Annotated in this window: 60 protein-coding genes and 1 pseudogene (1 of these 61 running past the window's edge); 9 read left to right on the top strand and 52 right to left on the bottom strand. The window is 31.6% G+C overall.

Annotated elements, in window-relative coordinates; translation table 11 throughout:
• The 3 genes from L3J35_08055 to L3J35_08045 all read left to right on the top strand — a co-directional run.
• Positions 1-1,678: the 3' portion of an OmpA family protein gene (locus L3J35_08055; protein MCF6366141.1), read on the top strand. Its footprint begins 509 nt before the window's first position; 1,678 of the gene's 2,187 nt are visible here — the last part of the coding sequence; its start codon lies off the left edge, out of view; its stop codon occupies positions 1,676-1,678.
• A gap of 12 nt (positions 1,679-1,690) precedes the next feature.
• On the top strand, positions 1,691-3,856 hold the full coding sequence (locus L3J35_08050) for an OmpA family protein (protein MCF6366140.1): 2,166 nt from the start codon (positions 1,691-1,693) through the stop codon (positions 3,854-3,856).
• 201 nt (positions 3,857-4,057) lie between these two features.
• On the top strand, positions 4,058-5,365 hold the full coding sequence (locus tag L3J35_08045) for a citrate (Si)-synthase (protein MCF6366139.1): 1,308 nt from the start codon (positions 4,058-4,060) through the stop codon (positions 5,363-5,365).
• A gap of 51 nt (positions 5,366-5,416) precedes the next feature.
• On the opposite strand, the gene L3J35_08040 is transcribed toward L3J35_08045, so the two are convergent.
• The 5 genes from L3J35_08040 to L3J35_08020 form a co-directional block, all read right to left on the bottom strand.
• The gene (locus L3J35_08040) at positions 5,417-6,739 is read right to left on the bottom strand and encodes an MBOAT family protein (protein MCF6366138.1); all 1,323 of its coding nucleotides are present in this window, start codon (positions 6,737-6,739) and stop codon (positions 5,417-5,419) included.
• A 158-nt stretch (positions 6,740-6,897) separates the two neighbouring features.
• Positions 6,898-9,252, bottom strand: a complete 2,355-nt coding sequence (locus L3J35_08035) for an OmpA family protein (GenBank protein ID MCF6366137.1) — start codon at positions 9,250-9,252, stop codon at positions 6,898-6,900.
• Positions 9,253-9,313: 61 nt separating this feature from the next.
• Positions 9,314-11,281, bottom strand: a complete 1,968-nt coding sequence (locus L3J35_08030) for a glycosyltransferase family 2 protein (protein ID MCF6366136.1) — start codon at positions 11,279-11,281, stop codon at positions 9,314-9,316.
• Between the two features lie 64 nt (positions 11,282-11,345).
• Positions 11,346-11,960, bottom strand: a complete 615-nt coding sequence (gene recR, locus L3J35_08025; GenBank protein MCF6366135.1) for a recombination mediator RecR — start codon at positions 11,958-11,960, stop codon at positions 11,346-11,348.
• A gap of 13 nt (positions 11,961-11,973) precedes the next feature.
• Positions 11,974-12,558, bottom strand: coding sequence for a TIGR00730 family Rossman fold protein (locus L3J35_08020; protein MCF6366134.1), 585 nt, complete (start codon positions 12,556-12,558; stop codon positions 11,974-11,976).
• 54 nt (positions 12,559-12,612) lie between these two features.
• On the opposite strand from L3J35_08020, the gene L3J35_08015 reads away from it, so the two are divergent.
• A complete protein-coding gene (locus L3J35_08015) occupies positions 12,613-13,122 on the top strand; it encodes a gamma-glutamylcyclotransferase (protein MCF6366133.1) in 510 nt (169 codons plus the stop codon).
• Positions 13,123-13,154: 32 nt separating this feature from the next.
• Complete coding sequence (locus L3J35_08010; GenBank protein ID MCF6366132.1) at positions 13,155-14,543, top strand: divalent metal cation transporter; 1,389 nt, start codon at positions 13,155-13,157, stop codon at positions 14,541-14,543.
• 232 nt (positions 14,544-14,775) lie between these two features.
• On the opposite strand, the gene L3J35_08005 is transcribed toward L3J35_08010, so the two are convergent.
• The 7 genes from L3J35_08005 to L3J35_07975 form a co-directional block, all read right to left on the bottom strand.
• Positions 14,776-15,483, bottom strand: coding sequence for a hypothetical protein (locus L3J35_08005; protein MCF6366131.1), 708 nt, complete (start codon positions 15,481-15,483; stop codon positions 14,776-14,778).
• A 71-nt stretch (positions 15,484-15,554) separates the two neighbouring features.
• Positions 15,555-17,240 (bottom strand): response regulator, encoded by a 1,686-nt coding sequence (locus L3J35_08000; protein MCF6366130.1) that lies wholly within the window; start codon positions 17,238-17,240, stop codon positions 15,555-15,557.
• 109 nt (positions 17,241-17,349) lie between these two features.
• Positions 17,350-17,772 (bottom strand): hypothetical protein, encoded by a 423-nt coding sequence (locus tag L3J35_07995; GenBank protein ID MCF6366129.1) that lies wholly within the window; start codon positions 17,770-17,772, stop codon positions 17,350-17,352.
• 77 nt (positions 17,773-17,849) lie between these two features.
• Positions 17,850-21,434 carry an OmpA family protein gene (locus tag L3J35_07990; protein MCF6366128.1) on the bottom strand — a complete coding sequence of 1,195 codons (3,585 nt, stop codon included), beginning with the start codon at positions 21,432-21,434 and terminating at the stop codon, positions 17,850-17,852.
• Between the two features lie 80 nt (positions 21,435-21,514).
• Positions 21,515-22,024 (bottom strand): hypothetical protein, encoded by a 510-nt coding sequence (locus L3J35_07985; protein MCF6366127.1) that lies wholly within the window; start codon positions 22,022-22,024, stop codon positions 21,515-21,517.
• Positions 22,025-22,110: 86 nt separating this feature from the next.
• Positions 22,111-22,713, bottom strand: coding sequence for a hypothetical protein (locus L3J35_07980; protein ID MCF6366126.1), 603 nt, complete (start codon positions 22,711-22,713; stop codon positions 22,111-22,113).
• A 78-nt stretch (positions 22,714-22,791) separates the two neighbouring features.
• Positions 22,792-24,699 carry a tetratricopeptide repeat protein gene (locus L3J35_07975; protein MCF6366125.1) on the bottom strand — a complete coding sequence of 636 codons (1,908 nt, stop codon included), beginning with the start codon at positions 24,697-24,699 and terminating at the stop codon, positions 22,792-22,794.
• Between the two features lie 196 nt (positions 24,700-24,895).
• Between L3J35_07975 and L3J35_07970 the strand changes: the two genes are divergently transcribed.
• The 3 genes from L3J35_07970 to L3J35_07960 are packed head-to-tail and all read left to right on the top strand — an operon-like array spanning position 24,896 to position 28,018.
• Positions 24,896-25,732 carry a hypothetical protein gene (locus L3J35_07970; GenBank protein MCF6366124.1) on the top strand — a complete coding sequence of 279 codons (837 nt, stop codon included), beginning with the start codon at positions 24,896-24,898 and terminating at the stop codon, positions 25,730-25,732.
• On the top strand, positions 25,722-26,825 hold the full coding sequence (locus L3J35_07965) for a toxin-antitoxin system YwqK family antitoxin (GenBank protein ID MCF6366123.1): 1,104 nt from the start codon (positions 25,722-25,724) through the stop codon (positions 26,823-26,825). Before L3J35_07970 ends, L3J35_07965 begins: the two co-directional genes overlap by 11 nt.
• Positions 26,826-26,851: 26 nt before the next feature.
• On the top strand, positions 26,852-28,018 hold the full coding sequence (locus L3J35_07960) for a SiaB family protein kinase (GenBank protein ID MCF6366122.1): 1,167 nt from the start codon (positions 26,852-26,854) through the stop codon (positions 28,016-28,018).
• On the opposite strand, the gene L3J35_07955 is transcribed toward L3J35_07960, so the two are convergent.
• From L3J35_07955 to ppdK, 4 genes are all read right to left on the bottom strand, one after another.
• A complete protein-coding gene (locus tag L3J35_07955) occupies positions 28,015-28,395 on the bottom strand; it encodes a DUF1987 domain-containing protein (protein ID MCF6366121.1) in 381 nt (126 codons plus the stop codon). The genes L3J35_07960 and L3J35_07955 overlap by 4 nt on opposite strands.
• A 176-nt stretch (positions 28,396-28,571) precedes the next feature.
• Positions 28,572-30,629 carry a molecular chaperone HtpG gene (gene htpG / locus L3J35_07950; GenBank protein MCF6366120.1) on the bottom strand — a complete coding sequence of 686 codons (2,058 nt, stop codon included), beginning with the start codon at positions 30,627-30,629 and terminating at the stop codon, positions 28,572-28,574.
• 161 nt (positions 30,630-30,790) lie between these two features.
• Positions 30,791-32,572: a hypothetical protein gene (locus L3J35_07945; protein MCF6366119.1), complete on the bottom strand. Its 1,782-nt coding sequence runs from the start codon at positions 32,570-32,572 to the stop codon at positions 30,791-30,793.
• Positions 32,573-32,927: 355 nt separating this feature from the next.
• A complete protein-coding gene (gene ppdK / locus L3J35_07940; protein ID MCF6366118.1) occupies positions 32,928-35,636 on the bottom strand; it encodes a pyruvate, phosphate dikinase in 2,709 nt (902 codons plus the stop codon).
• Between the two features lie 281 nt (positions 35,637-35,917).
• Here ppdK and L3J35_07935 point away from each other — a divergent pair, with 281 nt between their 5' ends.
• Positions 35,918-37,039 (top strand): glycosyltransferase, encoded by a 1,122-nt coding sequence (locus tag L3J35_07935; GenBank protein ID MCF6366117.1) that lies wholly within the window; start codon positions 35,918-35,920, stop codon positions 37,037-37,039.
• Position 37,040: 1 nt separating this feature from the next.
• On the opposite strand, the gene L3J35_07930 is transcribed toward L3J35_07935, so the two are convergent.
• The 36 genes and pseudogenes from L3J35_07930 to L3J35_07755 form a co-directional block, all read right to left on the bottom strand.
• Positions 37,041-38,501, bottom strand: a complete 1,461-nt coding sequence (locus L3J35_07930; GenBank protein MCF6366116.1) for a T9SS type A sorting domain-containing protein — start codon at positions 38,499-38,501, stop codon at positions 37,041-37,043.
• Between the two features lie 82 nt (positions 38,502-38,583).
• A complete protein-coding gene (gene rplQ, locus L3J35_07925; GenBank protein MCF6366115.1) occupies positions 38,584-39,171 on the bottom strand; it encodes a 50S ribosomal protein L17 in 588 nt (195 codons plus the stop codon).
• A 4-nt stretch (positions 39,172-39,175) separates the two neighbouring features.
• On the bottom strand, positions 39,176-40,168 hold the full coding sequence (locus tag L3J35_07920; GenBank protein ID MCF6366114.1) for a DNA-directed RNA polymerase subunit alpha: 993 nt from the start codon (positions 40,166-40,168) through the stop codon (positions 39,176-39,178).
• 15 nt (positions 40,169-40,183) lie between these two features.
• Complete coding sequence (rpsD, locus tag L3J35_07915) at positions 40,184-40,792, bottom strand: 30S ribosomal protein S4 (protein ID MCF6366113.1); 609 nt, start codon at positions 40,790-40,792, stop codon at positions 40,184-40,186.
• Between the two features lie 30 nt (positions 40,793-40,822).
• On the bottom strand, positions 40,823-41,215 hold the full coding sequence (gene rpsK / locus L3J35_07910) for a 30S ribosomal protein S11 (protein ID MCF6366112.1): 393 nt from the start codon (positions 41,213-41,215) through the stop codon (positions 40,823-40,825).
• 21 nt (positions 41,216-41,236) lie between these two features.
• On the bottom strand, positions 41,237-41,590 hold the full coding sequence (gene rpsM / locus L3J35_07905) for a 30S ribosomal protein S13 (protein MCF6366111.1): 354 nt from the start codon (positions 41,588-41,590) through the stop codon (positions 41,237-41,239).
• A gap of 14 nt (positions 41,591-41,604) precedes the next feature.
• Positions 41,605-41,721, bottom strand: a complete 117-nt coding sequence (gene ykgO / locus L3J35_07900) for a type B 50S ribosomal protein L36 (protein ID MCF6366110.1) — start codon at positions 41,719-41,721, stop codon at positions 41,605-41,607.
• 3 nt (positions 41,722-41,724) lie between these two features.
• Positions 41,725-41,946, bottom strand: coding sequence for a translation initiation factor IF-1 (gene infA, locus L3J35_07895; protein ID MCF6366109.1), 222 nt, complete (start codon positions 41,944-41,946; stop codon positions 41,725-41,727).
• Between the two features lie 9 nt (positions 41,947-41,955).
• Entirely contained in the window at positions 41,956-43,299 is a 1,344-nt protein-coding gene (gene secY / locus L3J35_07890) for a preprotein translocase subunit SecY (GenBank protein ID MCF6366108.1), read from the bottom strand.
• A 4-nt stretch (positions 43,300-43,303) separates the two neighbouring features.
• Positions 43,304-43,750, bottom strand: a complete 447-nt coding sequence (gene rplO / locus L3J35_07885) for a 50S ribosomal protein L15 (protein ID MCF6366107.1) — start codon at positions 43,748-43,750, stop codon at positions 43,304-43,306.
• A 21-nt stretch (positions 43,751-43,771) separates the two neighbouring features.
• Entirely contained in the window at positions 43,772-43,954 is a 183-nt protein-coding gene (gene rpmD, locus L3J35_07880; GenBank protein MCF6366106.1) for a 50S ribosomal protein L30, read from the bottom strand.
• Between the two features lie 10 nt (positions 43,955-43,964).
• A complete protein-coding gene (gene rpsE / locus L3J35_07875; protein ID MCF6366105.1) occupies positions 43,965-44,483 on the bottom strand; it encodes a 30S ribosomal protein S5 in 519 nt (172 codons plus the stop codon).
• Positions 44,484-44,488: 5 nt separating this feature from the next.
• Positions 44,489-44,848, bottom strand: a complete 360-nt coding sequence (gene rplR, locus L3J35_07870; GenBank protein ID MCF6366104.1) for a 50S ribosomal protein L18 — start codon at positions 44,846-44,848, stop codon at positions 44,489-44,491.
• 23 nt (positions 44,849-44,871) lie between these two features.
• Positions 44,872-45,426 carry a 50S ribosomal protein L6 gene (gene rplF, locus L3J35_07865; GenBank protein ID MCF6366103.1) on the bottom strand — a complete coding sequence of 185 codons (555 nt, stop codon included), beginning with the start codon at positions 45,424-45,426 and terminating at the stop codon, positions 44,872-44,874.
• A 28-nt stretch (positions 45,427-45,454) separates the two neighbouring features.
• Positions 45,455-45,850 (bottom strand): 30S ribosomal protein S8, encoded by a 396-nt coding sequence (gene rpsH, locus L3J35_07860; protein MCF6366102.1) that lies wholly within the window; start codon positions 45,848-45,850, stop codon positions 45,455-45,457.
• A 22-nt stretch (positions 45,851-45,872) separates the two neighbouring features.
• Positions 45,873-46,142 (bottom strand): 30S ribosomal protein S14, encoded by a 270-nt coding sequence (gene rpsN / locus L3J35_07855; protein ID MCF6366101.1) that lies wholly within the window; start codon positions 46,140-46,142, stop codon positions 45,873-45,875.
• 6 nt (positions 46,143-46,148) lie between these two features.
• Positions 46,149-46,685 carry a 50S ribosomal protein L5 gene (gene rplE / locus L3J35_07850; protein ID MCF6366100.1) on the bottom strand — a complete coding sequence of 179 codons (537 nt, stop codon included), beginning with the start codon at positions 46,683-46,685 and terminating at the stop codon, positions 46,149-46,151.
• An 11-nt stretch (positions 46,686-46,696) separates the two neighbouring features.
• A complete protein-coding gene (gene rplX / locus L3J35_07845) occupies positions 46,697-47,026 on the bottom strand; it encodes a 50S ribosomal protein L24 (GenBank protein MCF6366099.1) in 330 nt (109 codons plus the stop codon).
• Positions 47,027-47,046: 20 nt separating this feature from the next.
• The gene (gene rplN, locus L3J35_07840; GenBank protein ID MCF6366098.1) at positions 47,047-47,412 is read right to left on the bottom strand and encodes a 50S ribosomal protein L14; all 366 of its coding nucleotides are present in this window, start codon (positions 47,410-47,412) and stop codon (positions 47,047-47,049) included.
• Positions 47,413-47,414: 2 nt separating this feature from the next.
• Positions 47,415-47,672 carry a 30S ribosomal protein S17 gene (rpsQ, locus tag L3J35_07835; GenBank protein MCF6366097.1) on the bottom strand — a complete coding sequence of 86 codons (258 nt, stop codon included), beginning with the start codon at positions 47,670-47,672 and terminating at the stop codon, positions 47,415-47,417.
• 16 nt (positions 47,673-47,688) lie between these two features.
• A complete protein-coding gene (rpmC, locus tag L3J35_07830) occupies positions 47,689-47,892 on the bottom strand; it encodes a 50S ribosomal protein L29 (protein ID MCF6366096.1) in 204 nt (67 codons plus the stop codon).
• An 11-nt stretch (positions 47,893-47,903) separates the two neighbouring features.
• Complete coding sequence (gene rplP / locus L3J35_07825; protein MCF6366095.1) at positions 47,904-48,329, bottom strand: 50S ribosomal protein L16; 426 nt, start codon at positions 48,327-48,329, stop codon at positions 47,904-47,906.
• Between the two features lie 86 nt (positions 48,330-48,415).
• Positions 48,416-49,078, bottom strand: a pseudogene (gene rpsC / locus L3J35_07820) (30S ribosomal protein S3).
• 4 nt (positions 49,079-49,082) lie between these two features.
• The gene (gene rplV / locus L3J35_07815; protein ID MCF6366094.1) at positions 49,083-49,481 is read right to left on the bottom strand and encodes a 50S ribosomal protein L22; all 399 of its coding nucleotides are present in this window, start codon (positions 49,479-49,481) and stop codon (positions 49,083-49,085) included.
• Positions 49,481-49,744, bottom strand: coding sequence for a 30S ribosomal protein S19 (gene rpsS / locus L3J35_07810; protein MCF6366093.1), 264 nt, complete (start codon positions 49,742-49,744; stop codon positions 49,481-49,483). Before rpsS ends, rplV begins: the two co-directional genes overlap by 1 nt.
• A gap of 23 nt (positions 49,745-49,767) precedes the next feature.
• On the bottom strand, positions 49,768-50,604 hold the full coding sequence (gene rplB, locus L3J35_07805; protein MCF6366092.1) for a 50S ribosomal protein L2: 837 nt from the start codon (positions 50,602-50,604) through the stop codon (positions 49,768-49,770).
• Between the two features lie 6 nt (positions 50,605-50,610).
• On the bottom strand, positions 50,611-50,901 hold the full coding sequence (gene rplW, locus L3J35_07800) for a 50S ribosomal protein L23 (protein ID MCF6366091.1): 291 nt from the start codon (positions 50,899-50,901) through the stop codon (positions 50,611-50,613).
• A gap of 89 nt (positions 50,902-50,990) precedes the next feature.
• Positions 50,991-51,623, bottom strand: a complete 633-nt coding sequence (rplD, locus tag L3J35_07795; GenBank protein MCF6366090.1) for a 50S ribosomal protein L4 — start codon at positions 51,621-51,623, stop codon at positions 50,991-50,993.
• Positions 51,623-52,240, bottom strand: a complete 618-nt coding sequence (rplC, locus tag L3J35_07790; protein ID MCF6366089.1) for a 50S ribosomal protein L3 — start codon at positions 52,238-52,240, stop codon at positions 51,623-51,625. Before rplC ends, rplD begins: the two co-directional genes overlap by 1 nt.
• A gap of 26 nt (positions 52,241-52,266) precedes the next feature.
• Positions 52,267-52,572: a 30S ribosomal protein S10 gene (gene rpsJ / locus L3J35_07785; GenBank protein ID MCF6366088.1), complete on the bottom strand. Its 306-nt coding sequence runs from the start codon at positions 52,570-52,572 to the stop codon at positions 52,267-52,269.
• A 21-nt stretch (positions 52,573-52,593) separates the two neighbouring features.
• Positions 52,594-54,702 (bottom strand): elongation factor G, encoded by a 2,109-nt coding sequence (fusA, locus tag L3J35_07780; GenBank protein MCF6366087.1) that lies wholly within the window; start codon positions 54,700-54,702, stop codon positions 52,594-52,596.
• Between the two features lie 12 nt (positions 54,703-54,714).
• The gene (gene rpsG, locus L3J35_07775) at positions 54,715-55,191 is read right to left on the bottom strand and encodes a 30S ribosomal protein S7 (protein MCF6366086.1); all 477 of its coding nucleotides are present in this window, start codon (positions 55,189-55,191) and stop codon (positions 54,715-54,717) included.
• 72 nt (positions 55,192-55,263) lie between these two features.
• Positions 55,264-55,638, bottom strand: coding sequence for a 30S ribosomal protein S12 (gene rpsL / locus L3J35_07770; GenBank protein MCF6366085.1), 375 nt, complete (start codon positions 55,636-55,638; stop codon positions 55,264-55,266).
• Between the two features lie 123 nt (positions 55,639-55,761).
• Positions 55,762-56,202: a hypothetical protein gene (locus L3J35_07765; protein ID MCF6366084.1), complete on the bottom strand. Its 441-nt coding sequence runs from the start codon at positions 56,200-56,202 to the stop codon at positions 55,762-55,764.
• Positions 56,203-56,527: 325 nt separating this feature from the next.
• Complete coding sequence (locus L3J35_07760; GenBank protein MCF6366083.1) at positions 56,528-57,064, bottom strand: hypothetical protein; 537 nt, start codon at positions 57,062-57,064, stop codon at positions 56,528-56,530.
• A 241-nt stretch (positions 57,065-57,305) separates the two neighbouring features.
• Complete coding sequence (locus L3J35_07755) at positions 57,306-57,536, bottom strand: hypothetical protein (protein MCF6366082.1); 231 nt, start codon at positions 57,534-57,536, stop codon at positions 57,306-57,308.
• Between the last annotated feature and the right edge of the window lie 135 nt (positions 57,537-57,671).

Below are 57,671 nucleotides of genomic sequence, written 5' to 3'. Positions count from 1 at the left end.
AACAAGAAAAGGTACAAGATTAATAAAACGAATTTGGAACTGGAATAAACTGTCTTTTTTAGACCTATTTATTGCAGATGTTGAACACTCTCAATTAAAAAATGTAAAACCTCTGAAAAAGACCTTTAATAAGAAGTACCACGAAGGTCCTGCATCATATTCAAAAGATGGTAGTTTTACGGCTTTTACAAGAAATAATTATGGCGGAAAAAGTAACGACGGAATTATAAAACTTCAAATATTTACTTCCGAAAAAGAAAATGATAATTGGAAAGAAGCAATTCCTTTTAATTATAATAATGACAATTATTCAGTCGGACACCCTGCACTTACAGCCGACGGCAAAACAATGTATTTTGCATCCGATATGCCCGGAGGTCACGGAGGGGTTGATATTTATGTTTCAAAAAGAAATAAATTAGGAGAATGGAGTGCCCCAAAAAATCTTGGAAGAACTATAAACACTGAAGGCAATGAAATGTTCCCGTTTATTCATAAAGACGGTTTCTTATTTTTTGCTTCCGACGGATTATTAGGTTTGGGAGGTTTAGATATATATTTTTCTAAAATTAAAGAAAACGGTTTTACCAAACCGAAAAATGTAGGCGTTCCGGTCAACAGTAATTTTGACGATTTTGCATTAATCATCGATAAAAAAATGAGAAAAGGTTACTTTTCTTCAAACAGAACAGAAGGAAAAGGAGACGATGATATTTATTCTTTCAGATTATTGAAACCGTTCACTATTGATGTTATAATTAAAGGGACGGTTAAAGATGATTCCGGTAATACTTTGGCAAACACAGATGTCAGCCTATATAATAATCAAGGAGAAATTATTAAAATAATTGCTTCCGATAAAAACGGGAATTATGAATTTACTGTTTCTCCGGACTCCGAATACAAGCTGCAAGGCTCTAAGCCCAAGCATATTACAGCCTTTGCAAATATAAGCACAAAAACTGAAGACGAATTTGTATATAAAAATCTGACTCTTGAAAGGCTGCCTGATTTTACATTGCTTTGTAATGTAACAGATAAAGAAAATAATGTTCCTGTTGCCGGTGTTAAAGTATCGTATATTAATAATAAAACCGGAGAAAGAAATATTTCAAAAACTTACGATAACGGAGAATTCTTTATTAAATTAAACGAATATAAACTAAACGACAGTGTTAATTATACCTTTACTTTTGAAAAAGACGGTTTTGCCCCGAAAATTACAACTTATAACGGTATTTTAAACAGAATGGGCGAGTATAGCTTTAATATTAATCTGCAAAAAATTAAAATTGGAGAAAATTTAGGACAAATATTAGAAATAAATCCTATCTATTTTGATTTCAATAAATATAATATCAGGCCTGATGCTGCTAATGAATTAGATAAAATTGTTAAGATTATGAACGAATATCCAAAAATGGAAATAGAACTTTCATCGCATACAGATTGCAGAGGATCTTCAATTTATAATTTAAAATTATCCGACAAAAGAGCAAAAGCATCTGCACATTATATAAAAGTTCGTATTACAAACCCCACAAGAATATCAGGTCAAGGATACGGTGAAAATAAATTAATAAATAAATGCGGATGCGAAGGCGGCCAAAAAGTTGAATGTACCGAAGCACAACATCAACAAAACAGACGAACAGAATTCAAAATAATAAGAATGTAGATTTTTAAAGCTATGACAAAAAAAATATCGGGAATAATTATAATATGTCTTATATATACATCGGCATTTTCTCAAAATAATCAAACAATAAAAGGAGATCTTTTCTATGAGAGTTATTCTTATACAGAGTGTATAGAAAAATTTGAAGGTATTTCTGATAAATCAAATGAATTAAAAAGGAAACTGGCTGAATCTTATTTCAAAACCGGTAATTATGTTAAATCTGAGGAATATTATTCTCAATTAGCAAATGATGACAACAAAATTAGCGATGATATTTATAATTATGCTTTTGTATTATCCGTAAATAAAAAATATTCAGAATCCGAAAAATGGATGGTATTATTTAACAAAGTCAACAGTTCAGATAAAAGAGGTAAAGAATACATAAAAAACAAAGGTTTTTATACTAAATTATTAGAGGATAAAAATCAATTTGAAATTAAAAATATAGATTTCAATAATGAACAGGAAGATTTCGGAACTTCATACTATAAAAATAAAATTGTTTTTGCATCATCAAGAAAACAAACACAGTTTGTAAACAGAAAATGGAACTGGAATAAATTACCGTATTTAGATTTGTACATTGCTGAGACAGAGAATGGTAACTTAGTTAAAATTAAACCGTTTAAAAAATCAATAAACAAGAAATATCATGAAGGTCCTGCATCTTTTAGCGAAAACGGAACTTTTATGGTTTTTACAAGAAATAATTATACCGGCAAAAGTTCAGATAATGTAAATAAATTACAACTATATTTTTCCGAATTTGAAAAAGGAGAATGGAAAGACCCGAGTCCGTTTTTGTTTAACAGCAAAGAGTTTTCAACAGCCCATGCAAGTTTAACTCCCGACGGAAAAACAATGTATCTTGCATCTGATATGCCCGGCGGTTTCGGAGGCGTAGATTTATACATATCTAAATTAAATGAAGATAAAATTTGGACAGAACCCGTAAATTTAGGCGAAAAAATCAATACCGAAGGAAATGAAATGTTTCCGTTTATTCATAAAAACGGTTATCTGTTTTTTGCTTCAGACGGATTGCCCGGTTTAGGAGGTTTAGATATTTTCATGACAAAAGTTTCAGAAAATGATTTTTCAACACCCTTAAATCCTGGAATACCGATAAACAGCAGTTATGATGATTTTTCGTTCATAATTGATAAAGAAATGAAAACCGGATATTTCTCCTCAAGCCGAGAAGAAGGAAAAGGCAACGATGATATTTATTCTTTTAATATGTTAAAACCTTTTGGTGTTGAAATTAAAGGAACAACAAAAGATGACAAAGGAAATATATTAGCCGAAACAAATGTTATACTGTTTGATGAGTCCGGCAAAATTATAGGAATGCAAACAACAGACGAAAACGGTAATTTTTCATTTACGGTCGAAACAGATAAGAAATATAAACTTAAAGGGGTAAAAGATAAGTTTTCAAACGGGGAAAATATTATTAATACAAAAGGAATATCCGGTAAAGTTAATGCAAGCATGATTTTGTCCGGAAAAACTGACTTTTCTGTTTTTATTTCAATAATGGATAAAAAAACAAATGAACCAATAGAAAATGTCAATGTCATTCTATTAAATAAAGATACAAAACTGACAGATAAATTTGTTACAAACAAAAAAGGAAGTTTTGAAAAAATAACAAAGAATAAAAAAATAAATGATAAATTAAAGTACAAATTAATTCTGTCAAAAGACGGATACATGACAAAGAGTGTAGATTATGATATAACTCTGAAAACAGAGGGAAAACAAGAACTTAAAATGTTTATTGATAAAATTGAAGTAGGAATGGATTTAAATGATATTATTGAAATTAATCCTATCTATTTTGATTTGAATAAATATGCAATACGCTCTGATGCAGCAATTGAACTGGATAAAATTGTAAAAGTTATGACTGAAAATCCAAATATGATTATTGAACTGGGTTCTCATACCGACAGCAGAGGAAGTGACAGTTATAATTTAAAACTTTCTGATAAACGTGCAAAATCTTCCGCAAAATATATTAAAGAAAGAATTTCAAATCCGAACAGAATTTACGGAAAAGGTTACGGAGAAACTAAACTGAAAAATCGTTGTAAAAACGGTGTAAAATGTTCAGAAAAAGAACACCAAGAAAACAGGCGAACAGAATTTAAAATTATTAAACAATAACTTAAACCTAAGTATAGTTTGAGAGCGACATTTTGTCGCTCTTTTTTTTGTAATACAAACATTTGCAAGGCAATACGCCTGATATGTTGTTAAATATATGTATTAATGAATATAAAACTTACGTTTAATTATGATTTTGAACCGGATTTTCATATTTTTATAGATTAATTTATAAAAAATTAACAAAAATATACATAAATCATGTCAACTTTAAAGAAAAGATTAAAAGAAAAAATTGAAGCACACCGTCCCAGAACAATTAAATTATTAAAAGAATACGGTGACGTTAAAGTAGGAGAAGTAACCATTGCTCAAGCAATGAACGGAATGAGAGGAGTAAAAGGTTTAACAACCGACATTTCTTATCTCGACCCGGAAGAAGGTATTCGTTTCAGAGGAAAAACAATTCCGGAAGTTATGGAAGTAATGCCCAAACCCGCAGGAAAAGATTATCCTTATGTTGAAGGATTTTGGTTCTTCTTATTAACAGGTGATGTTCCTACTCAAAAAGAAGCAGAAGAAGTTGTTGAAGAATTTAAAGAAAGAAGACAACTTCCGCAATACGTTATTGATTTATTGAGGGCAATGCCGGGCAAAACTCACCCTATGGCAATGTTTTCGGCAGCATTATTATCAATGCAACAAGAATCAAAATTTGCAAGGTATTACAGCTCAGGCAAATTCAACAAAATGGATGCTTGGGAATATATGTATGAAGATGCAACCGATATTATTGCTCGTATTCCTTCTGTTGCCGCTTATATTTACCGAATGAGGTTCAAAAGCGATATGATTATCGAGCCCGATTATACATTGGATATGGGCGGAAACTTTGCACATCAAATGGGAATTCCTGACCCTTATGATGATGTTGCAAGAATGTATTTTATTCTTCACTCAGATCACGAATCAGGTAATGTTTCTGCACACACAACTCATTTAGTAGGCTCTGCTCTTTCAGATGCATATTATTCATTATCAGCAGGATTAAACGGATTAGCAGGACCACTTCACGGACTTGCAAACCAAGAAGTTTTATCTTGGGTACAAGGTGTTCGTGAAAAAATGGGAGGCAAAGTTCCTTCAGAAGATGAAATGAAAAAATTTGTTTGGGACACTTTAAACTCAGGAAATGTAATTCCGGGATACGGGCATGCAGTTCTCAGAAAAACAGACCCGCGTTACCAATCTCAAAGAGAATTTTGCTTAAAACATCTTCCGAATGATGAATTATTCAAATTTGTTGATATATTGTATAAAGTAGTTCCGGATATTTTAAAAGAACACGGTAAAGCAAAAAATCCTTGGCCTAATGTTGATGCACAATCAGGTGTTATTCAATGGTTCTTCGGATTAAGAGAATATGATTTCTATACAGTATTGTTCGGCGTAGGACGTGCAATAGGTGTTCTTGCTAATTTAACTTGGGACAGAGCATTAGGTTATGCAATTGAACGACCAAAATCATTAACAACTGATATGTTAGAAAAAATTGCAGGTATAAAATAAAGTATTTTTCTTTTTATTTTAAGACTGTCCGTAAAAAGACAGTCTTTTTTTTTAGAATCGGAAATAAATAAATTCTTGAATACCGTAATTCCCGAAAGCGATTAAACCTAACATTACACAATAATAAATGCCCCACCTTACAAAAACCGGTTTATCCGAAACATAAGAAACAATATCTTTTTTTCTTTCGATTAAATTAACAACAAATAATATCGCTATTAAAATAAAATTCCTCAGCAACATAGGTCTGTTAAAATTTAAGGAAGTAAGTGCAAAATCAAAGCTGTTTTTAAGCAATGTCCATGCAATTGTAACTGATTCTGCTCGAAAGAAAATCCAAGCAAGGTTAACAAACAAAAAGACAAATGAAATTTTAATAATTTGATTAAATATATTTTTTCCTACAAAAATTTTAAGAGGGAAATACTTTTCAAGTAAATAATAAATACCGTGCAAAGCACCCCAAATAAGGAAATTCCAGCTTGCCCCGTGCCAAAATCCGCTCAATATAAACACAAACATAATATTAAAGATAAACCGTAGCTTTGTTTTTGTTCTGCTGCCCCCTAATTGAAAAAAAACATAATCTCGAAACCAAGTGCTGAGAGAAATATGCCATCGACGCCAAAAATCTGCAAATGATTCGGCAAAATACGGTAATCTGAAATTAATTCGTAACTCATAGCCTAAAACTTTTGCAGTTCCTCTTGCAATATCAGTATAACCAGAGAAATCTCCGTAAATTTGAACAGCAAAAAAGAAGGTAACCAACCAAATATCTAAACCGTGATAAGCCGCAGGATTTTTATATACGGCATCAACAAGCAAAGCCATGCTGTCGGCAATCACTATCTTTTGAAAAAAGCCCCAGACAATTAGTTTAAATCCGTCTGTGATACGCTTATAATCAATTTTTGTGAGTTTATCAAACTGGGGCAGCAGCTTACCGGCTCTTTCAATGGGTCCGGCAACTAATTGCGGGAAGAATGATACAAATAAAGCAAATTTTATAAAATTGTGTTCTGCCTTAATTCTTTTTTTATAAACGTCAATTGTATAGCTTATGGTTTGAAAAGTATAAAAAGAAATTCCGACAGGCAGAAGCAATTGTTCAAAACCTTGCCCCTGAAAAAGATGATAACCTAAAAAACGATATGCGTTTTTATCAAAAAAGTGGAAGTATTTAAAACTGAACAGTATCAACAAATTTACACTTATACTTAACCAAAGAAGTCTCTTTCTTTTTTTTTGAGCTTCGGCTTTTTGAATATTAAGTGCTACAAAATAATCAACGGCTGTTGATGTAAGCAGAAGAACAATATATTCGAGCTTCCAAACGGAATAAAAATACCAACTTGCCGCAAGCAATAACATTCTCCGGTGTTTTACCTTCTTCAACATAAAGAAGATAATAACAACAACAGGGAAAAATATTAAAAAATGTCCGGAATTAAATAACACTATCTTAGCTTTGGTGCAAAAATAAGAAAATCATTCTTTCAAAAAAACCGGCAAATGCCGGCTTTTTTGAACTATTTCTTATAATTTGAGTTGTGTTCTGTGTCTTTATATTCTTCGGGAATATTTTTGAATTGTATAATTTTCAAATTAGGCTTTCCTTGTGACAAAATTCTAAATTCAACTCTTCTGTTATATTTTTTAGATTCTTCAAAATATTTTCCGTTTTTCTTATTAACGGTTACAGGATTATCCTCACCATAAGCACTCGTTATTACCTGGTTTTCAGCAGCACCTTTTTCTGTTAAATATGCTTTAACAGTTTTTGCTCTTTTTGCAGATAACTTGTTATTATATGCTGAACTTCCGACGGCATCAGTATATCCAATAATCTCAATTTTTGCATTTGAATTATCGGCAAGGTATTTTGCAAGTAAATCTAATTTATCATTTGAAGTAACTTGTAATTTAGATTTATCAAAGTTGAAATATACATTTTCAATTTCAACAATATAATCTTCCGGTTCTGTAACTTCTTTACGTTTTTCTTTATCTTCAATTGCTTTTTTAACGCTTAATATATCATAAATTGTATATTCAATTGTATTGTTCGGAATATCTCTCGAAGAGAGATCTGTGTAAATTCTGTCAGAATCTATTCCTTTACTTTTGATATAGTCAACAGCTTTATTTTTTCTTTCTTTTGAAAGTTCGTCTGCTGTTTTAGTGTAATCTTCCGTTGAGAAGTTTACAACCAAGTTTTCGTATTTATTAAGGTTTTCTGCAATTAAATCAAGTTCAGTTCTTGTATAATCATTAAAATCACTGCTGTTTTCATCAAATCCGGTATTTTTAAATTTTACTGTTTTACCTTCTTCAATTTTAACAAGTATCGGGTTTTTCTCTATCTTTTCGACACCTAACATATCTTCCGTTGTAATATTTTCTGTATCAAAAACATAATCGGGAGATTCGTAATAGAATTTATAGTTTTTATCTTGAACAACAACAGTTTTGTATTTTCCTTTTTCAAGATTTAGTGTATAGGCATCCGGATGTTCTTCCGAATTTATATCAATAACCGTAACTTCGCCTTTATCAATAGGGTATAAATCTTTATCAATTTCTTTTCCTTTCACTTCACTTTCTACGATAAGAGAGTTGTCAGGAAAGATTGTTTTAAATATTTCTGCATTATCAGATTTTCTTCTTGTAAAATATGCTGTTTGTTCGTCAGAGAGAGGGAAGAAAAAAACATCATCTTCAACTGTATTAATAGGAAATCCGACATTTACGGGTTCACTGAAAGTTCCGTCATTTTGCAACATACATTTAAAAATGTCGTAACCTCCCATTCCTTTATGACCTTTTGAGCTGAAGTAAAAAGTCATTCCGTCTGAAAGCATATACGGAGACTCTTCATCTGCTTTCGTATTTATATTAATATTTGAGGGCTCGCCCCAAGTTCCGTCATCTTTTAAGTTTGACACCCAAATGTCTCTTCCGCCTTTACCGTCTTTTCTGTCACTTGAAAAATATAATGTTTTACCGTCAGGAGAAAGAGCAACATGTCTCTCTGTACTTTTTCGTTTATTTATGTTTTTTCCTAACTTTTTTGGTTCTGTCCATGAATTGTTTTCTAAAGTACTCGTATATATATCTCCGAGTCTGTCTTCTGATGATTTATAAATAAATATTATTTTACCGTCTAATGACAGTCCGCCTGTTGCATCATGTTCTTTTGTGTTAACCGGCAACCCTATATTCACAGGTTCCGAGTTTTCTTCCCACGACCAAATATCCTCAAAGTATTTTCCTTCTTCGCTGATTGCTTCTCCGCTTATTCCTCCCGGTCTTTTTGAGGTAAAATATAATTTTGAACCGTTTGCGGTAGGAACCGGCGTATGATCGTCATATCCTGAATTTAAAATATCAAGACGAGTAACAATAATGGGCTTAAAGTCAAAAAATAATTGTTTTGCAAAATCGGCATTATTTATTGAAGTTTCCATCTCTTTTTTCTCATTATCACTTAAGGCAAAAGATGATAGTGTTTTTAATGTTTCTACTTCTTCATCAAATTGATAGAGGTTATGATAAACTTTCGCTTTATAAAAAACAGCTGCTTTGGTATAATCGCTTTCTTTTTTACTTTTTTTATAATCATTTATAATGAAATCAAAATGTTCCATTGCTTTATCTTCCTCATCTGTATATAATTCGCAAATACCCGTATAAAAATTATATTCTAAGTTTCCCTTTTCTGATTTCAACAATTCTGAATATAACTTCTTTGCTCCTTTATATCTGTAATTAGCAAAAAGATCTTGTGCTGCTATTAATTTCTTGTTTTTGCTCCTTTTTGTCTGAGCATCAGAACTATTAAAGAATAATGCCAGCGAAATAAATAATAATAATATTTTCTTCATGTGCCTATATAATAAATAGTTATTTTAGATATGCGACAAATATAATTTTTAAATTAATATATTACAATTTTTTATTACCAATCTTATCAAATGATTTATAAATGATATAAATATCATCGGTTAAATTATATTTCCTCGCATATAACATATTAATTCTCAGAATTTCTTTTTCATCAAATATCGGGAAATTAACAGGCGAGAGAATACCTTTTTTAATTTCAGGCAATTTTTTCGGAACAGAGGTATTATTGCCGGCATATCCTACCCAAGAATATTTTCCTGATAATACCTTAAAAATATTTTTTATAAAGTTTACTTTATTTTCGACCAACAAAAATAAAATCGGATAAGAAATAAGAAAAATAATTGAAAAAAATATATCACTGAATCTTTTTATTCTGACATTAACCGGTTTCACAATAGTCTTAACATCTGACACATACAGTTCTCCGGATGAGTGAATCGAATTGCTTCCGATTACAGATTGTGTTTTGTGGTGTGCAATTTTTATTTCAACAGAACTTCCCTGCAATTTTTTCATTATATTGATGACGTCATCAACGGTTATATTTTTTAAACTGAATATAATTTCGTTTATTTTTCTTTCTTTAATTTCTATGCTAAGTAAGTGAAAAAGATTATCTTCATTATATTTTTTAAATGGAGTAATGCCTACCTTTTCATCGTTATTTTCTGCTGAGTTGATTAGTTTTTTTATTCTTAAATATTCATCAGAATCTGAAACAACAAGTATTTTCTTTTCACTTTTCTTTTTAAATCCGAAATATTTAAATTTAAATACAGTAAATATTGCTCTTAACAGCCATGAGAAAAACATTGACCAAGCAGTTCCCAGCAATAATAATGCTCTTGAATATCGAAATTCTTCATTCAGCAATGAATAAAATACTAAAATTACGAATGAGCCGGCTAAAATTCCTTTAAATAATTTTTTAGAATCTAAAGGTCGTTTGTAGCCTTTTGCAATATAAACAGAAAGAACCCAAAATGCTACATATACGGGAACAGCATAAATCATATATTCTTTCGGGTAATAACCCTCTTTATTGAAATTATATGCTTCCCAAATCGGTTTAATAAAATAAAATCCGGCATAAAAGACTGTTGCATCTAATACAGGCAATAATGCAGATTTAAAAATTCTTTTTGAAAATGATAATGCCGCTCTGAACCAAACAGCCAGCCTTATTAATACAGAGAAAATTGCAACTTTTTTATTTGAGAAATGTTTTTTTGCAAAAATTACCATTGCATTGTAAAACATAAACACATAATTTAAACTTCCTTTTTTTGTGCTTTCTCCTTTGTAATGAATAATTGATGTTTCCGAGAAGAAATAATTCTTATAACCTGCTTTTATAACTCGATAAGACATATCAATATCTTCTCCGTACATAAAAAAATCTTCGTCTAAAAGCCCGGATTTATCTAATGTTTTTTTTCGCAACAGCATAAATGCACCGGATAACACTTCAACTTCATGTGTTTTATTTTTATCTAAGTAACTAAGATGATATTTCCCGAATTTTTCAGATTTAGGAAATAACGAAGATAAACCGAACATCTTATAGAAAGATACGGCAGGGGAAGGAAAAGATCGTTTAGACTCAGGAAGAAATTTGCCGGAACCGTCAATCATGTGAACCCCCAGACCTCCGGCATCATTATTTTTATCAATAAAATTAACGACTTTTGAAAAGGTGTCTTCACTTACAAGTGTGTCAGGATTTAACAATAAGATATATTCTCCTTTTGCCAATTTAATTGCCTGGTTATTTGCGGATGAGAATCCTACATTTTTTTTATTCTCAATCAGTTTTATTCCGGAAAAGTTTGCTTTAATCATTTCACAAGAATCATCTTGCGAGTTATTATCTACAACAAAAACTTCAGAAGAATTGCTGCCGAAAATATTTGCAAAGTCCTCTTGTGCTTTCTTTACAGAATACAGGCATTGCTCAAGAAAATATTTTACATTGTAGTTTACTATTATTATTGACAACTTCATTGATGTTTTCTATAGTTTTCGTTTTCTTACATTACAAAATTAAAATGTCTTGTGTACTTTGCAATTAATTTTCAAATATAATTCTGTTTACAATTGATTTTCCGAGAGTTATTTCATCGGTATATTGCAACTCACTTCCTATTGAAACCCCCTTTGATAAAACAGTTACTTTAATGTTAAAATCTGATATTTTCTTATATAAATAGTAGTTTGTTGTATCTCCCTCCGGAGTTGTATTCAGTGCTAATATAATTTCTTCTGTTTTTGAATTTTCTAATCTCTCAACCAAAGAATCGATTTCAATATTATCCGGACCTATTCCGTCCATAGGAGAAATTAAACCGTTTAAAACATGATACGAGCCGTTGTATTGCCTTGTTTTCTCAATTGCAATTACGTCATTAATATTTTCAACTATACAAATTTGCGAATTGTTTCTTTGTTTGTTTTTACAAATTTCACACACATCATAATCTGAAACATTTTTACAAATTTTACATTTTTTAATCTTTTTTTTTAGTTCAATAATTGTTTCTCCGAAAACCGTTACATCTTCTTCCGTTTTCTTTAATAAATGAAGAACTAACCTTAAAGCTGTTTTGCTTCCTATTCCCGGCAATTTTGCAAATTCGGCAACGGCATTATTTAATAATTTTGATGAATAGTCGATATCTTGCATTTTTTTAAAAATTTTAAAACCATTTTTTAACTGCTTCGAAAGGGGAATATTCTTCTATATATTTGAAAGCATTCTCAATTGAATTTGTAACAAAATAAATTTTACGATAATCAGATTTTGCAACTTTTTCGAGATAAAGAGTTTCAAAAAACTTTAATAAATTATCATAAAAACCGTTAATATTTAAAATAATTACGGGTTTGTTATGGTATCCGAGTTGCTTTGCCGTAATAACTTCAGAAAGCTCTTCTAAAGTTCCGAAACCGCCGGGAAGAGCTATAAAAGCATCAGCCAATTCTGCTAATTTAGCTTTTCGAGTATTCATATCAGGAGTTACAATCAATTCATTAATTTTTTTGCAAGCAAGCTTATTATCTAAAATTCTTTGCGGTATTACACCTATTGCATATCCGTTATGTTCTCTTACAGTTTCGGCAAGTTTTCTCATTAAGCCCACATCAGCACCTCCGAAAACAAGCGTATATTTATTTTCAATAATCTTGTGTGCTAACTCTTCTGCTTTTTCAAAGTAAATATTATTTATTGCTTCACTTGAAGAACAAAATACGCAAATATTTTTTTTCTCGTCTTGTTTCATTATCCGATTAATAATACATATCTTGCAAATTCTAAATAACAAAAGTAAACATAAATGATAAATAATGTAGATTTTCCTATTAAAGTATTTGTTTTCGGAACATTAAGGAAAGGCGGAAGACTGGAATACTACATGAACGGCAGTATTTATTCGGGCAAATATTATACGGAAGGTCAATTAATGAAATCGGAAATAGGAAGTGCTTATATTGATTTCAACACAAAAAATGTAGCAACAATGGGTGAATTGTACTATTTAGATTTTCCGGGGTTATTACGAATTGATCATTTAGAAAGTACTTCGGGCGAGTTTCCGAAAGGTTATGATTTAGATTTAGCACCTATTTGGAAGTACAGTGACTCTCAGTTTACATTTAATTCGGAAGAGGAAAACTATGCTTTTGTTTATAAAAGAAGGAATGAGCCTATAAAAATTACTTCCGGAGATTGGATTAACCGACCAAAACCTATAGATGAAATAAAAAAGTTCTTAGAAAATAATAACAACAAGGATTTGGGTGCTGAAGGCTTAATCTCACATATGCTTCACTATTTAAAGAAATAAAATTTTATATTTGCATTATAATCTTTTGACGTATGTTAAGAAAACGTATTTTAAGTATTTTGTTTTGGTCGGTTGTATCAGCGGCTTTTATAGGTCCGGGTACAATAACAACCGCTACCAAGGCAGGAGTTTTCTTTAACTTTCAACTTCTTTGGGCATTAGTTTTTTCAACTTTTGCAACTCTTTTATTACAAGAAGCAAGTGCCCGACTTGCTATTAACAGCAAATTAAACTTGGGAGAAGCAATTTCTAAAAAGTTTGAGGGAAAATCAAGCAGAACATTAGTTTTATTTATAATTATAGTTGCAATTGTTTTAGGATGTGCCGCTTATGAGACAGGTAATATTCTCGGTGCGGTTGCAGGGTTAAAAATGATATTTGATATTCCTGCGTATTATTTCGTGGCAGGTATCGGTGCTTTGGCAATCTTAATCTTCTTGTTAGATTCTGTTCATAAAATAGCAAAGTTAATGGGTTTGGTTGTTTTTATGATGGGTGCAGCATTTTTATTTACTTCAATTTCATTAAAACCCGACTGGGGGCAAGTGCTTCACGGAAGTGTTGTTCCGATTATACCGGAAGGGCAAGGGGCTGCACTTATTATTATTGCTTTAATAGGAACTACTGTTATACCTTACGATTTATTTTTAGGTTCGGGGGCATTAGATAAAAAACAGTCGATTAAAGATATGCGTTTCGGTTTGGCATTTGCAATTATCTTCGGAGGTATTATTTCTATGTCAATTATGGGAGTAGGTAATGCTATTACGGAGGCAATGTCTGAAATTGAAAAAACAGAATTTCTTTCAAATCTTAACTTCAATAAAGACGGCTATACTTTACTTACAGGGCATCTTCAAAAAGAAATAGGAATGTTTGCGGTTTATATTTTTGGTTTCGGAATGTTTGCCGCAGGTTTTTCTTCTGCCGTAACATCTCCTCTTGCTTCTGCAATTACGGCAAAAAGTTTATTTACAACAGAGAAAAATAAGAAAAAATGGAGTCCTAATAAATTGTATTTTAAATTAGTAATAGGAGGTGTATTAGCAGTAGGACTTATTTTTGGTTTTATGGAAATTAAACCTATTCCTGCTATTATTATTGCTCAGGCTTTTAACGGGTTAATTTTACCTTTAATTGCCGTATTTTTAATATATGTGGTAAATGATCCTGAAATTATAGGTGAAGACAATTTAAACGGATGGATTTCCAATATTTTAATGGGTATTGTTTTGTGGGTTACGATGATATTGGGTTTCGCGAATATTTCTCAATCTGTTGCAAAAACATTAGGGTATAACTTAGAAAGTACTGATGAAAAACTGATGATTCCGGTAATTATTATTTCTTTCTTAATTTCAGCCGCTTTACTTTGGAAAATCTACAAAAAAAGGATTAAACTTGTAGAGCAGCGACTTTGAATTTGATTTCTCTGTTATTAATGAAGTTTTCCGACATATCAAAATTCCAAATACATTCTTCTCTTAAATTATTAAGCGGCAGCTCTGTTTTAATTCGTTTTTTTTCACTTATTAGTATATCTTTTTATTGTGTTCATATTGATAATAATCGGTTATAAGACAAGGCATATTTTTTTGTAAACTTTCGATGTGAGTTTGTTCGGTTTTTTTTATGAAGTTCTCAATTTCAAAATTAATTATTTTTAATTTCGTTCGTAAGTTTCTCTATTTCTGTTCTTATGGGCAAACTGTCAATATTTTCAGTATCTTCGGCAAATTCTTTATCTAAGTTTGCGATATATTCGGTAACTTCTTGTTTAATGCTGAAATCTTCTTCTATTTTTTCAATATCATCATGTAATAAGTCTAATTTACCGGTTTTTTCAAACATACCCTCGAAGTCTCCGGTTTCAGATTTCATTTTTGCTATTCTTTTCTTATGTTTACTCAACAATTTGAGTTTATTTTCTTCACTTCTGATTTGCTTAATATTTTTACGAGTATTTCGGTATCTTTCAATAATTTCTTCGTACTCTTTTATTAATGTTTCACAAAACTTTATTTTTGATTCGCTCAACTTTATTTGTTCTCTGTATTCTTCAATAACCTTATCGGTTTTCTCAACTAACCTTTTGCTTATTTTTAGGTTATTTTCGTGATATTTAATGTTTTCATACTCGCTTAACTCTTCGTACCAAAAAGCGGTGGGTACATCGAATATTTCAAGTATAATATCTTTTGCCCATTTTTTAATATTTGAAATGTTATCAAACTCTTTATTTTTTTCTGCTATACATTTTTTTAATGCTGTTGAAACTTGCTCTTCAAAATTATTCTTTAAGGTTGGCGGTTCGCTGTGTTCGTCTTTTGAACGAAATATCCCTTTAAAAAAGTTCATCATATTAATTTAATACTTATGGTTATCAGACATTCCAACAACAAGGAGTTCAATATATTTATTAAAGAATTCAATTAACTTAATTGTGCTTTCATCTTCTTAAGTAAGAGCTTGAAATTTGTAGGTTTTGTAGTATAATCGTTCATTCCTACGTCAAAACATCTTTTCTTAATTTCGGAAGACGCATTTGCGGTTACGGCAATTATAGGAATGTGGTAGCCGATTCCGATTTCGGCTTCTCTTATTTTTTCGGTAGTTTTAAATCCGTCCATTAAGGGCATTCTTATATCCATAAGAATAATATCAACCCTTGTTGAAGCATATTTTTCTAAAGCGTCTTTACCGTTTTCTGCAATTATTATTTTTTTAACATGTTTTTGAAGATTTAAAGTCATAACTTTGCTGTTCATAACATCATCTTCTACTAATAATACAGTTACATCTTTTAAATCTTTCCGGTTCTTTTTATTAAAAAAATTATCATCTGAAATTATTTTGCTTGCTTGTTCTTTTATTTCATTACGCGAAAAATCAAAGCTGAATAAGAATGAAGTTTCAGACTCATTATTATTAATTTCATAATGCCCGCCAAGAATAGAAGTTAACTCTTTTATCATTAAAAGCTCTTTATTTTCAATTTTTTCAAAGTTAATATATTGTCCGTCAGACAAACATTCCTTTAAAACAGGACAATCAGCATTCCCTTTTATTTTGAGCAGTACTGTACCTGAATCATCTTTTGTTGTTGAAATTAAATCAACCTTCAAAGAATCGTTTTCATTATTGTTATAGAAGAAGTCGATTACTGATATAATAATTTGAATAAGGATTAATCTATCTCCGAAAACAAATTGAGGAATTTTACCTGAAAGATGCAAAGAACACCTTAGATTGCTGTATTTATCTGTTTCAAAGAGACTTACAGATTTTTTGATAACTGAGTTTATGTTAAATAGCACTTTTTCTCCTTTAATTTGAAGTAACCGTTTATCAAAAGTTTCCGGAATAGAATTAACAATAGTAATCAAATTACTGACAGACAACTCAGCTTCTTCAACAACTTCACCTCCTAACACATCCCGTTTTAAATTAAAAATACCTGCAATATTATTTAACGGTGTTCTTATTTGATATGATAGTTTAGACAGAAACTCTTGTTTCTCCATTAGCTTTTTTTGCAAATCAATAATTTGTTTGTTTTTATTATTTAACGCTTGTTGTTTTAACCTTAAATAGTATTGCATAAATAATAAAATTGTAATATATGCTCCGGTATATCTCAAAATTAAATCAGCAGGGTACTCAACCCATAAGTTACCGCCGGGCACAATAAAAATAATAAGTGTAACACTAAAAAAGATTAAAGAAAATAGGTTTGCTTTTTTAATACAAAAAGTAAAAAAAACTAATGTCGGAAAAGTTAAGCCCCAAATAATAGAGGTTTTATCACCGGCACCTTTAATTATAAGAATTAAAAATAGAATAGTTATCAGAATTATTGATACAAAAGACCAAACTCTGTAATTTTTTGTTTTTTTAAAAATAAAAAAAATTAAAGTGAAAGAGAGAAAAAACGGGAATAAGATATAACTGATTAATCTTTCAAAAAAGAAAAAGTTAGTTATTGAGAAAATTAAATTCAACAATGCTACGGCAACTATTGTAAAATTTAACAGAAGTGTTCTTTGAACATTTTCTGATTCTGAATTATTTTCTCGGTCATGTTTTAAGATACCGGAAATCTTATTAACAAATGACATAATTTTAGGTTAAATGAGAGATATAATACCATTTTTCATGTAAATATACGAAATTAAAAGGATATATAATACTTTTTTTGATTAGTTAATTATATATCCTTTTAATTGTTTAATCTTCTACTTTATCAATAACAGCCTGATCAATATTATATTCATATTGAAACACTTTATAGCCGTCTCCTCTTTTAACAAAGTTGAGTTTTTCATAAACAGTTTTTCCTTTTTCGGTTTCACATTTGAACTTCAACAAAACTGTTGTTACACCGTTTTTTGTATTTGTTGCAAAACCGTACCGGCTGTATGAATTTACTTTTCCGAAAGCTCTTGCATGTTGGTCAAAAACATCATAAAAGGTTCCTTTAAGTCCGGCATCAATTACAGATTCTTTATCTAAAATTGATTCCATTTTTGCTTCATTTTCTGTATTAAAAGCTTCAAAAAAATCGTCGGCAGCTAATTGTGCGTCTTCAACCGATTCGCAACTTGTAAGAAATAAAATTGCGATAATGCTTAATGTAAAAATTTGTTTCATAAGTTTCATATTTTTAATTTTTTAATAAAGTGCAATATACAAAAAAAACAAATTTTATAAAACATTTTATAAAATATTTAGAACGCAGCGACTCTTATTTCAACCCTTCTGTTTCTTGCTCTGCCAGCATCAGAGTCGTCTTGGGTTCGCGGAGAAGAGTTTCCCATTGCTCTGATTTTCATTCTTGCTTCATCAAGCCCGTTTTTAACAAGATATGATGCAACAGATGAAGCTCTTATTTTTGATAATTCAATAGGGTTAACAAGTAAAGCTTCCATATTATCAGTATGTCCGGAAATTTCAATATGAATATCAGGGTTTAAGAATAATATTGACAACATATTGTCTAGTTCTGCCATAGCAAGAGGCGATAATTCTGCGTTTTCGGGTTTAAAACTAAGATTATCTGTTTTAATTTCTTCGTCAATTACAATTTTCTTTAATAAAATATCGTGTGTAATGTTCTCAAAAGTCGTAACCTGTTGAATATTTAAATTGGCTTTATATGTCCAGTAGCCTTTTGAAGTTGCCTTAATATTATAATCTTTTCCTGCAAAGAAAGATGTAAAATAAACTCCGGTTCTTTTACTTGATGCTGTTTCTGAAATTAAATCGTGTGTATTAATATTGTGTATTGAAACTGTTGCATGAATAGGGATTAATGAATTAGCATCTTTTACTATTCCTCTGAGATTTGTTTGTTTAATAACTTTAATATCTTCAAACGAAAAATCATTATCTGCAACGTCATCATCATCAATTAAAAAGTCGCTTTCGTCAAAAGCAATTTTTCTGTCTTTTTCATCGAAATCAAAACTTAGCTCGAATTGTTTATAACCGTTGAATTTTACAATATAATATTCTTGTCTGAGATTAAAATGTTCATAAAATATATTATTTATTTTTACTTTATAATAATCTGAAACAGGGATATATAATTCAAAATTACCTTCTTTATCCGTCAATGATGTATAGGTTTTATTGTCTCCCTCAACAATTATTTTTATGTTATCAATAGGTATTTCTCCCAAAGCAGAATGTTTGGTTCTGTTTAAACTGACTCTGCCGAAAAGTTTATTTCTTTCAAGAAAAGGGATATGCATAACCGTATCACTGTTGATTGTGAAGTTTTTCTTTACCTCATCTGTTTCAAAAGTTCCCAGATTCATATCTTTCGGTGAATATTTTATAGTGTAGCTGCCTTCTGCCATGTTAATATATTCTATGGAACCTTCTTGATTGGTAAACAGTTCATTTGTAATAAATTCGCCATTATAATTTACATCTGCGGCATCAGCTTCTCGGTTGCTTCTTTGGATATCGGCTAATACTTTTTCAACCCCGGGTTCATTGGCATCATGTATTCGGTTGCCATTCAAATCTTTATAAAATACGGCTTTATAGTTATAATATTTTAAACGAGGTTGATTGAAATGAAATGATTTAATTATTCCAATTTCAAAATACGTTGTTGAATACGAACTTGTTACACTTGCAACATCTGAGCTTGATGTAGTGTTTTGGTATGAAGTTGTGTTTACAAACCTAAAATCCCAGCCTTTTTTTGCATGCCACATAACACTACTCATTATGTTTATTCTGCTGTTTTTTGCAATAAGATCATTAATATATGAGCTTCTTATAACTAATTTAAGCCTTCTCTTAAAAAAGTCATTCTCATAAGAAGGCATTATATTTAGTGACTTAGAAAAGTTAGAAAAATACAAATAAGAGAATTGTTGTGTTATATTGTAAGGTCCGTTATAATATATCATATGCAGACCGATATGTTTTTGTTTATAATTAAATGTTATTTCGGAAACAGGGTATGTTCGTTCACTAAGGGTATTGCCCATATAAATATCATTATAATATTCAGAATACCTGTAAACATTTGTATAACCAAACTTTCCTGTGAGGGAAAAAGTTCTTTGAGAAAAGCTGTCATAAACTTTTATACCTAATTCACCTTTCAAACTTATTGATGAAAAAGGAATATCATCAGAAATAGAAGTAAGATTATTTGTTCTTTGTTGATCAATATTAGCACCTCCGAAAAGTTGTACATTATTAACTGATTGCCGAAAATAAATAAGTCTTAATTGCTGATAATCAGTAAATCTGTTATAAAAAAGCTCTCCGTTTTGTACATAATAAGGAGTATATGACAAATAAGAGTAAAATGTATTTATCATAGATTTATCAGAAATCGGAATAAATAAATATGCTCTTGTATCATTTCGTCCTTTAGTGTAGCCGGAATAAGTAGGAGAACCATATTGGCTATATATTTTAAAGTCGATTTTATTTAAATCAAGAGAAAAATCCAGCCTATAGCCCCACCCGTTTATTAATCCGGCATTAACCCTGCTGTCATCTGTTTCGCTTATTCCGTATAACATTGACAGCCTTGATTTATTAAACAGTCTTGTATTTAACTTTCCGTAACCGGATTTTGAGCTTATATTGATTCCTCTGTCGTCAGTATAAGCTCCTCCTAATTCAAGAGTCAATGCTTTTTTGAAATTATGAGTATAATACAAACCATAATTATCTTTTATTACAGGAAATCTTTGAGTGTAAACTGCATTTATAGTACCAAACTTATTAATTTTCTGTGAAACAAATAAACCTCTTCCGTACATAGTTTGTTCCACGTTGCCTGTATAATCTCCGAGAAAGATTGTTGTTTTAGGGGTTTTTATACTTACTAATGCTCTGCTGTTTATATAAATATTATTTGTACTAGGGTCTTTATTCATATTCTCAAAAGAATATGTAACTTCTCTCCTTTTTTTTAACAGAATTTTACCGGTAATTGATCCTCTGTATTTTGCATTTGTATTGCTGAATATATTAAATGCGGTTAATTCTATTCTGAGAGGTAAATTATAGTTTGGATATTCATTTACATATTTCCAGTCTAAATAATTAAACCAAAGCATTTTTGATATAACGGTATCGTTTGCACTAACATTTAGTTTTATTTTATGAACTTTGAATTTCTCAACATCAACATTGTTCTTTAATTGAACATCAAACATAACCGTTTTTGTAGTTCCGGCTTCAACCATAACATTTTCAACAAATATATTTTGGTCTTCAACAAGTAGTGAAATGTCCGGTTTAGCAGTAATATTAACAATTTCATCAATATTCCCTCTGTTTTCAAGTATTAATGAAAAAGATGATTTTAAATCTTTTTGGTCAAAATATCTTGAACGTCTGGCAGTTTTTATATTAATTTGTGATTTTATGGGGATATTCAGGAAACTGTATTCTGTATCGTATATAGAACCCGTTTCGTCTGTAATTGTAGCAACAATAACATATCCTACTCCGCCTTTTGCATTATTATTTACTGTAACTCTTACAGGAAGTTTAATATTTCCCAAAGGCGGCAAGTTTATTTTTTCGTATGAATCTCCGATTACCTCCCAGCCTTTTGGTGTATTTAATTTTAGGTTAAAGCTTTTATCCTCATTTGTAGTATTTTTAATAAGCAGAACATTAAAAAATGATTTACCGGGAATAATCTCAACTTTATCTTTTAAAAATCTTACTTCAATGTCTCCTTTATCTAAAGCAATTTGACCTTTAATAAGAATATTAAAAAAGAATATAAAAAATATAAATAGCAAATATTTATATAATGTAGTCATATAAGATGTTAGTGTCAATAAACTTAGCCTCCGAATACTTAATACCGAAACAGATAGATTACTGATATTTCAATCCTTTATTATTGAGGTTGCAGAGTGTATAATATGTCTACAAAATAATAATCGGGTTTTTCTCCCAATAAAGGCGTTGTAGTGCCTACATGATAAGTCAATGTTAATGTCGTAAAACTTCCGGGGGTTTGAGCTCCGTTTTGAACTAAATGAACATTGTCAACATTTGTTAATGCCAACGGACCGTTATAAAGAGCAGTAACATCGTTTCCGGAAACTTCTATTTCTATTGTGCTTAGGGGTAAAGTGTTACCATAGTCCCCGACAATATTAGCCGTAGAAGCTTTTACATCTAACTCCCAAAGTAAAGCTGTTTGAACTCCTACATTTGTAGTATCAATGAAATAAACCGTAGCAATTGTGCTAAGGCTCATTCCATTACGATACTTCTCGAAAGAGTTAAAATTAAAAAAGAGTGTTTCTCCTTCACTGACCATTGATAATCGAGATGTTGTATTCTGACTTTTAAGAGCTAATACCATAGCTATTAACAAGAATGTAAATACAATCTTTCTCATAGGCACATATAACTTTTCCAAAATTGAAAAAATGAAATAATAAGTAATAAAACAAAAACTTTAAATAATTAAAGTAATTCTGTTTTTTACATGGGCGACAATAAGATTGCTACATTTACAACATATCTGTCCGAAGATAAATCTTGTGACAATAGAGTACCGGCATTCATTGATCCTTCCATTGTTCCGAATCTCCAATTTATTGTAAAATCATTCTGGGTAATATCTCCCGCAGAAGCACCGTTAATTCCTGCAATAATTGTTGCTCCCGGGGAAACTAACATACCCTGAACAGCTGCAATCAAATTCCAGTCTGTAGCATCAACTCCTGTTGCTCCCGGTGTCACAGCCATCTCATAACCTAAATTATCTATTAACATAGTATTAGGTGTGACACTTTGATCAACCCCGGTAAAAGTAGCTGCATCAGCATACATATCAACATTAAAATCAACAGAAGATGCAACCGTAAAAGTTGTTATATAAGGTGCTCCTGCTGCTACACCTGAGGTGTATTGACTCATTGTATTAATTGAATATTCTAAATTTCCTCCGCTTGTGACATTAAGCCTTAAAATTGAGTTTAGTGTAACGCCGACGGGAATAATTCCCATATCTGAAACAGGTTGTGAAAATGCAACACCTAATGAAAGGATTATTGCTAAAAAAGAAATAGTTAACTTTTTCATGATGTTTAATTTTTTGGTTAAAGAATATTTTTTAAAAGTGTAATTAATTTATAAAGGTATATATATTTTATTCAATTCTCAAATTTTATTTGGATAAATCTTAAAACCTATAACAAGAATATCATCTATTTGGTCTGTTTTTCCTTGCCATTTTTTTAAAAAAAGACTCAAAATATCTCTTTGTTCAGACATAGGTTTTTGATGAATTTCCATCAATAAACCTCTAAAAAATTTAGTCATTAATTTTCGGTTTGTTTCTTCTCCTGTTTGATCGGCAAATCCGTCCGAAAATATATAAACCGTTGTAGGGCTGTCAATTTCAAATGTGTTATTAGTAAACCTTTTTACTTCACTTCTGTCATAAATAATCCCTCCTATAGGTTTAACATTCCCTTTAACTCTGTGCATTTTCCCGTCTTTCATATAAATCATCGGATTTTTTGCACCTGCAAATTCAAGAATATTTGTTTCAGGACAATAACTACATAAAGCCATATCCATTCCGTCTCGGTTTTTTGTGTCTGCTTGTCTTAGGGTCTTTCTAACACCGTTATGCAACTCATCCAAAATTTCTCCGGGTTTGTGTATTCTTTTTTGTTCAACAATATCATCTAACAAGTTAAAACTCATCATGGACAAGAATGCTCCGGGAACACCATGCCCGGTACAATCAATTGCTGAAACAAAAAACTTTTTCATCGGCTTTTCTCCTTTCCGATTTATTACGGCATCTTTAAACCAATAGAAATCACCACTTACTTTATCTCTCGGTTTAAACAAAATAAAGGAATCTGCAAAATATTTGGTTAAGTTCTCTTGTTTCGGCAACAGTGACTTTTGAATATTAACAGCATAATCAATACTGGAATTTATATCTTTATTTTGTTCTTCTATTTTTAAAAATGCATTAGTCAGTTCTTCATTTTTTAATTCGATATTTTTGTTTTGTTCTGCAATTAATTTATTAGTTTTTGCCAGAAGTAAATTATGTTTTTTTCTTCTTCTTATATTAAACATTAAACCGATAACTATTAATGCTATAAAAACTATAATACTTACTCCGACAATAACGTAAAACCGTTGGTCTGCTTTATCTTGTTTCCTTTGTATTTTTGTTAGTTCTTTATCTTTCTCTAATAATTCTATTGCAACACTGTCTTGTTTTATTTTATATTGTACAATAGCCAACGAATCTTCTCTTGCTTTTAGTTTTCTGGACAATGTATCCTCTGCAAGTTCTTTATTCTTTTTAATAAGTTCGAGTTCAAGTTGTTTTGCACGTGCTTCTGCATCTTTAATGCTTAATTCTGCAATTGATTTAATCCGTACTTCACTAACTTGTTCCTCTGTTTTTGTTTTTTCAAAATGTTGCCTGTATGAAGCATATTTATCAAGATATTCAGCTGCTTTTTGCTCATTTCCTATTTGTTGATAATTTTCAGCCAACATTCTGTAACTAATGAGCATTAACCTTGAGTCTTGAATATCACTTGCAATTTCAAGTGCTTTAATTACATTAATAATTGCGTCTTTGTATTTCTGCTGAATTGACAAAACATAAGCTAAATCTAATAAGCCGGATGAAATTTGTGCCTGATTACCTAAGTTCTTTCTTATCTTTAAGCTATTTTGGAAGTAAAGCAATGATTTATCATATTCGCTGATATTGGCATAGAGCAAACCTAAATTACTGTATATCTTCATTACTTTGTCATACTCTTTATTTTTTCCGTGTATTTTTGCAGCTTCTTTAAGGTAAGGTATAGCTTTTAAGTTTTCATTTCTTTCAAAACAAAGAATTCCTGCTTTATAATATTGATTAGCAGCCTTATTTGTTTCCTCATTCTTTAAAAACTTTTTTGCAGATTCTAAAAAACCCTCAAGTATCTTTTCTTCTTTTTCTGAAAGTTGAGCAAAAGTATTTATGTTTACAGAAAATAATAAAAATATTATCACATAAACAGTATTATGTTTAAAATTGATCATAATCCTGAATAATTTAATAAAATATAACTACCATAAACGAACAATAGCCCTGCTAATATTCTTCTGATTATCAGCGAAGTGAAGCATTAACTTTTGATGTTCCTTTTTTAAATGGTTTTAATAGTTATGTAAATTAATTTTTTTTTTCTAAATTTGAAAATCTAAAAGTAATTTTTTTTTACATAAATGCCAAAAAATGTATAAGATTAGATTTTTAATATCTTTTTTATTAAGTTTCTTTATTCTTGAAGTTTATGCTCAAGATTTTGAAGTCGGTCCTGCTATTTTCAATTTCAGCATTGATCCGGGAGAATCACAGACCAAGGTTTTTACAATAAAAAATCATTCTAATTTTAAGACATCATTTACAATATCATTTGCAGATTTTGTTTTAAACAGTGACGGGAATAAAGAAATAATGAAAAGGAATTCATCAAAAAATTCCTGTACAGAATGGATAACACCGGAAAAAAACTTTTTTGATGTAAATCCAAACGAAAAAATAGAGTTGAAAATAACAATGTTAGCTCCGGGGGATGATTACTCTACCAAATGGTGTATGATGTACATCCAAACAGTTAATGTGAAAACCAGTTTTGATGCTGATAAGTCCGGAATAGGTGCCGGTGTACATTTAAGCGGCAGAATTGCCGTACAAATATTCAGAACTTCAGTTTCGGGTGCAAAATCTGATATGTCAATAAAATATTTACAAGAAAAGAAAGATTCAGAAAGCGAAGAACGTATTTTTTCTGCAACAATTGAAAACAACGGTACCGTAATTGAGGACTGTAAAATAATCTTTATTGCATCTGATTTAAATTCGGGAGAAGAAATTGAATTTGACCCCATTAATGTTAAATCATTTCCCGGATATAACAGAGAAGTGCAATTTTCGTTACCAAAAACATTGCCGCCCGGAGAATACTCCTTTGCAGTACTGTTAGATTACGGGATAAATACCACGTTAAAAGGAACAAGACTTAAAGAAACATTGATAATACTTCCCCAAAAAGAAAATAGTGATAAATAAGCTGTTAACAATACTGTTGTTTTATTCTTTTATGTTACCTTCAATTGTTTTCGGACAAAGTTTAACTAAAACATATTATTCTGATACAATTAACTGCGTTAAAGAAGAATATTATGCTATTGTTACCGAAAGTGACACATTTAAAACCGGAGCATATACTTATTTCTATAAAAACGGAAATAAAATGCAAGAAGGTAAATTTGAGAACAACCTTCTTAACGGTCTTTGGAAAGTATATTATCCAGGCGGAAATTTAAAATCTGAAATTACATTTGAAAACAGCAAAAAAACCGGAGAATTTAAACATTATTTTGAAAACGGAAAACTTAAACAAGTCGGCAGATACAAAAATGGATATCCCGACGGTTTAATTATAACTTATTATAAAACCGGAAAAATTAAAATATCCGGAAAATATACAAACGGCATATTAAACGGCAGAGTTGAAAAATTCAGAGAAAACGGAACAAAAGAAGAAGTAATTACATACAAAAATAATAATATTGACGGATATTGGGAGGCATATTACGACACAGGGGAGTTGAATTATAAAGGAATAAAAAAAGGAGATTTATACATTGATACTTTGTATGTATATTATAAATCCGGCAATTTACAAAGAAAATGTTTTTATAAAGACGGAAAACTGAACGGAAACTTTTACGCTTATTATAAAGATAAAACGTTGAGTGCAAAATATCATTATTCAAACGGGCTTTTAAACGGAACATACAATTCATACCACACAAACGGAGCTCTTGCAGAAGCAGGAGGCTATTTTCAAGATTTAAGAGTCGGAAAATGGGAATCCTTCTATCCTGACAGTAATTTATTTTCAGCAGGTGAATATTTAGGCGGACAATTTGACGGGTTATGGAAAATATATTACCAAAACGGAAAACTCAAACAAAAGGGTTTATTTAAAAACGGAAATGCAGAAGGGAAATGGCAATTTTTTCATGAGAACGGAACTATTTCCGAAGAAGGAAAATATTTAAATGACAGTAAAACCGGTATTTGGAAAGTTTATAATAATTCGGGAGAACTTATAAAAAAAAATAAATACTTAAACGGACAACTTATCAAAGAATAAGTATTTAGTATGAAAATAAAACACTTATGTCAGAAAATAAAAACACCGATAATTTAATAGTTGACGAGAATGAAAATCTCAAGCAAATTGATTTAGCCTATGAAATGACCAAATCGGTTGATGAAGATTATATTGAATATGTTTACAGAGGTAACTTTTCGGAAAACATTACTGCCAATATTTTAAATTTGACTGATGCAAAATTTGTAAATGACAAGGATGCATACAGCAGCAGAAAACGAATTTCATATTTATTAATTGAATCTTTACAAAATGTTATCAGACATCATGATGCACCTGATGACAATTTTTACTCAGAAAGTTTATTCGTAATTCAGAAAACAAAAGATTCCATATATATTACCACAGCAAATGTTGTTGAAAATAATAACATTAAGAAATTAAAAGATTACTTAACTAAAATTAAGGGTTTTACTCCGGAAGAACTTAAAAAAGAATACCATAAAATACTATTAGACGGAGTAATCAGTGAAAAAGGCGGAGGCGGTCTCGGGATTATTACAATGGCGAGAAGAACAAACGGACGTTTTAACTTTGAATTTAAAAAAATAGATGATACATATTCTTATTATTACTTTCAAATTCGTTTAATAATCACGGAGGAGCCTGAAAAAGAATCTGTTAATGAGTTAGTTTCTCTTAAGCGAATTTCAAAATTTCACAGCTTATTAAATAAAGAAAATATTCTTTTAAACTTTAACGGTTCTTTTGCATTTGAAAATCTTGAAAGCATACTTCCGATTATTGAGTCACATTCAATAGGCGGACAAGAAATAAAAAAGAGAGTATTTGATTTAACGGTTAATATGCTTCGAAATATAATTAATTTTGCAGATGAGTTTCATCAAGATGAAAGTGCCGTTCCGCATAACAGCAGAGGTGTGTTTTTATTAAGCAAAAGAAATAACAAATTATTTTTAACGGCAGGAAACCTTATTTTAAACGATAAAGCTTTAATTCTAAAAAACAAAATAAACATTATTAATAATACCGAAACCGGCAGTTTAATTAAAATAAAAGATTACTTAGCACATTTCTTTTTATATGACCTAACCGAAAGACCTGATTTAAGTTTAATAGATATGAAATTAAAAAACAGGAGTAATATTAACCACGTATTTAAAAGAATAAATTCGAAAACTTCTTACTTTATATTACAGCTTGTTATTTAATGTTTTACGGCAATAAGTTCGAAAGGCAAGTTTATTAATTCAATTAAATCTTCACCCATTTCCATTATGTCCTCATCGTCCTCATCATAATACCATTTAACATTTATTTTCTTTCCGTCATCCATAAACGTATTAAGCTTAATTAAAATCTGAAATATTTTTTTGTGTGATGCACTGTTAAGTATTGTAAAATACAACTCACAATTCAACTCTTTATCAAGCAAAGGTATGGTTTTATCAATCCATTCAATAACCGGCTTATATACTTCTACTGTATCTTCCGAAAAAGAGGGACCTTTTATTTGAAAAACATTTCCTTCAAGGTTCAAGTTTATTAAGGGTGTTTTTTTTGTTTTCTCAGTATAAATACTTTCCATTACAGAAATTTATTTAAAATATTTAAGTTTCAAATATACAAATAAAATATATAAATCTTCCAATTTTTTTATAATTATGAAATAAAAGAAGTAAGTATGTATTAATTTCTAACAAATTTGCGTAAAAAAAGCCGAATTTATTAAATTCGACTTTCAAAAAATTAGAGAAAAGAAGTTTATACTTTATCTATCATCTCAACACTTCTTTTTACAAACTTATTTAAAGATTCTCCTTTAAGCATATTATTTGCAAGCAATCCTAAATCTACTAATTGCTTAACAATTTTATGGTCTTCTCCGAATTTAGAGAGTATTTTTCGCTTACTTTCTTCAATTTCAGAAGTTTTTTTATTCAATTCCTCTCTTTTATCTTTTTCTTCTTGCGTAATTTCTTCGTCTTTTTTCCCTTTTTGTAATTTGTCTAAAGCCTCAATATCATTTTTAACTTTACTCAATGATTTATCTGCTTCTTTAATCTCAGAACCTATTGACTCATACATTTTATCTTTTAACCCCGTAATCAAATCATGGTTTGAGTTAACAATAAGATTATAGCTGTCGGGTAAGTTTCCGTAATATCCTGCTTCACCTCCGAGCTTTGACATATCTTTCATCCTTCTCATAAATTCATTTTGCGTAATCAAAGTAGGATTTGATTTTTCGGATAACGCCTCAAAACTGACCAAATAAGTTGCATCTTTCGGAATTTGACTTTGAAATACCGCAGTTAAATTAGATTCATCCTCTGAACTTAATTTTGATTCAAAGCCGTCTTCTTTTGCTATTAATTTCTCAATTACATCTGCATCAACACGAGAAAAACGTTTGCCTTCAAGCTTTGGTTCTATCGTATTAATAAAATGTGCATCAAGCTGACCGTCCATTACAAGTACGTCATAACCTTTTTGTTTTGCTTCCTCTATAAAACTGTATTGCCCTACAGGATCTGTTGTGTAAAGATAAATTACGGTATTATCTTTATCTGTTTGGTTAGGTTTTACAAGTTCTTCATATTCTTCAAATGTAAAATACTTGCCTTCGGTATTATTAAGTAAAAAGAACTTCATTGCCTTTTCTTGAAACTTCTCATCACTTAACATTCCGTATTCGATGAAAACCTTCAAATCATTCCATTTTTTCTCGAAGTCTTCTCTTTGGTCATTAAAAATTTCTTTTAATCTGTCGGCAACTTTTTTGGTAATATGACTTGATATTTTTTTAACATTTCTGTCACTTTGTAAATAACTTCTTGAAACATTCAAAGGAATATCGGGAGAATCCAAAACACCGTGGAGTAATGTCAAAAATTCAGGCACAATCCCCTCAACGGAGTCAGTAACAAACACTTGCCGCTGATAAAGTTGGATTTTATTTTTTTGCAACTCTAAATTTCCCGTAAACTTAGGGAAGTATAAAATCCCGGTTAAATTGAACGGATAATCAACATTAAGATGAATATTAAACAAAGGATCGTCAAAAGTCATCGGATAAAGTTCTTTGTAAAAGCTTTTATAATCTTCATCTTTCAAGTCTCCGGGTTTTTTTGTCCAAGCCGGAGCTGTATTATTAATTATTTTATCTTTATCCGTATCAACATGTTTATCGTCTTTCCATTCTTTCTCTTTCCCGAATGCAATTTCTACCGGTAAGAACTTACAATACTTATTAAGGAGTTCATTAATTTTGCTGTCTTCCAGAAACTCTTTTGAGTCATCATCAATATGTAATATTATATCGGTTCCTCTGCTTTCTTTTTCAATTTCCTCTAATTTAAAATTGGGACTTCCGTCACATTCCCATTTTACAGCTTTTTCGTCTTTTTTGTATGATTTTGTTCTTATTTCAACTTTATCGGCAACCATAAAAGAAGAATAAAAACCAAGTCCGAAATGCCCTATAATAGCATTAGTATCATCTTTATATTTTTCCATAAACTCTTCAGCACCGGAAAAAGCAATTTGGTTAATGTATTTATTAACTTCCTCGCCTGTCATTCCTATTCCTGAATCTGAAAAAGTTAATGTTCCTGCTTTTTTGTCAGCTTTAACACGAATAGTTAAATCTCCCAGCTCATCTTTATAATCTCCTTTTGATACAAGAATTTTCAACTTTTGGGTAGCATCAACAGCATTTGAAATCAATTCGCGAAGAAATATTTCATGGTCGGAATACAAAAACTTTTTAATTATCGGGAATATATCTTCGCCCGTAACATTTATTTTTCCTTTTTTCATCTTATATAATATTTAAAATCATTTGTTGAATTCAATTTTCAAACAATATGCCGTTTCAGTTTTGCTGACATTTTTGCAGTATATGTAATGGTGTTTTTGACACAAAAAAACTCTCACATTTTGTGAGAGTTTCTTTATGAAGATTTTTTATTTATCAATTATTATTCAATAACACCTCTGAATGCTGAGTTATCAATAAAATTCATAAATTCAACATCTTTTTTAGCATATTCTTTTAAAGTGCTTTCTTTCGATATTGCAATTCTTAAATTTTCAATAACATCATCAACTTTGTTTGCTTTTGCAGCAGTTACAGCTTTTAAATAATAGAATAAACCATATTCGCTGCTTCCTAAGTTATCTAAAGTGCTTATTGCAGTTTCATTTTCACCTGCTAAAGTTTCAGCTAATGCTTTATTAAACGAATCACTTGCAAAACTTGCAACAGCTTCGTTGTATTTAGCTCTTTTTATTAAAATAACACCTTTGTTATATTTTAAATTCGGAGATTTACAACCTGCGTTTTCTGCTCTTTCAAAATAATCCCAAGCTGCGTCAAGGTCACCTTCTGCTAATGCAAGAACTCCTAAATTATTTAATGCTGCAGGATTGTCACCTTTTTTAGATAAAACTTTCTCAAAGTTAGTTTTTGCGTCTGATAATTTTCCGTGTTTTGCCTGTACACAAGCTAAATTGTTCCACCCTCTCCAATCATCAGGATAATTTGATGTGTAAGTTTTATATGCTTCTTCCTTATTTGAACATTCGCTTATTGATGCAGCATAAATCATTTCTTCTTGTTGTAAACCGCTTGGATTTGAAGAAATCATTGTTTTTAACTCGCTGTCAGTTTTTGCTCTTCCTTGATATTCAAATTTAATTTCAGAACGCCTTAACATAGGAAGTATGTCTTTTCTTAAATTATCATATACTGCAGCTAATTTTTTAATTTCGCCTTCTCTTGTATCAGGGTCTGAATACATACTTAAAACCCTAAGGACTAATGCCTTATCTTCCATATCAGAAGCTTCAACTGCTTTTTTGAAACCTTCCCAGTCTTCAATAGGAGTTGTTTCCGTCATTACAAACTCTGTATTATCAATTTCTTCAATTTCTTCTTTTGAAAGCTCTTTGCTGAAAGCATTTTTAGAATTTTTTCCTCTTTCTGCAACTAACTTTTCATTTAGGTCTTGCGGTCCGTCAGGAGAAGCATAACTTGCAATTTTAATAGATTTTAACTCTTTATCAGGATCTGTTGAAGCATTCTTAATTGAAGTTTTCAAATTAGAAATTTCTTCTTTTCTTAATTCGTTTCTTTTAATATTAGATTTTTGAAGATCAAAATACAATTTTGCAACTTCTGTTTCTAATCTTACTTCAGGCTTAGTTATAGGAACCATAACTGTTTGTCCTAAAACTGTTCCTCTTTTAAGATTACCGTCAATGGTCATTCCTCCGTCAACTAATTCAGGTGTTGTAATAATACCGTCACAAAGTTTTACTTCTGTTACATTAGCAGATTTACCTTTTTGAGTAGAAATTTGGAAACTCAATTTTAAATCGGAAGCTCTGAATTTTGAGTCATAATCAATAGTGTCTTGAAACGAGAAAGTTCCTCCTTCCTTATAACTGATTTGCGTATAATTATCTTCAAATTTTTCACCGATTATCGTTTGTGTGGTGAAATTAACAACATTAGTTGTATTATCATCAGCAACCAATGAAGGGGTAATCACTAATTTAACGGTTTTACCGAAATATTTTGCGGGGAAAGTAACTTTCACATCAATCGGAACTTTACCTGCGTGCATTTCCAATGGGTTTGGAGTTGTTTTGTAATCGACTTCTCCGGCTTTTTTTACCATTTTACTTAATGGGTTACATCCGGTAAATATTGCAGCTGCAATAAAAAGTGATGAAAGAATAATTATTGATTTCTTCATAATTCTATTAATTAAACTGTTAATATTATATTCACATTTTACGCAAAATTAAGAATGTTTTCAATTTTAAAAAATTATTTTGGCAATTATTTTATAATAAATTCTTTATACTAAATTGATAACAACTGTTTATTCCGGTATTTGTTATATTTTATACGCTTTGTATTCTTTTTAGTTATCAAAAAAATAATATTGCATTTGCAGCTCTAAAAATATATTCATGTTATTAAGCACATTACATTTAGATTTATCATCTCACAAAAGCTGAAAAGTAAAATTTAATTCATATAATTTAAAATGCTCCTTTTATTAATTAAAATAATCGGAGCATTTTAAATAGTTACAGAAATACTTGTTATATTTCTTCTCTGATAGTTGCTTGTGCAGCTGCAAGTCTTGCAATAGGCACGCGGTATGGTGAACAACTGACATAGTCTAATCCTACTCTGTGGCAGAATTCTACTGATGATGGTTCGCCGCCGTGTTCGCCGCAAATTCCGAGTTTGATGTTCGGACGAGTTTGACGACCTTTTTCAACAGCCATTTTAACAAGTTGTCCTACGCCTTCTTGGTCTAACACTTCAAAAGGATCATTTTTTAAGATACCTTTTTTAAGATAAACCGGCATGAACACACCTGTATCATCACGAGAATAACCGAATGCCATTTGAGTTAAATCATTAGTTCCGAATGAGAAAAATTCTGCTGATTTAGCAATTTCGTCGGCAGTTAATGCTGCACGAGGAATTTCAATCATTGTTCCGACGAGATGTTCGATAGTATCATTGTATTCAGCAAAAATCTTTTTGATTGTATCTCTTACAATATCTTCCTGCATTTTCATTTCGGCATAAGTTCCTGTTAAAGGAATCATAATTTCCGGATGTGCAGCAATACCTTTCTTTTTAAGGTTAAGAGCAGCTTCGATTATTGCACGAGTTTGCATGATTGTAATTTCCGGATATGTATTTCCGAGACGGCAACCTCTGTGTCCGAGCATTGGATTAGATTCGTGCAAGCTATCTACTTTTGCTTTGATAACATCAATGGAAACGCCCATTTCGTCAGCCATTTCTTGCTGTCCTTTTGTATCGTGAGGAACAAACTCATGCAACGGCGGGTCAAGTAAACGAACCGTTACCGGAAGATCTTGCATTGCTTCAAATATGCCTTCAAAATCTGTTCTTTGGATAGGAAGTAATTTGTCAAGTGCTTCAATACGTCCGGCTTCGTCTTTTGCAAGAATCATTTTACGCATAGCAACAATTTTTTCTCCGTCAAAGAACATGTGTTCTGTCCTTGTCAGTCCGATACCTTTTGCTCCAAAACCGCGAGCAACTTCCGAGTCGTGAGGTGTGTCAGCATTTGTGCGAACATACATACGTGCATATTTATCGGCAAGTTCCATGATTTTTGCAAAATCACCGCCGACTTCGGGTTTAATTGTTGCAATTTTACCGTCATAAACAACACCTTCTGAGCCGTTTAAAGAAATCCAATCGCCTTCTTTGTAAGTTTTGCCTTCGGTTTGCATTGTTCGTGCTTTATAGTCAATTTTTATTGAGCCGGCACCTGACACACAGCATTTTCCCATTCCGCGAGCAACAACAGCAGCATGAGATGTCATACCGCCTTTTGCAGTTAAGATGCCGTTTGCAATGTTCATTCCTTCTAAATCTTCAGGAGAAGTTTCGATACGAGCAAGAATTGTGTTTTCGTATTTTTCGGCTTCATCGGCAAAGAAGACAAGTTGACCCGTTGCAGCTCCGGGAGATGCCGGTAATCCTTTTGCTTGAACTTCGGCAGCAGCCATTGCAGCTTTATCGAAAACGGGGTGTAATAATTCATCTAATTTTTCAGGTTCTTGGCGCATAATTGCTTCTTTTTCGTCAATCATTCCTTCTTGTACCATGTCTATTGCAATTCTAATCATTGCAGCTCCGGTACGTTTCCCGCCTCGTGTTTGCAATAACCAAAGTTTACCGTCTTGAATGGTGAACTCTAAATCTTGCATATCTGAATAATGTTGTTCTAATTTATTTTGAATGTCATCTAATTCTTTATATCTCTCAGGCATTACTTCTTCTAATGAAGGAAAATTCGCAGCTCTGTCTTCTTCTGTAACATTAGCTAATTTTGCCCATCTTTTTGAACCTTCTAAAGTAATTTGTTGAGGAGTTCTTACACCTGCAACAACATCTTCGCCTTGAGCATCAATTAAATATTCTCCTGTGAAAATATTCTCTCCTGTTCCGGCATCACGCGTAAAAGCAACACCGGTTGCTGAGTTTTTACCCATATTACCATAAACCATAGCTTGAACATTTACTGCTGTCCCCCACTCTTCCGGAATTTTGTTCATTCTTCTGTAATAGATTGCTCTGTCTGTATTCCAACTGTCAAAAACAGCCATAACAGAACCCCAAAGTTGTTCCCACGGATCATCAGGGAAACTGTGTCCTGTTTTTTTCTTAACAGCGTCTTTAAATTGAGTAACAAGTATTTTAAAATCTTCAACCGTAAAATCAAGATCTGATTCATATCCTTTTTCTTCTTGAAGTTTTTCCATTATTTCTTCAAACGGATCAATATCTTCTTTTGATTCAGGTTCCATACCGAGAACAACATCTCCGTACATTTGAACAAACCGACGATATGAATCCCAAGCAAAACGAGCATTCCCTGTTTTTTTTGCAATTCCTTCAACAGCTTTGTCGTTAAGACCCAAGTTAAGAACTGTGTTCATCATACCGGGCATTGAAACTCTTGCACCTGATCTTACAGAAAGTAAAAGTGGATTTTCTTTAGAACCGAACTCTGTTCCCATTATTTTTTCAACATATTTTACAGCTGCTTCAACTTCTTTTTTTATTAATTCAACCGTTTTGTCTTGACCTACTTGATTGTACTCTGTACAAACTTCAGTTGTAATCGTAAATCCGGGAGGTACCGGAACACCGACTAGATTCATTTCGGCAAGATTTGCACCTTTTCCGCCGAGAAGATTTTTCATTTCTGTTTTTCCTTCAGCTTTTTTATTTCCGAAGGTATAGACTCTTTTCATGTCTGCCATATTAAATTAATTTAAATGTATATTCTATATTTTTTTACTTTCAAAAATTATTTTTTGCAATCTTGCAAAAGTAACATTAAATGGAATACTACAAAAAAAGGGCGGTGTATTTTATAGCATGAAAAAGTTACTGTATATTAAATTAAGTCTTTATAACTACTCCGATAAAAGACTATTGAATATTTTAAAAATTGCCATTCTTCATTATCATATAAATTTATACTTTTGAGACTATTAAATATATTATATTCTCTATTAAAAAACAATATTTTATGTACAGTTTTATAATATTAAGTATGATAGTTTGTCTTTTTTATGGCTTACAAATTATAATATATATATATGGTTTTAATAAACAAGAAGTATATAACAGAAGTAAGAATAATATAATAAATGAATATAAAACGTATTTATCAGTTATTATTCCGTTCAAAAATGAAGAAAAAAAATTACCGAGTTTAATTAAAAACCTTCAAAATCAAAGCTTAAATACAGTCTATTTTGAGATATTATTTATTAATGACCATTCAAGTGATGATTCTGAACAAATTGTTAAAAGATTAATCAAAGACATCAATCATTTTAGCTTAATATCTCTGACAACTTCTCAAAAAGGAAAAAAGGAAGCTATTAAAGAAGGTATTTCTCATGCAAAAGGAGAATTAATTGTAACCAGTGATGCTGATTGTAATCATCAACCGAATTGGTTAGAAGAACTGTTTTTTTTCTATTCAGAAAATAATCCTAAAATGATAATTGCTCCTGTTTTAATGACCGGAAACAGTTTTTTTCAAAGAATTCAATCGTTAGAATTTCTGAGTCTTACGGGTTCAACAGCAGGAGCTGCAGGAATAAAGCATCCGATAATGTGTAACGGTGCAAATTTAGCATTTGAAAAAGATGTATTTTTTGAATTTGAAGATGTATTAAATAATAAAGAAGCATCCGGTGACGATGTTTTTTTGCTGCATAATATTAAAAAGAAATACCGTAAAGATATTTATTATTTAAAATCAAACAATGCAGTTGTAAATACTGAAGCTGAAAATTCTTTAAAATCTTTTTTTAAACAAAGAATAAGGTGGGCATCAAAGAGCAAATCTTATACTGATTTTGATACAATTTTGAGTTCTTTTATTGTGTTATTTATAAACCTTTTAATTGTCGGTTTGTTTATCGGTTCTTTTTTTAACAGCGGTTTTTTTACGGTGTTTATTTCCGTATTTATTTTGAAAATGTTGATTGATTTTATTATTCTGTATTTAACGGCTGTTTTTTTTAAACAAAAGAAACTTTTAGTATTTTTCCCGATATTAGTTATATTTTATCCTTTTTATATTGCTTTTACGGGTATTTTTTCTTTTTTTGTTAAAAGTGTGAATTGGAAAAATTAAACTACTTAATAACCGATATTTTTTTTATTATTTGACCTTCTGAAGTTTGTATTTTCAACAAATAAATTCCGTTTGGAATATTTGAAATATTAATCTTCTTTTTATTTGAAGACAGAAATTGTTTACCCGATATATTATAAAACTCAATTTTAATACTTCCCGGGCCTGTTATCTGAATAAAATCTTTTGCCGGATTAGGATATACCTTAAATTCGCTGTTTATTATATCAATATCACTCGAGGCAGCTTCAATCACGGCAATTTCCCAATCCTGCGTTAAAGGTAAGGTTTCATGTGAAACAGTATAAATAACAGGTGCTGTTGAAAAGTCTTGAGAAGTTCCTGCTTCGGGATTAATTATAAACCCGTCATAAATTGTAATTGCAGGTGCAATATTTGTTAAATCGGTACCGAAAGGAACAGGAACTGTTATTTGATAGTTTATTGAATCAATAATTGTTTCTCCGTTTTGATTCGGAATTGCTACATCAATAATATCAGGTCCTGCATTTTTTACTGATGCAAACCAAGACCGAATTACCTTTGTATATTCATTTGTAACAAAGTATTCAACCGGACCTGATGAGAAATCTACAATTACTCCGCTTTGCGGTGAAATATAAAATCCGAGCGGGACACTAATTTCCGGAGCTAATGCTTTTAAAGATGTATCAGCAGGCATAACAACTTTTATAGTATAATCAGGCTCATTGATTATTTCTGTTGTCAAAAGTTGACCTTCAATATTAAATGACAAAACTTCAGGAACAGCTGCATTATATGCACCTATAACATTCATTACCAAATGCATATCACCGTATCCGATTTCTTCGAGATTAACGGGATTTTCTACTCCGCATTGCGGTGCTCTGATATAGGTATTATCTGTTTGTCCTTCATTATTTGAACCGATAAAAAGCATATTGTTATCTTCTTGACCGTCAGGAATAAAAACTTCTGCAACAAGCACAGTTCCGAAAGGAACAGAAACAGCCGGATTAACCGAAATACTTTTAATTGTACCGGATTCATTATTATTTATATCAAAAGAAATATTTCTTTGAAGATGCAGACTGTCAAGTGTAACAGAATTACCGTTATATTCTGACATAACATAAAGCCTTAGCTCTGCAGGTTGTGTTGTTCCTGTTCCGCTCTCTGCTATTGCTATTCCGACTTCAACTTGCTGTACACTCCAATCACTGTTTAAGTTAAAGTAGTTATATAAATCAAAAACACGATAGTAGGAGTTTTCATAATGTATTCCGTTGGCGTTGCATGAAACAGATGTTCCTGTATTTATATTTTGACTTAGAGAATGTGTAACAGAAAAAAAAGTGTCTGTTTTTATATTGTACTTTTCGTTATTAATAATTTCCGCATTTTTATAGCCTGAAAAATCCTGAGCATTAATATAAAATGCACAAAACATCAAAACAGTAACTATTTTTAGTCTTTTCATTATTTTAATCTTTCACAATAATACAAAAATAAAAAAAGAGAGTCAAACAAGACTCTCTTTTTTTTAAAATTTAACAGAATAATTATTCTTTTTCTTCTGTATCATCTTCTTTAATTTCTTCTGTTTTATCTTCAACCTTGTTTTCCGATTTTACGTCTTCTGTTTTCTTTTCTTCTTGTTTTTCTTCAACTATTGTATCTTCAACTTTTTCTTCTTGCTTATTTGTTTCAACAGTTTTTGAAGTATCTTTTGCTTTACCTCTACGAGTTCTTTTTTTCGTTGATTTTGCTGTTTTTTCAGAGAAATAATTTTCATTATAATCAACTAATTCTATTATACACATTTCAGCATTATCACCTAATCTGTTTCCCATTTTTAAGATTCGAGTATAACCTCCTTTTCTGTCGGCAACTTTTTGTGAAACTTCTCGGAATAATTCAGTAACAGCATTTTTATTTTGCAGTTTTCTGAATACCATTCTTCTGGAATGTGTTGTATCGTCTTTTGTTCTGTTAATTAAAGGTTCAACAAACACTCTTAAAGCTTTTGCTTTTGCAACAGTTGTTTTTATTCTTTTATGCTCAATTAAAGAAATAGCCATATTCGTCAACATTGCTTTTCTGTGAGCTGATTTTCTGCTTAAATGATTAAATTTCTTCCTGTGTCTCATTGCTTTATTCCTTATCTAATTTATATTTACTGACATCCATCCCAAATGACAAATCTCTGCCGATTAATAAGTCTTCAATTTCAGTTAATGATTTTTTTCCGAAATTTCTGAATTTTAATAAGTCATTTTTATTAAATATGACTAATTCTCCAAGTGTGTCAACATCAGCAGCTTTTAAACAATTTAAAGCTCTTACTGATAAATCCAAATCGACAAGTTGAGTTTTCAACTGTTGCCTCATGTGTAAGATTTCTTCATCAAATTCTTCATTTTCTTTCTTTTCTTCCGAGTCAAGAGTAATTTTTTCATCAGAGAAGAGCATGAAATGTTGAATTAATATTTTTGCTGCTTCTTTCAGAGCTTCTTTCGGGTAAATAGAACCGTCAGTATCTATATTAAAAATTAATTTTTCATAGTCTGTTTTTTGACCGACACGATAGTTCTCAATTGTATATTGAACATTTTTAATAGGTGTAAAAATTGAATCAACAGCAATCAGCCCTATTTCACCTGTATTAATTTCATGTTCGTCTGCCGATACATATCCTCTTCCTTTATTAATTGTCATTTCAATTTGCAAACGAACGTCTTTTTCCATATTGCAAATAAGTAAATCGGGGTTTAGTACCTCAAAGTCTGACATATAATTATTAATATTCCCGGCAGTGAATTTTGTTTTACCGCTTATATTAATAATAATTCTTTCACTTTCAGATTCTTCAGTAAGTCTTTTGAACCTGATTTGTTTGAGGTTAAGAATAATTCTCGGAATATCTTCAACTACACCTGTTATTGTAGAAAATTCATGATCAACTCCTTCAATTTTAATTGAAGTTATTGCAAAACCTTCTAATGAGGATAGTAATATTCTTCTTAATGCATTACCTATCGTAATACCGTAACCGGGTTCAAGAGGACGAAATTCGAACTGACCTGAAAAATCATCCTGTTCGATCATAATGACCTTATCCGGAGTTTGAAAATTTAAAATAGCCATAAAATAATATATTTCCTATTTTGAATATAATTCAACGATTAATTGTTCTTTGATATTCTCAGGAATATCATCTCGTTCCGGTAAATTAACAAATTTACCTTTTAAGTTTTCAGTATCCCATTCTAACCAAGAATATTTTGTATGGGAGCCTTTAGACAAAGATTCAGAGATTATTTCTAATGATCTGGACTTTTCTCTTACTCCTACAATATCACCTGGTTTTAATGTATAAGAAGGTATGTTAACTAAATCATCGTTAACGGTAACATGCCTGTGAGAAACAAGTTGTCTTGCTGCTGACCTTGAAGGAGCAATTCCTAATCTGAAAACAACATTATCTAATCTTGATTCTAACAATTGTAAAAACACTTCACCTGTAATACCTTTAATGCCTGCAGCTCTTTTAAATATATTATAAAATTGTTTTTCCAACAATCCGTAGGTATATTTAGCTTTTTGCTTTTCTTTTAATTGAATTCCGTATTCAGATATTTTTCTTCTTCTTCTGTTTGGTCCGTGTTGTCCGGGCGGATAATTTTTCTTTTCGAACGCTTTGTCAGGACCAAATATCGGAGAACCGAATTTTCGGGCTATTTTTGTTTGTGGGCCTCTATATCTTGCCATTATATATAAAATTTACTATATTATTTAAAATTAAACTCTTCTTCTTTTCGGCGGTCTGCAACCATTATGAGGAACAGGAGTAATATCTTGTATCTCTGTTACCATAATTCCGGCAGTATGAATTGCTCTGATTGCAGCTTCACGACCGTTACCGGGACCTTTAACAAAAACTTTAACTCTTCTTAAACCAAGTTCATGCGCTACCTTTGCACAATCTTCTGCAGCAACTTGTGCAGCATACGGTGTATTCTTTTTAGATCCTCTGAACCCCATTTTACCGGCAGATGACCAAGATATAACTTGACCTGTACTGTTAGATAAAGTTATAATAATATTATTGAATGAAGAATGTATATGAGCTTGTCCGGCAGCTTCAACAATAACTTTTCTTTTTTTTGTCGGTTTTGTATTTTTCTTTGCCATATTATTATAAATAACTATTTTTTAAAATATCCTTCTTACTTTTCTGGTACGTGCATTATTTTTTGTTTTTTGTCCTCTTACGGGCAAACCTATTCTGTGACGTATTCCTCTATAACAACCTATATCTCTTAATCTTTTGATATTCATTTGTTTTTCAGATCGTAATTCACCTTCTATTGTATAATTATCAACAATGATATTACGAATATTCCCTTTTTGCTCATCAGTCCAATCCTTTACTTTAGCATTTCTGTCAACTTTTGCTTTATCAAGAATCCTTTGAGCGGTTGTTTTACCGACTCCGTAAATATATGTCAAAGATATTTCACCTCTTTTATTATCCGGTATGTCAACACCTGCAATTCTAGCCATAATTTATTTGTTTAATATTAACCTTGTCTTTGTTTAAACTTAGGGTTTTTTTTGTTAATAACGTAAAGTCGTCCTTTTCTTCTGACAATTTTACAATCAGCGCTTCTTTTTTTTACTGATGCTCTAATTTTCATAACTTAATTTTTATATCTGTATTTAATTCTTCCTTTTGTTAAATCATAAGGAGACATTTCAACCTTTACTTTATCTCCGGGTAAAATTCTTATATAATGCATTCTCATTTTTCCTGCTATGTGTGCAGTTATTATATGTCCGTTTTCAAGTTCTACTCGAAACATTGCATTAGATAAAGCTTCTTTTACTATTCCGTCTTGTTCTATTGAAGGTTGTTTAGCCATAGTTTTTATTTACATTGAAATTTGAGAAGCTCCTGCTCTTCCGGCAATTCTTCCTGATTTTGTTAAACCGTCGTAATGTCTCATGAGCAAGTGACTTTCAATATGTTGTAATGTGTCCAGAACAACCCCTACAAGAATAAGTAATGATGTTCCTCCGTAAAAATAAGCAAATTGGTTATTTACCCCGGCAATCATTGCAAATACCGGTAATATCGCGATTAGAGCAAGAAATACCGAGCCCGGAAATGTAATCCGTGACATTATTTGGTCCAAATGCTCAACTGTTTTCTTTCCGGGTTTTACACCGGGTATAAAACCTCCGTTTTTCTTCATATCCTCTGCCATTTGTGTCGGATTAACCGTAATTGCGGTATAGAAGTATGTAAAAATTACCACTAATAAGCCGAAAGTAAAGTTATACCAAAACCCTGTAATATCAGCAAATGCAGAGGCAATAGAGGTTGTGGTTTCACTATCGAACCTTGTAAGCATCATCGGTAAAAACATTAAAGCTTGTGCAAATATGATAGGCATTACACCTGCCGCATTAACTTTTAAAGGAATATATTGTCTTACTCCTCCGTATTGTTTATTCCCGACAATTCTTTTTGCATATTGAACAGGAACTCTTCTTACGGCTTGAACAAGTGCAATTGAAGCAACAAACACAAGGAATAAAACAACCATTTCAATTATGAATGAAATAAAACCGCCGCCTGTTGAATCTAATTTTGAAACTAATTCAGCTGCAAATGATTGAGGTAATTTTGCAATAATACCGATCATTATAAGTAAAGATATACCGTTTCCTATACCTTTATCGGTAATTCTTTCTCCGAGCCACATCGTAAACATTGTTCCCGCAATTAAAATTAATATCGCTGAAAACAAAAATAAGCCCTGGCTTTGCATTAAAAAAGCTTCTGCCGGTAATTGATAATTTAAGTTTGCGATATATGCCGGAGCTTGAAAACCGGTTATAAGAACAGTAAGGTACCTTGTAATTTGATTAATTTTTTTTCTTCCGCTTTCGCCTTCTCTTTGTAATCTTTGAAAATAAGGAACTGCCATACCCAGTAATTGAATAACAATTGAGGCTGAGATATAAGGCATAATTCCTAATGCAAATACAGATGCATTTGCAAAAGCACCGCCTGAGAACATATTTATCATTCCGACAATCCCTTTACTGGACTGTTCTTGAAGAGCACCAAGTGCTAAAGGATCAACACCGGGTATCACAACGTGAGCACCAAGCCTGTATATAAGGATTAAGCCAAGTGTTGCAAGAATTTTATTACGCAAATCTTCAATTGCAATAATGTTCTTTATTGTCTGAATAAATTTCTTCATTAATCTAAATTTTTTCTGCTTTACCGCCTGCTTTTTCAATAGCTTCAACTGCAGACTTTGAGAATGCATGAGCTTTTACTTCTATTTTTGTTGATAATTCGCCGTTTGCAAGGATTTTCACTAAATCATTTTTTTGAATAAACCCTGCTTGCTTAAGTGTATCAACATCAATTATTGTTATTGATTTATCTTTAGCAAGTTTTTCAAGAATTTCAATATTAATAGCTTTATATTCAACTCTGTTAATATTTCGGAACCCGAATTTCGGTAAACGTCTGTGAATAGGCATTTGACCGCCTTCAAATCCGAATCTTCGAGAATAGCCTGAGCGTGACTTTTGTCCGTTGTGACCACGTGTTGCGGTACGTCCTTTACCTGAGCCGATACCTCTTGCTATTCTTTTTCTCTTTTTTATTGAACCTTTTGCCGGTTTTAAATTACTTAAATCCATCGTATATTATTTCAGGTATAATTATTTTATTTTCTCAATTGAAATGAGATGACTAACTTTTCTGACCATTCCTTTTATTTGGTCATTTTCATTATGTTCCGCAACGCTGTTAATTTTTCCGAGCCCGAGAGCTTGAAGTGTAGCTTTTTGTCTTTCAGTTGCACCTATGGAACTTCTTCTTTTTGTAATTCTAATCTTTGCCATTTTATTTGTTCTATCCGTTAAACACTTTATCAATAGGAACTCCTCTGTGCTGTGAAACCGTATAAGCATCTCTCATAGTCAACAAAGCTTTCATTGTAGCCTTTACAAGATTATGAGGGTTTGATGATCCTTTTGATTTAGCTAATACATCTTTAACCCCTGCACTTTCAAGTACTGCACGCATTGCACCGCCGGCTTTAACACCTGTTCCGTGAGAAGCAGGAATCATTAATACGTCAGCACCGCCGTATCTTGCTGTTTGTTTGTGCGGTATTGTATTATTCAGTACCGGTACTTTATGAAGGTTCTTTTTTGCGTCTTCAATACCTTTTTGAATAGCAGTAGCAACATCTCCTGCTTTTCCTAATCCGTGTCCTACAATACCGTTTTCATCTCCGACAACAACTATTGCTGCAAAACTGAAAGTTCTTCCGCCTTTAGTTACTTTAGTTACTCTTTTAATTGCAACTAACCTGTCTTTAAGTTCTAAATCAGTATTTCTAATTTGTTTTTCGTTACCTTTTGACATGTTTTTTAAAATTTAAGTCCTCCTTTTCTTGCAGCTTCGGCTAATGCTTTAACTCTGCCGTGGTATAAATATCCGCCTCTGTCAAACAAAACAGTTGCAATTTTTTTATCTTTTGCTTTCTCAGCAATTTTTTTTCCGACCAAACTTGCAATTTCAGTTTTATTTTTAACTTTTTGATTAGCAATATCTTTATCGCCTGAAGATGCAGATACAATTGTTTTAGCATCTATATCATCAATTAATTGCACATAAATATGTTTATTGCTTCTGAAAACAGATAATCTGGGAGAATTAACTGTTCCGTTTATTTTTTTTCTGATACGCTTTCTTATACGTATTCTTCTTTCTCTTTTTGATAAAGCCATTTTAAATAAATTTAATAGAATTATTAATCTGTTGCTGCTTTTCCTACTTTTTTTCTTACATATTCTCCGACATATCTTATTCCTTTTCCTTTATATGGTTCGGGTTTTCTGAAAGAACGTATTTTTGCTGCAACTTCTCCTAACAATTGTTTATCAAAACTTTTTACAGTTATAAAAGCATTTGCTCTTTTTTCTTGTTGAACTTCGGCACTTACTTCTTCAGGTAATTGAAGTATAATCGGATGTGAGTATCCTACCTGCAATTCTAGCAACTTGCCGGAAACTGAGGCTCTGTATCCGACACCTATGACTTCCAATTTTTTTTCAAAACCTTTTGATACTCCTTCCAACATATTGAAAACAAGCACTCTTGACAAACCATGAAAAGCTTTATGAGTTTTTGAATCTGAGGGTCTTGTAACATTAATTACATTTCCTTCGAACTCAAATTTGATATCTTTGTGAATTTTTTGTGTTAATTCGCCAAGTTTACCTTTAACTGTAACGACATTATCATCCGAGACATCAATTTTAACTCCGTCAGGTATATTTATCGGTAATTTCCCTATTCGTGACATATCTTTGTTTTATTCTTATTCAAACTTATTAATAAACATAACATATAACTTCGCCTCCGACATTTTGTCTTGCTGCTTCTTTATTTGTCATAACACCTTTTGAAGTAGAAATAACAGCAATTCCCAATCCGTTTAATACACGCGGCATTTCTTTTGCGGGTGTATATTTTCTTAATCCCGGTGTACTTACTCTTTCAAGTTTTCTGAATGCCGGCACTTTAGTTTTAGGATGGTATTTCAAGGCAATTTTAATCATACCTTGTTTATTGTCTTCTTCAAATTTATAACTTAAAATGTAACCTTGATTAAACAATATCTCGGTTATTCCTTTCTTTAATTTAGAAGCAGGTATTTCAACCACTCTGTGTTTTGCCATAACGGCATTTCGTATTCGAGTTAAGTAATCTGCTACAGTATCTGTAATCATTGTTTTTAATTTAATATTTTTACCAACTTGCTTTTTTTACTCCGGGAATTAGTCCTTGTGATGCCATTTCTCTGAATGTAATTCTGCTGATTCCGAATTGACGCATATATCCTTTTGGTCTTCCTGTTAAACTACATCTGTTATGTAGCCTGACTTTCGAAGAGTTTTTAGGTAATTTTTGTAATCCTTCCCAGTCTCCTTCTGCTTTAAGTTTTGCTCTTTTAGCAGCATATTTGTCAACAAGCTTTTGTCTTTTTCTCTCTCGAGCTTTCATTGATTCTTTAGCCATACTGTCTTATTTTTTAAAAGGAAATCCGAATTGTTTTAATAAAGCATAACCTTCTTCATCAGTTTTTGCAGATGTTACAAAAGTTATATTCATTCCCATTATTTTATCGATTTTATCTAATTCAATTTCAGGAAAAATAATTTGTTCTTCAATACCTAATGTATAGTTACCTCTTCCGTCAAGTTTTCCGGGAACTCCGCGAAAATCTTTCATCCGGGGTATCGCTACTACAAGGAGCTTTTCCAAGAATTCATACATATTATCTTTTCTTAAAGTTACTTTAACACCGATAGGCATTCCTTCTCTTAACTTAAAGTTAGATATATTTAATCTTGAATTTCTTTGTACCGCTTTTTGACCTGAAATAATTGTCATTTCTTCTTGTGCAGAATTTACAATTTTTTTATCTGCTACGCCTTGTCCTATTCCTTGGTTTAAAACGATTTTATCCAATCTGGGAACTTGCATTACACTTGTGTAATTAAATTCCTTCATCAGAGCAGGGGTTATTTCTTCTCTGAATTTTTTCTTTAATGTCGGAATTCTCTTTTCCATTATTTAATCTCTTGTTGGTTCTTAGACTTTTTTGAATAACGAACTAATTTGTTGTTATCTTTTAATTTTCTGCCGATTCTTGTTGCTTTACCTGTTTCGGGGCAAACAACATTTAGATTTGACATGTGTATTGCTGCTTCTTCTTTAATGATTCCGCCTTCGGGATATTTTGCATTTGGTTTTGTGTGTTTTGAAATAATATTAGCACCTTCCACAATTGCTCTGAATTTGTCTCTGTTAATTTTTAAAACACGACCTTTTTTTCCTTTGTCATTGCCTGAATTAACAATAACAATATCTCCTTTCTTTATATGTAACTTCTTTTGCATCAGAATTTATTTTTTTCTATTTATAATACTTCGGGAGCTAATGAAATAATTTTCATATTTGTTTTTCTTAATTCTCTCGGAATCGGTCCGAAAACACGTGTTCCTCTCATTTCTCCCGTTGCATTTAAAAGGACAACAGCATTATCATCAAAACGTATATAAGAACCGTCTTTCCTTCTGATTTCTTTTTTAACTCTTACGACTATGCCTGTTGTAACAGTTCCTTTTTTAATTTCACTTGCAGGAATTGCACTTTTAACGGTAACTACAACTTTGTCGCCGATTGTTGCATAACGTTTTTTTGTTCCTCCCAATACTCTGATAACTAAAACTTCTTTTGCTCCGCTGTTATCAGCCACATTTAATCTACTTTCTTGTTGTACCATGATTATTTAGCTCTTTCAATAATTTCAACTAATCTCCATTTTTTTCTTTTGCTGATAGGTCTTGTTTCAGCAATTTTTACAGTATCACCCATTTTACATGTATCTTCCTCGTCGTGAGCAATGTACTTAGTAATCTTGGTAATGTATTTACCGTATATCGGGTGTTTAAATCTTCTTCGAACAGCAACTGTAATTGACTTTTGCATTTTATCTCCTGTAACAACTCCTGTTCTTTCTTTTCTTAGATTTCTTTGTTCCATTGTAATTTACTCTTAATTAAGATTTAGTTTCGTTTAATTCTCTTTGACGTACTTCAGTTTTTAAACGTGCAATAAATCTTTTTGATTCAGTTATTTGTTTCGGATTTTCGAGATCAGATATTTTATGATTCATTCTTAAACTTGTTAAGTTTTTTTGTTCATTATCTAATCTTTCAAAAATCTCTTTTGTTGTTAACTCTCTTATTTCAGAATTTTTCATCAATCTTAATATTAAATAGTTTCAACGTAATCTCTTCTGACAATAAATTTTGTCTTAACCGGTAATTTTTGAGCGGCTAATCTCATTGCTTCTTTAGCAACTGCTAACGGTACGCCTTCTGCTTCAAACAAAATTCTTCCCGGTAGTACCCTTGCTACAAACAATTCCGGTTCTCCTTTACCTTTACCCATTCTAACCTCTGCGGGTTTTTTAGTAACCGGTTTATCAGGAAATACACGAATCCAAATATTACCTTCTCTTTTCATATATCTTGTAACAGCCTGTCTGGCAGCTTCTAATTGTCTGCCTGTTACCCATGCAGTTTCAAGTGACTTAATAGCAAACGAACCAAAAGCAATTGTAGTTCCTCTTCCGGAATTACCCTTCATTCTGCCTTTTTGTTGCTTTCTGAATTTTGTCTTCTTGGGTTGTAACATCTTCTTTTATTTATATCTTGTGTATTATTTTAGTTCCTTTTTCTTCCTCCGGGTTTTCTTCCTTTTACAGGTGGTCTTCTTTTTGATTTCGCTTTTGAAAAATTAGGTGTTAAATCTTGTTTTCCGAATTTTTCACCTCTGCAAATCCAAACTTTTACTCCTATTAGACCAACTTTTGTTAATGCTTCGGCATTATGATAATCAATATCTGCTCTAAGTGTATGTAAAGGAGTTCTTCCTTCTTTAAACATTTCACTACGAGCCATTTCAGCACCATTCAATCTTCCGGCAACTAATACTTTTATTCCTTCTGCACCCATTCTCATGGTAGATGATACTGCCATTCTTACTGCTCGTCTGTAAGCAATTTTTCCTTCGATTTGTTTTGCAATATTTTCAGCAACAATTACGGCATCAAGTTCAGGTTTTTTAATTTCAAATATATTAATTTGAATATCTTTACCTCCTGTAATTTTCTTTAATTCCTCTTTTAATTTATCGACTTCTTGTCCTCCTTTACCAATAATGATACCGGGCCTTGAAGTTGTTATTGTAACAGTAATCAGCTTTAATGTTCTTTCAATAATTATTCTTGAAATACCTGCTTTTTGTAATCTCGCTTTAAGATATTTTCTGATTTGACTGTCTTCTTTAATTTTATCGGCATATTTATCTCCGCCGAACCAATTAGAGTCCCAACCTCTGATTATACCAAGTCTATTACTTATCGGATTTATTTTTTGTCCCATTCTGTTATTTTTCTTTACTGTCAATAAATAAGGTAACGTGATTTGACCGTTTTCTGATTCTGTGAGCTCTTCCTTGCGGAGCCGGTCTGTATCTTTTTAACATTCCTGCGGAATCAACACGTATTTCTTTTACATAAAGAAAACTGTCTTCCGGTTTTGCACCTTCATTTTTATTTTCCCAATTTGCAATAGCAGATTTTAATAATTTTTCTAATCTGCCGGAAGCTTCTTTAGGGTTATATTTCAAAATATCCAGAGCTTTTAAAACTTCTTTGCCTCTGATAAGATCAGCAACCATCCTCATCTTTCTGGGAGATGTGGGACATTTTTTCAGTATAGCAAAATATTGGTTTTTTTTTGCTTCTTTAATCCTTTCGGCTCTTTCTTTTTTACGTACGCCCATTATTTTTTCTTTTTGTGTCCTCTATAAGTTCTTGTCGGAGAAAATTCGCCTAATCTGTGTCCGACCATATTTTCTGTTACATAAACCGGAATAAATTTTTTCCCGTTATGTACGGCTATTGTATGTCCTACAAAGTCAGGTGAAATCATTGAATTTCTTGCCCAAGTTTTAATAACTTTCTTTTTTCCTGACTCCCCCATTTCAACAACTTTTTTTTCAAGTCTTATATCAATATAGGGTCCTTTTTTGAGAGATCTGCTCATAAAAATTTATTTATAATCTTTAACTACTTCTTACGTTTTTTAGATTTTCTTCTTTCAACAATATACTTATCAGACGGTTTTTTACCTCTGGTTTTAAAACCTTTGGCTAATAATCCGTTTCTTGATCTCGGGTGTCCTCCTGATGATTTACCTTCGCCGCCGCCCATCGGGTGATCAACAGGGTTCATCGCAACACCTCTTACTCTGGGTCTTCTCCCTTGCCATCTTGTTCTTCCTGCTTTACCTGATTTTTGAAGAGCGTGATCTGAATTTGAAACTGTTCCGATAGTTGCTCTGCAAGTTGCAAGTATTTTTCTGATTTCGCCGGAAGGAAGTTTTACTACAACAAATTTTCCTTCTTTTGAAACTAATTGTGCATATGATCCTGCACTTCTTGCTAATTCTGCTCCTTTTTTTGGTTGTAATTCAACATTATGAACTACTGTACCCAACGGGATATCAGATAAAAATAAAGTGTTTCCGATTTCGGGAGCTATTTCTTTACCGGATATAATAACATCATCTACCTTAAGACCGTTCGGAGCAATGATATATCTTTTTTCACCGTCTGCATAAAATAATAATGCTATAAATGCTGTACGATTAGGATCATATTCAATTGTTTTAACAGTAGCGGGAACTCCGTCTTTATTACGTTTAAAATCGACTATTCGGTAAGTTTTTTTATGTCCGCCGCCGATATAACGCATAGTCATTCTACCTTGGTTATTTCTTCCTCCTGATTTGCTTTTTCCTTTTGTTAAGGATTTTTCAGGTTTTGAAGTTGTAACCTCTTCAAAGGTATTGATGATTTTTCTTCTCTGTCCGGGTGTAACCGGTTTTATTTTCTTTACTGCCATTATTTCTTATATATTGCTGTAAAAATCAATTGTATCGCCTTTTGCTAACGCTACGATAGCTTTTTTATATGATTTAGTTTTTCCTTTAATTAATCCGGATTTTGTATGACGTGATATTCTTTTTCCGCCGTAAATCATAGTATTTACACTATCTACAGTAACACTATAAAGTTTTTCAACTGCTTTTTTAATCTCAACTTTATTTGCTTTCTTATCAACAATAAATCCGTACTGGTTAAGTTTTTGACTTTTACCGGTCATTTTTTCGGTTATTATTGGTTCAATAAGGATATTCATCATTTTTATATTTAATCATTCTTAATCGTCAAAAATAAAATTTGCCAATGTTTTTTAGTTAAATTCGGCATAATCTCTTCTCTTTTTTCTTAATTAACACCAAAAACTTGGTTTATCTTATCAACTGAGCTTACTGTTAAGACTAAAGTTTCACTGTTTAACACATCATAAGTTGTTAGTTGTGATGTTGTTAACACTTTAGAATGCTTCAAATTACGAGCGGACAAATATATGTTTTTATTTTCATTAGATAAAACTAAAACAGACTTTTTATCATTAATTTTTAAATTATTTTTTAAATCAATGTACTGTTTAGTCTTAGGTGTCTGAAAATCAAAGTCCTCAAGAATAATAATTTTTTTCTCTTTAGCTTTATAAGACAAAGCGGATTTTCGAGCTAACTGCTTTACTTTTTTATTTAATTTAAAGCCGTAGTTTCTCGGTCTCGGTCCGAAGACTCGTCCTCCTCCTCTGTATAAAGGATTTTTCATTGTACCTGCTCTTGCAGTACCGGTTCCTTTTTGTCTTTTAATCTTTTTAGTGCTACCTTTAATTTCACCTCTTTCTTTTGCTTTATGTGTTCCTTGTCTTTTGTTAGCAAGGTTTTGTTTTACATCAAGGTAAACTACATGGTCATTCGGTTCGACAGCAAAAATTTCATCTGCTAATTCGATTTTTTTTCCTGTATCCTTTCCGGAAATATTAAGTATATTCAGTTCCATTACTTTTCAATTATTACGTAAGTACCTTTAGACCCCGGTACGGATCCTTTTACAACAATAAGATTATTTTGAGGAATAATCTTCATAACTCTTAGGTTTAGGACTTTAACTCTTGCTCCGCCCATTCTTCCTGCCATTCTCATACCTTTAAAAACTCTTGACGGATAAGATGATGCTCCCAGAGAACCCGGAGCTCTTAATCTGTTATGTTGTCCGTGAGTTGCATCACCGACTCCTTTAAAGTTATATCTTTTAACTACCCCTTGAAAACCTTTCCCTTTAGATATTCCGGTAACATCTACCCAAGTATCATCATTAAAGAAATCAACGGTTAAGGTTTCTCCTACTTTATATTCTTTTCCGTCTAAAGAAAATTCAACAAGCTTTCTTTTAGGAGAAGTTTTAGCATTTTTGAAATGCCCCATTTGAGGTTTGTTTGTGTTTTTCTCCTTTTTGTCATCGTATGCAATTTGAACAGCTTCGTAACCATCGTTTTCGATCGTTTTGATTTGTGTTACAACGCAAGGTCCGACTTCTAAAACAGTGCATGGAATATTATTTCCCTCGGCACTGAAAACGGATGTCATTCCGATTTTTTTTCCAATTAATCCGGCCATTTTTCGTTTTTTACAAGTTTATTTTATCAAACTTTTATTTCTACATCTACCCCGCTAGGTAGCTCTAACTTCATTAGTGCATCAACTGTTTTAGGAGTTGAACTGTATATGTCAATTAATCTTTTGAAAGCAGAAAGTTGAAATTGTTCTCTTGATTTCTTGTTTACAAAAGTTGACCTTAATACAGTAAAAATTCTTTTTTGTGTAGGCAAGGGTATTGGCCCGCTTACTACTGCACCTGTTGCTTTTACAGTTTTTACAATCTTTTCGGCAGAGTTGTCTACCAAATTATGATCGTAAGATTTTAGTTTTATTCTAATTTTTTGTGCCATTTAAAAAAGCATTAATTATATTTATACAAATATTTTTCCTGTTAATCTTGCAATTATATTATCTGAAATTTTTTTATCAACTTGACCGTAATGTGAAAATTCCATAGTTGAAGATGCTCTTCCGGAACTAAGAGTTCTTAATATCGTAACGTAACCGAACATTTCAGCTAAAGGTACTTGAACATTTATCACTTGAATATTCAATCTTTCAGATGTTCCGTTGATTTGTGCTCTTCTTTTGTTCAAATCTGAAATAATGTCGCCCAAATATTCCCCCGGAGTTAATATTTCAACATCCATAATAGGTTCTAATAAAATAGGTTCGGTTTTTTGTGCTGCATTTCTGTATGCTTGTCTGGCTACTATTTCAAAAGCCAGTTCATCTGAATCTTCATTGTTATATGACCCGCCTATTAATTCAACTTTGATATTATCTAACGGGTAACCTACGAGAGGTCCGTTGTTCATTGCTTCTCTAAAACCTTTTTCAATAGACGGAATAAATATTTTCGGTATTCTTGTTTCATCAACACTGTTAGTAAATAAGAATTTATTTTCATCATCATCAAGAGGTGAAATTCTTACTTTTATTTCTGCAAATTTACCTTTACCGCCTGTTTCTTTATCAAATATTTCATTGTGCTCAACCTGTTTAGTTAAAGCTTCTTTATAAGATACTTGTGGTTTACCTTGATTACATTTAACATTAAATTCTCGATCTAATCTGTCGATAATAATTTCTAAATGCAGCTCTCCCATTCCGGAAATAATTCTTTGCCCTGTGTCTTCATCAACTTTTACTTTAAAAGTAGGGTCTTCTTCTGCCAAAATTTGTAATGACGCATTTAACTTTTCAATATCTTTTTGAACTTTGGGTTCTATGACGATACCGATTACGGGTTCAGGGAATTTAATATTTTCCAGAATAACTTGCTTATTTTCTGCCGAAAGTGTGTCTCCTGTTTGAATATCTTTAAATCCGACAACAGCACAAATATCTCCTGCAAATACTTCATCTTTTGCAATTTGTTTATTTGCGTGCATTTGGTAGATATTAGCTAATCTTACCCTTTTATTTGTTCTCGGGTTATACACATTGCTTTTAGCTTTTAATGAACCGGAATAAATTCTTACATAAGCTAATTTTCCTATAAATTTATCAGCGGCTATTTTAAAAACTAATGCTGATAAAGGTTCTTCTCTATCAGCTTTTCTTTCTACTTGAGTATCGTTTTTAGGATTTATTCCTTTAACGGGAGGTATGTCGGTGGGGCAAGGCAGATATTCAATAATTGCATTCAGCAGCATTTGAATTCCTTTGTTTTTGAATGCAGAACCGCAAAAAACCGGGACTACATCCTTTTTCAGCACAGCCTTTCTTGCAACTGCTTTAAAATCTTCAACACTAATCTTACTTCTGTCTTCAAAAAACAATTCCATCATATTATCATCGAACTCGATAATACTTTCAATGAGATGTTCTCGCCATTCTTCAACTGTGTCTTTTAAATTTTCAGGAATATCGCTAGTTTTATAATCAGTTCCGTATTGGTCGTCTTCTTCCCAAGTAAATGCTTTTCTTTCAATTAAATCAATTACACCTGTAAAATCATCTTCTGAGCCGATAGGGATTTGAAAAGGGATTGCATTTCCTCCGAGTTTTTCTTTTATTTGTTCAACTACACCAAAAAAATCGGCACCCGGTCTGTCCATTTTATTTACGAATGCAATATCGGGTACATTATATTTGTCGGCTTGTCGCCAAACTGTTTCTGATTGCGGTTCAACACCGCCTACTGCACAGAAAACAGCAACAGCACCATCCAATACTCTTAGAGACCGTTCAACCTCAACAGTAAAGTCAACGTGTCCGGGAGTGTCAATGATGTTAATTTTATACTTATGGTCGTTTAAATCCCAATAAGTAGTTGTGGCAGCAGAAGTAATTGTAATACCGCGTTCTTGTTCTTGCTCCATCCAATCCATGGTTGCAAGACCGTCGTGAACTTCACCGATTTTATAATTCACACCGGTATAATACAATATCCTTTCGGTTGTTGTAGTTTTACCGGCATCAATGTGAGCCATGATACCAATGTTGCGTGTATATTTCAGTTCTTCAATTGCCATTTTATGTTAAACTTAGAATCTGAAATGTGCAAATGCTTTATTTGCTTCAGCCATTCTATGTGTTTCTTCTTTTCTTTTAAAAGCTCCGCCTTCACCTTTGTATGCGTCCAAGATTTCGGATGCCAATTTTTCAGCCATTGATTTACCTCTTCTTGCTCTTGCAAACTTAATCATGTTTTTCATGCTGATTGACATTTTTCTTGAAGGGTTAACTTCTGTAGGGACTTGAAATGTTGCTCCTCCTACTCTACGGCTTTTTACTTCAACCTGAGGTGTAACATTTTCAATTGCTTTTTTCCAAATTTCAAGTGGTGCAAGCTCAATATCTTTTGCTCTTTGCTCAACAATATCAAGTGCATCATAAAAAATACCGTATGAAATATTCTTTTTACCGCTTAACATTAGATTATTCACAAACAAAGTGACCTGCAAATCATTAAATTTAGGGTCTGCTTGAATTTTAAAATTTCTTTTCTTCTGATTTCTCATTTAACTGAGTTTAAAGTTTAAAGTTGAAAGTATTTTATACTTTATATATAACTTAACAAGCTTAAATATTTTTTATTTTTTAGGTTTTTTAGTTCCGTATTTTGATCGTCTTTGCGTTCTGTCGTCAACCCCCTGTGTATCGAGGGTTCCCCTTACAATATGATAACGAACACCGGGAAGATCTTTGATTCTTCCGCCTCTTACAAGCACAATACTGTGTTCTTGCAGGTTGTGTCCTTCACCCGGAATATAAGCGTTTACTTCTTTTCCGTTTGTTAACCGAACTCTTGCAACTTTACGCATTGCTGAATTTGGTTTTTTTGGTGTAGTTGTATATACTCTTACACAAACTCCACGCTTCTGAGGGCTTGAATTCAGTGCCGGAGATTTACTTTTTTTCTCTACACGTTTTCTTCCTTTTCTTATTAACTGTTGAATTGTAGGCATTTCGTTATATTTTTTTTATTCGGGCTGCAAAGTTAGAATTATTTTTTTTTAATGCAACGTTTTTTTAATTTAAATTTAAAAATTTAGCAGGATATTTTATGAACAGGAAGGAAAGACTTAAAGTTAAGTTGAAAGTTTGAAGGTAAAAGTTGAAAGTTTTTTTTCTGTATTTACATAAAGCATTCTTTTAACAACGTAGTTAAAGACGTATGCTGTCGTTGCACTCGTTACAAACGAGTGCCGGCGGGGACCGTTCATGTTTATAAGCCCGAAGTTTGTAAGATGTTCGTACCCTGTGTAGCCTCTTCCGTTCACAATAGTGAGGGTGTGGCTTAGAGCCACGCCCTCACTTGGGTATTTCCAAGTTTCGGGGTTTCTTGCTCTGCCCCATGCGTCAAAACTTTGCTCGGCAAGTAAATTGCCTTCGTTGTCGGTTATGTGTGTTATTGAGCCGATGTGGTCGGTGTAGGTGAAGAGCAGTTCGTCCGTGCCGTTTGTTGTTTTGTATATTGCACCGCCGGGCAGGAAGCAGTATTCGGTTATGTTTGTATGATATGTTTGCAACTTATTTGCTTTTACTTATGCAAATATAGTTATTTTTTGCCGAAAATAAAAGTTAATGCCGTGCATTTAAACAGTTTGTATTCATCGGATGTCTTAAAGTCATCCGATGAATAGGTTTGCCGGAATTGAATGGTGTATGTGCAAATTTTGCGGAGCAGGGAGAAACTTAACATTTTATAATATTTAAAAAACTTTTTGTAAATGCTCTCGCATTTATGTAGCTGCAAGCTACAATTTATTACCTGCATAGCTTGGAAGCTGTGCAGAACGGCTTTGTCTTTTTATTTTATACCTACGCTGAACTGGCGAACCGGGACTGAAATATTTATTCTATTTCTTGTAATATTGAATCAATTTTTGATATAACCTCATCTTTAAATTTTTCTCTAATTGCATTTCTTTCTTTTCTGTCAATAGAATAATAAGAAATAGCTCTTGAATCTAATGAATCTTTTTTAACCCAAACTAATTGTAAGCTATTATAACTGTTAAAATCACCTACTACAAACCAATAATAAAAATTATTGTTAGGCGATTTGCATAAATAGTACTTATTCATTATACCGGGAGCAAAAGGATAATAATATCCGTTTTTTTTATAAAATTCCATTTTATTTCTATAAATTGTGTCTCTTGCATATTTTCTTATAGTATTATTTATTACGGAATCATCAATATGATGTTCTTTTGCTTCATCCATAAAATTCATACATGCACTATCAATTGTGTTTGCCGGATAATCATATGTATGTTCATATATTAATGTTGCCACATTAAAATAACGGCATGAAGAAATAAACAAAAGTAAAATAAGAACTATTGGTTTAAAAACCATATTGATGTTTGAAATACTGAGTGCCATAATAAATTCCGGTTTTATTTATAGTAAAAAATAATGCATTTTTATAAGCTGCCCATGATAAACTCGGATTTGTGAAAAGATTCTTTGTTCCTAAAAAATAATTTCTACCGGCAAATTGCCAATCTGCGTTTAATCCGACTTCATCATAAACAAGATTTTTCCATCCTCTGCTATTTAATGATTTTCTTGCAATATCTTGTTGAAATCCAATTGCATCAACAAAATTGGGATCATCAATTGGTTATTTCGTTGCCTTCTTTAAGTTCAGTTTTCTTTCTTTGGTTGTTTTAAACCAAAAATGAAATTTTCCTTTATGTTTTGTTTGATGATAAATATCAAAGACTTTAATTATTTCATAAAACTTATTCCAATTTCCTGTACAATCAATAAAGATACGATTGTATCCACAGTTACTCTCTAACATATAGTACTCAGCAGCATTTGAATACCCTGCATGTGGCTCATAACTCATTATTTCATCTAATTCTACTTTACGAAGTTAAAAAAATGCTCGAAATAATGAAAAAAAGTTGTTAGTTTGATTGTAAATTGTTAATTTAGAACAAATTATACAAGCTATTAATATCGCTGATTTTATTTGATAAAC

Source organism: Bacteroidales bacterium, assembly GCA_021648725.1.
In the GTDB taxonomy this organism is placed as follows: Bacteria; Bacteroidota; Bacteroidia; order Bacteroidales; family JAADGE01; genus JAADGE01.
The sequence above is the reverse complement of the archived record's forward strand: the minus strand, read 5'-3'. Positions and strand labels throughout refer to the sequence as shown.

Excerpts from the sequence above, each read along its gene's own strand:
- rplN (MCF6366098.1), bottom strand. The coding sequence starts at position 47,412 with ATGGTACAACAAGAAAGTAGATTAAATGTGGCTGATAACAGCGGAGCA.
- rpsQ (MCF6366097.1), bottom strand. The coding sequence starts at position 47,672 with ATGGAACAAAGAAATCTAAGAAAAGAAAGAACAGGAGTTGTTACAGGA.
- rpmD (MCF6366106.1), bottom strand. The coding sequence starts at position 43,954 with ATGGCAAAGATTAGAATTACAAAAAGAAGAAGTTCCATAGGTGCAACT.
- L3J35_07980 (MCF6366126.1), bottom strand. The coding sequence starts at position 22,713 with ATGAAAAAGTTAACTATTTCTTTTTTAGCAATAATCCTTTCATTAGGT.
- L3J35_08015 (MCF6366133.1), top strand. The coding sequence starts at position 12,613 with ATGATAAATAATGTAGATTTTCCTATTAAAGTATTTGTTTTCGGAACA.
- L3J35_07935 (MCF6366117.1), top strand. The coding sequence starts at position 35,918 with ATGTACAGTTTTATAATATTAAGTATGATAGTTTGTCTTTTTTATGGC.
- L3J35_08045 (MCF6366139.1), top strand. The coding sequence starts at position 4,058 with ATGTCAACTTTAAAGAAAAGATTAAAAGAAAAAATTGAAGCACACCGT.
- L3J35_07990 (MCF6366128.1), bottom strand. The coding sequence starts at position 21,434 with ATGACTACATTATATAAATATTTGCTATTTATATTTTTTATATTCTTT.
- recR (MCF6366135.1), bottom strand. The coding sequence starts at position 11,960 with ATGCAAGATATCGACTATTCATCAAAATTATTAAATAATGCCGTTGCC.
- L3J35_07970 (MCF6366124.1), top strand. The coding sequence starts at position 24,896 with ATGTATAAGATTAGATTTTTAATATCTTTTTTATTAAGTTTCTTTATT.
- rpsN (MCF6366101.1), bottom strand. The coding sequence starts at position 46,142 with ATGGCTAAAGAATCAATGAAAGCTCGAGAGAGAAAAAGACAAAAGCTT.
- L3J35_07920 (MCF6366114.1), bottom strand. The coding sequence starts at position 40,168 with ATGGCTATTTTAAATTTTCAAACTCCGGATAAGGTCATTATGATCGAA.
- L3J35_07975 (MCF6366125.1), bottom strand. The coding sequence starts at position 24,699 with ATGATCAATTTTAAACATAATACTGTTTATGTGATAATATTTTTATTA.
- L3J35_07955 (MCF6366121.1), bottom strand. The coding sequence starts at position 28,395 with ATGGAAAGTATTTATACTGAGAAAACAAAAAAAACACCCTTAATAAAC.
- L3J35_08035 (MCF6366137.1), bottom strand. The coding sequence starts at position 9,252 with ATGAAGAAAATATTATTATTATTTATTTCGCTGGCATTATTCTTTAAT.
- rplR (MCF6366104.1), bottom strand. The coding sequence starts at position 44,848 with ATGGCTTTATCAAAAAGAGAAAGAAGAATACGTATAAGAAAGCGTATC.
- fusA (MCF6366087.1), bottom strand. The coding sequence starts at position 54,702 with ATGGCAATTGAAGAACTGAAATATACACGCAACATTGGTATCATGGCT.
- L3J35_07985 (MCF6366127.1), bottom strand. The coding sequence starts at position 22,024 with ATGAGAAAGATTGTATTTACATTCTTGTTAATAGCTATGGTATTAGCT.
- ppdK (MCF6366118.1), bottom strand. The coding sequence starts at position 35,636 with ATGAAAAGAGTCTATACCTTCGGAAATAAAAAAGCTGAAGGAAAAACA.
- ykgO (MCF6366110.1), bottom strand. The coding sequence starts at position 41,721 with ATGAAAATTAGAGCATCAGTAAAAAAAAGAAGCGCTGATTGTAAAATT.
- L3J35_07755 (MCF6366082.1), bottom strand. The coding sequence starts at position 57,536 with ATGAGTTATGAGCCACATGCAGGGTATTCAAATGCTGCTGAGTACTAT.
- rplP (MCF6366095.1), bottom strand. The coding sequence starts at position 48,329 with ATGTTACAACCCAAGAAGACAAAATTCAGAAAGCAACAAAAAGGCAGA.
- htpG (MCF6366120.1), bottom strand. The coding sequence starts at position 30,629 with ATGAAAAAAGGAAAAATAAATGTTACGGGCGAAGATATATTCCCGATA.
- rplF (MCF6366103.1), bottom strand. The coding sequence starts at position 45,426 with ATGTCACGAATAGGGAAATTACCGATAAATATACCTGACGGAGTTAAA.
- infA (MCF6366109.1), bottom strand. The coding sequence starts at position 41,946 with ATGGCTAAACAACCTTCAATAGAACAAGACGGAATAGTAAAAGAAGCT.
- L3J35_07960 (MCF6366122.1), top strand. The coding sequence starts at position 26,852 with ATGTCAGAAAATAAAAACACCGATAATTTAATAGTTGACGAGAATGAA.
- L3J35_08000 (MCF6366130.1), bottom strand. The coding sequence starts at position 17,240 with ATGTCATTTGTTAATAAGATTTCCGGTATCTTAAAACATGACCGAGAA.
- rpsK (MCF6366112.1), bottom strand. The coding sequence starts at position 41,215 with ATGGCAAAGAAAAATACAAAACCGACAAAAAAAAGAAAAGTTATTGTT.
- rplB (MCF6366092.1), bottom strand. The coding sequence starts at position 50,604 with ATGGCAGTAAAGAAAATAAAACCGGTTACACCCGGACAGAGAAGAAAA.
- L3J35_07930 (MCF6366116.1), bottom strand. The coding sequence starts at position 38,501 with ATGAAAAGACTAAAAATAGTTACTGTTTTGATGTTTTGTGCATTTTAT.
- rpmC (MCF6366096.1), bottom strand. The coding sequence starts at position 47,892 with ATGAAAAATTCTGAAATAAGAGAGTTAACAACAAAAGAGATTTTTGAA.
- L3J35_07760 (MCF6366083.1), bottom strand. The coding sequence starts at position 57,064 with ATGGCACTCAGTATTTCAAACATCAATATGGTTTTTAAACCAATAGTT.
- rplX (MCF6366099.1), bottom strand. The coding sequence starts at position 47,026 with ATGCAAAAGAAGTTACATATAAAGAAAGGAGATATTGTTATTGTTAAT.
- rpsD (MCF6366113.1), bottom strand. The coding sequence starts at position 40,792 with ATGGCAAGATATAGAGGCCCACAAACAAAAATAGCCCGAAAATTCGGT.
- rplW (MCF6366091.1), bottom strand. The coding sequence starts at position 50,901 with ATGAATATCCTTATTGAACCAATAATAACCGAAAAAATGACCGGTAAA.
- L3J35_07945 (MCF6366119.1), bottom strand. The coding sequence starts at position 32,572 with ATGAAGAAATCAATAATTATTCTTTCATCACTTTTTATTGCAGCTGCA.
- L3J35_08050 (MCF6366140.1), top strand. The coding sequence starts at position 1,691 with ATGACAAAAAAAATATCGGGAATAATTATAATATGTCTTATATATACA.
- rpsL (MCF6366085.1), bottom strand. The coding sequence starts at position 55,638 with ATGCCTACAATTCAACAGTTAATAAGAAAAGGAAGAAAACGTGTAGAG.
- L3J35_08010 (MCF6366132.1), top strand. The coding sequence starts at position 13,155 with ATGTTAAGAAAACGTATTTTAAGTATTTTGTTTTGGTCGGTTGTATCA.
- L3J35_08005 (MCF6366131.1), bottom strand. The coding sequence starts at position 15,483 with ATGATGAACTTTTTTAAAGGGATATTTCGTTCAAAAGACGAACACAGC.
- rplO (MCF6366107.1), bottom strand. The coding sequence starts at position 43,750 with ATGGATTTAAGTAATTTAAAACCGGCAAAAGGTTCAATAAAAAAGAGA.
- secY (MCF6366108.1), bottom strand. The coding sequence starts at position 43,299 with ATGAAGAAATTTATTCAGACAATAAAGAACATTATTGCAATTGAAGAT.
- rplC (MCF6366089.1), bottom strand. The coding sequence starts at position 52,240 with ATGGCCGGATTAATTGGAAAAAAAATCGGAATGACATCCGTTTTCAGT.
- rpsJ (MCF6366088.1), bottom strand. The coding sequence starts at position 52,572 with ATGGCACAAAAAATTAGAATAAAACTAAAATCTTACGATCATAATTTG.
- rplD (MCF6366090.1), bottom strand. The coding sequence starts at position 51,623 with ATGGAACTGAATATACTTAATATTTCCGGAAAGGATACAGGAAAAAAA.
- L3J35_08030 (MCF6366136.1), bottom strand. The coding sequence starts at position 11,281 with ATGAAGTTGTCAATAATAATAGTAAACTACAATGTAAAATATTTTCTT.
- rpsS (MCF6366093.1), bottom strand. The coding sequence starts at position 49,744 with ATGAGCAGATCTCTCAAAAAAGGACCCTATATTGATATAAGACTTGAA.
- rpsG (MCF6366086.1), bottom strand. The coding sequence starts at position 55,191 with ATGAGAAATCAGAAGAAAAGAAATTTTAAAATTCAAGCAGACCCTAAA.
- rpsE (MCF6366105.1), bottom strand. The coding sequence starts at position 44,483 with ATGTCAAAAGGTAACGAAAAACAAATTAGAAATACTGATTTAGAACTT.
- L3J35_08040 (MCF6366138.1), bottom strand. The coding sequence starts at position 6,739 with ATGTTATTGCTTGCGGCAAGTTGGTATTTTTATTCCGTTTGGAAGCTC.
- L3J35_07995 (MCF6366129.1), bottom strand. The coding sequence starts at position 17,772 with ATGAAACAAATTTTTACATTAAGCATTATCGCAATTTTATTTCTTACA.
- rplV (MCF6366094.1), bottom strand. The coding sequence starts at position 49,481 with ATGGGCGTACGTAAAAAAGAAAGAGCCGAAAGGATTAAAGAAGCAAAA.
- L3J35_08020 (MCF6366134.1), bottom strand. The coding sequence starts at position 12,558 with ATGAAACAAGACGAGAAAAAAAATATTTGCGTATTTTGTTCTTCAAGT.
- rplQ (MCF6366115.1), bottom strand. The coding sequence starts at position 39,171 with ATGAGACACAGGAAGAAATTTAATCATTTAAGCAGAAAATCAGCTCAC.